This is a genomic window from Pseudomonas sp. OA65 (genome assembly GCF_017498305.1).
GTDB lineage: Bacteria > Pseudomonadota > Gammaproteobacteria > Pseudomonadales > Pseudomonadaceae > Aquipseudomonas > Aquipseudomonas zanjanensis.
Window position 1 is genome coordinate 146687 of the sequence record NZ_JAGDEZ010000005.1, and the last position, 57223, is coordinate 203909.

Here is a 57223-nt window from a genome sequence, read left to right on the forward strand (position 1 = left end):
CAGCAAAACGCCCCGAACCAGTCGGGGCGTTTGCTTGTTCAGCGGCTAGACAACGGGGTGATTAAACGCCCGATGCCTTGGCTGCTGCGACGTCCTTGATGGACAGCTTGATACGGCCGCGGTTGTCCACGTCCAGTACCAGCACTTCCACTTCCTGGCCTTCCTTCAGGATGTCGGTCACTTTCTCGACGCGAGCATCGCTCAGCATGGAGATGTGAACCAGACCGTCCTTGCCCGGCAGGATGTTGACGAACGCGCCGAAGTCGACGATGCGTTCAACCTTGCCGACGTAGATCTTGCCGATCTCGGCTTCTGCGGTAATACCCAGGACGCGCTGGCGTGCTGCTTCTGCCGCTTCCTTGGTTTCGCCGAAGATCTTGATCGAACCGTCGTCTTCGATGTCGATCGAAGCCTTGGTTTCTTCGCAGATCGCACGGATGGTCGCGCCGCCTTTACCGATGACATCACGGATCTTGTCGGTGTCGATTTTCATCGCGATCATGGTCGGAGCATTTTCCGACAGCTCGGTACGGGACTGACCGATGATCTGGTTCATCTGGCCGAGGATGTTCAGGCGCGCTTCCAGGGCTTGGCCCAGGGCGATTTCCATGATCTCTTCGGTGATGCCCTTGATCTTGATGTCCATCTGCAGTGCGGTGACGCCTTTGGCGGTACCGGCCACTTTGAAGTCCATGTCGCCCAGGTGGTCTTCGTCACCCAGGATGTCGGTCAGGACGGCGAACTTCTCGCCTTCTTTGACCAGACCCATCGCGATACCGGCAACCGGTGCCTTCATCGGCACACCAGCGTCCATCAGCGCCAGGGAAGCGCCGCAGACCGAAGCCATGGAGCTCGAACCGTTGGACTCGGTGATTTCCGATACCACGCGAATGGTATACGGGAACACGTCAGCGGCTGGCAGCATGGCCTGGACCGAACGACGGGCCAGACGGCCGTGACCGATTTCGCGACGACCGGCGCCACCCATGCGACCGCACTCACCCACCGAGAACGGAGGGAAGTTGTAGTGCAGCATGAACGGGTCTTTCTTCTCGCCTTCCAGGGTGTCCAGCAGTTGTGCGTCACGGGCGGTGCCCAGTGTTGCAACGACCAGCGCCTGGGTTTCGCCACGGGTGAACAGTGCCGAACCGTGGGTCTTCGGCAGAACGCCGACTTCGATGTTCAACGGACGTACGGTGCGGGTGTCGCGACCGTCGATACGCGGCTTGCCGTTGACGATGTTTTCGCGAACGGTGCGGTATTCGATTTCACCGAAAGCAGCCTTGACGTCGCTGGACGATGGCTGGCCTTCTTCGCCGGAGAACTTGGCAACGACCTGGTCCTTCAGCTCGCCCAGGCGCGCATAACGGTCGGCCTTGATGGTGATGGTGTAGGCCTGGGAGATCGCGTCGCCGAACTCGGCACGGATCGCGCCCAGCAGCTCGGTGGCTTCTGGCTGTGGCGCCCAGGTCCAGGTTGGCTTGGCAGCTTCTGCGGCCAGTTCCTTGACGGCGTTGATCACCACCTGGAACTCATCGTGGGCGAACAGCACGGCGCCCAGCATCTGGTCTTCGGTCAGCTCTTTAGCTTCGGATTCAACCATCAACACGGCTTCGGAAGTGCCGGCCACGACCATGTCCAGGCTCGAAGCCTTCAACTGCTCGTAAGTCGGGTTCAGCAGGTAGCCGGTGCTTTCGTGGAACGCAACGCGGGCAGCGCCGATCGGGCCATCGAAAGGAATGCCGGAGATGGCCAGGGCCGCCGAGGTACCGATCATCGCAGCGATGTCCGGATCGGTTTTCTTGCTGGTGGACACGACGGTGCAGACAACCTGCACTTCGTTCATGAAACCTTCTGGAAACAGCGGACGGATCGGACGGTCGATCAGTCGGGAAGTCAGGGTTTCTTTCTCGGAAGGACGGCCTTCGCGCTTGAAGAAACCGCCAGGGATCTTACCGGCAGCGTAAGTCTTTTCCTGGTAGTGGACAGACAGAGGGAAGAAGCCCTTGCCTGGATCGGCTTGCTTGGCACCGACAACGGTCACCAATACGCTGACGTCGTCGTCAACGGTGACCAGCACTGCGCCGGAGGCCTGACGGGCGATTCGGCCAGTCTCGAGGGTAACGGTCGACTGACCGAACTGGAATTTTTTGATTACCGGGTTCACGGTGTCCTACCTTCTTTGTGGCTCTTGGGGAACTTGTCTTCTTGCGAAATTCTTGGGCAATGACGGGAATCGGCCCGACGCCTGTCCAGGGTAAAACGTGTATCCAGATAAAACTTGAGGCTGGGAGCCTGCCATGCGCCAGCGGGAAACCCACTGACACACGACAGACCACCAACCTCTAGCGCAATCGCTGATTAGCGACGCAGACCCAGGCGAGCGATCAGAGCGCTGTAACGGCTCACGTCCTTGCCTTTCAGGTAGTCCAGCAGCTTACGACGCTGGTTTACCATGCGGATCAGACCACGACGGGAGTGGTGATCTTTACCGTTGGCCTTGAAGTGACCTTGCAGTTTGTTGATGTTGGCGGTCAGCAGTGCAACTTGCACTTCTGGCGAACCAGTGTCACCAACAGCTTGCTGGTAGTCAGCTACGATTTGAGCTTTTTCTTGAACGTCGAGAGCCATGAGGCAATCCTTTTAGTCAGGAAACTGTTCCGAGGAACAGCTTCAACAGGCCAGGGACAAATCCCTGTATCTATAAATGAGTAGTGACCGTGCCTGTTAACAGCCACACTCGCCAACCCGCTGTTACGCAGGCTGGTTCCGGTCATTCCGACCGAATCAGTCGACGCGGCGCAATGCGCCCGTCTTCGCTCACTTCACCGATACCGATGAAGCGACCGTTGTGATCCTGTACCCGGACCATGCCGAACTTCGGCGCATCCGGGGCACGTACCGGCTGGCCGTTGAGCCAGTAGAACGCGCTGTGTTCCGAGAACTGCAAGAGCGGCCAATCCAGCAGGCCGCTGTCCGATGGCATCAGGAAACGGTCAACCGCTTCGTTACCGCCTTCGGCATGTACCGCTTCAAGCTCCTCCAGCGTGACCGTCTGGGCCAACGTGAAAGGCCCGGCCTGGGTCCGTCGCAATTCTGCCACGTATGCGCCACAGCCGAGCTGCTCGCCGATATCCTCCACCAGGGTCCGGATATAGGTGCCCTTGCTGCAATCCACGGCCAGCCGCGCAGTATTACCGTCAAAGGCCAGCAATTCCAAGCGCGCAATAGTAACAGAACGCGGTTCGCGCTCCACTACTTCGCCTGCACGGGCCAGTTTATACAACGGCTGTCCATCGCGCTTCAAAGCGGAGTACATCGGCGGTATCTGACTGATTTGCCCGCGAAATTTCGGCAACACCGCTTCGACATCCGCCTGACCAACGGTCACCGGGCGCTCCAGCAAAACGTCACCTTCGGCGTCCGCCGTGGTAGTCGTCTTGCCCAGTTGCGCCAGGGTTTCGTAACCCTTGTCGGAATCGAGCAGGTACTGGGAGAACTTGGTCGCCTCGCCAAAGCACAGTGGCAGCACGCCAGTGGCCAGCGGATCGAGGCTACCGGTGTGCCCGGCCTTTTCGGCATTGAGCAGCCAGCGGACCTTTTGCAAGGCCGCGTTGGAGGTGAACCCCAGCGGCTTGTCGAGCAGGATGATACCGCTGACGTTACGACGGATACGTTTGACCTGAGCCACCGATTACTCCTTGGTGTCTTCAGGTTCAGCCGCAGCCGGATGCTGGCTGTCTTCCGCCACGGCGCGCTCGATCAGTGCCGACAGATGCGCACCCCGGACGACGCTTTCGTCGTAATGGAAGTGCAACTGCGGGACGCTGCGCAGCTTCATCTCCCGGGCCAACTGCATACGCAGGAAGCCGGCGGCCGAGTTGAGCACCTTGATGCTCTGGGCGATTTCCTCAGCGCTGTCCTGGCCCATCACGGTGATGAAAATCTTGGCGTGACCGACGTCACGGCTGACTTCCACTGCGGTGATGGTGACCAGGCCGACGCGCGGGTCTTTGACTTCGCGACGGATCAGTTGGGCCAGCTCGCGCTGCATCTGATCGCCGATTCGTTGGGTACGGCTGTATTCTTTTGCCATGTCTTGTTACCTGTTACTGCCCCACGGTGAAACCCGTGAGGTCTGAAAGCGGCAAACGCCCGGCCTGGCGAAAAGCCAGACCGGGCGTTGCGTTTAGAGTCCGCCAGCCGGGCAGCGCATGTTCATGCGGCTGCCCGGTGCGGCTCTTGAAGTGCGCGAGTTAGAGGCTGCGAGCAACCTGGACCTTCTCGAAGACTTCGATCTTGTCGCCGACCTTGACGTCGTTGTAGCTCTTGACGCCAATACCGCATTCCATGCCGGCACGCACTTCGGAAGCGTCATCCTTGAAGCGACGCAGGGATTCCAGCTCGCCTTCGAAGATCACGATGTCTTCACGCAGTACACGGATCGGACGGTTACGGTGAACGACACCTTCGATCACCATGCAACCGGCGATGGCACCGAACTTCGGCGAACGGAACACGTCGCGAACTTCGGCCACGCCCAGGATGTTCTCCCGGACGTCGCTGCCCAGCATACCGGTCAACGCTTTCTTGACGTCTTCGATGATGTCGTAGATCACGTTGTAGTAACGCATATCCAGGCCTTCCTGCTCGACGATCTTGCGAGCGCCGGCATCGGCACGCACGTTGAAGCCGAACAGTACAGCGTTGGAAGCCAGTGCCAGGTTGGCATCGGACTCGGTGATACCACCGACACCGCCACCGACCACGCGCACTTGCACTTCGTCGTTACCCAGGCCATTCAAGGCGCCGTTCAACGCTTCCAGGGAACCACGGACGTCGGATTTGAGGACGATGTTGAGCGTCTTCTTCTCTTCCTGGCCCATGTTCTCGAAGATGTTTTCCAGCTTGCCAGCGTGAGCACGAGCCAGTTTGACTTCGCGGAACTTGCCTTGACGGAACAGAGCCACTTCACGGGCTTTCTTCTCGTCAGCCACAACGCTCATCTCGTCGCCAGCGTCCGGGGTGCCGTCCAGGCCGAGGATCTCGACCGGGATAGCCGGACCGGCTTCCTTGATAGGCTTGCCATTCTCGTCGAGCATGGCGCGCACGCGGCCATAGTTCGAGCCGACCAGCACCATGTCGCCTTGACGCAGCGTACCGTCCTGGACCAGGACCGTTGCAACCGGGCCACGGCCCTTGTCGAGGCGCGATTCAACCACAACGCCACGGCCAGGCGCCGAAGGCGTAGCGGTCAGTTCGAGAACCTCGGCCTGCAACAGAACGGCTTCGAGCAGTTCGTCAACGCCGGTACCCATCTTCGCCGAGACCGGAACGAATGGAGTGTCGCCACCCCACTCTTCGGAGGTCACGCCGTGGACCGACAGTTCGCTGCGGATGCGATCGAGATCGGCGCCCGGCTTGTCGATCTTGTTCACCGCAACCACCAGCGGCACGCCAGCAGCCTTGGCATGCTGAACGGCTTCGATGGTTTGTGGCATCACGCCGTCGTCCGCTGCAACCACCAGGATCACGATGTCGGTCGCCTTGGCACCACGGGCACGCATCGCGGTAAACGCGGCGTGACCCGGGGTGTCGAGGAACGTCACCATGCCGCGGTCGGTTTCAACGTGGTAAGCACCGATGTGCTGGGTAATACCACCCGCTTCACCGGCCGCCACCTTGGCACGACGAATGTAGTCGAGCAGGGACGTTTTACCGTGGTCGACGTGGCCCATGACGGTCACGACCGGAGCACGGGAAACCGCCTCACCTTCGAACTTCAGGGACTCGGCCAGGGAATCTTCCAGGGCGGTGTCGCTGACCAGGGTCACTTTGTGGCCCAGTTCTTCAGCAACCAGTTGGGCAGTTTCCTGGTCCAGTACCTGGTTGATGGTGGCTGGCGTACCCAGCTTGAACATGAACTTGATGATTTCAGCAGCCTTGACCGACATCTGCTGGGCCAGATCGCCCACAGTGATGGTCTCGCCGATCTTCACTTCACGCACGACAGGGCCGGTAGGGCTCTGGAAACCGTGGGCGTTGCGTTTCTTCAGCTTGGCCTTGCCGCGACCGCCACGACGGAAGCCGTCGCTTTCTTCGTCGGTGGTACGTGGCGCAACACGAGGTGCTGGCGCCTTTTCCTTGACCGAAGCACGATGAGGCGCGTTCTTGCGTTCACCATCGCCGCTGCCACGACGGTTGTCGTCGGCACGTGGCTTGTCCGGACGACGCTGTTCGTCGCGCTTGCGAGTGTCGGCTGGAGCCGGAGCAGCAGCCACGACTGGCGCCGCTTCGCGCACAGGTTCGGCGGCCGGGGCAACAGCCTCGACGGCTTCTACCGGAGCGGTTTGCGCAGCAGCAGGCTGGCGGCGCGCTTCTTCTTCGGCGCGACGCTTGGCTTCTTCTTCAGCCTTCTGACGAGCAGCATTTTCTACTGCGCGACGTTCTTCCTGTTCGCGTTTGCGCTCGGCTTCGATTTCTTCCGGGCTGCGCTGTACGAAGACTTTCTTCTTGCGTACTTCAACGCTGATGCTTTTGCTACCGGCAACACGCAGGGTGCTGGTGGTTTTACGCTGCAGAGTGATCTTGCGCGGTTCTTCCACTTTTGCCTTGTGACTGCTCTTCAAGTGAGTCAGCAGGGATTGCTTCTCACTGTCGGTCACATGTTCCTCGGCGGCGGTGTGCGGCAGACCTGCCTCACGCATCTGCTGCAACAGGCGCTCTACCGGTGTTTTGACCTCATCGGCCAGTTGTTTCACCGTGACTTGCGTCATGCACTTCTCTCCTCAGGCCGCGCCTAATTACTCGAACCAGTGGGCTCGGGCGGCCATGATCAACTTGCCGGCACGATCATCGTCAATGCCGTCGATGTCGAGCAGATCGTCAATAGACTGCTCGGCCAGGTCTTCGCGGGTAATTACGCCGCGCACCGCCAGTTCCATCGCCAAATCCTTGTCCATGCCCTCAAGCGAGAGCAGGTCTTCGGCCGGATGGGCGTCTGCCAGCTTTTCCTCAGTAGCGATGGCTTTGGTCAACAAACGATCCTTGGCCCGAGCGCGAAGCTCGTTGACGATTTCCTCGTCAAAGCCGTCGATGTTGAGCATTTCCTCCACCGGTACGTAGGCAATCTCTTCCAGGCTGGTAAAGCCTTCATCCACCAGCACCTGCGCCAGCTCTTCATCGACTTCAAGCTCTTCGATGAAGTTGCGCAGGATGTCGCCGGTTTCAGCTTGCTGCTTAGCCTGGATGTCCGATTCGGTCATCACGTTCAGGGTCCAGCCAGTCAATTGGCTGGCCAGACGCACGTTCTGACCTCCGCGACCGATGGCCTGAGCCAGATTGTCTGCGCCAACGGCGATGTCCATGGCGTGGGCATCTTCGTCGACGATAATTGCCGCCACTTCAGCAGGCGACATGGCATTGATCACGAACTGAGCCGGGTTGTCGTCCCACAGGACGATGTCCACGCGCTCGCCGCCCAACTCGCCGGATACGGCCTGGACACGCGAACCACGCATGCCGATGCAGGCACCTTGTGGGTCGATACGCTTGTCCTTGGAGCGGACCGCGATCTTGGCGCGCGAACCCGGATCACGGGAAGCGGCCATGACTTCGATCAGGCCTTCAGCAATTTCCGGCACTTCGATGCGGAACAACTCGATCAGCATTTCCGGCGCTGTACGCGACAGGATCAACTGCGGGCCCCGGTTCTCGGTGCGGATTTCCTTGAGCAGCGCACGCAAACGCACGCCAACCCGGAAAGTTTCGCGAGAAATGATGTCTTCGCGAGCCAGCAACGCTTCGGCGTTGTTGCCCAGGTCGACGATCACGTTGTCGCGGGTGACTTTTTTCACGGTGCCGGAGATGATTTCCCCCAGGCGCTCGCGATAAGCGTCGACGACTTGCGCGCGCTCGGCTTCGCGAACCTTCTGCACAATGACCTGCTTGGCAGTCTGTGCAGCGATGCGACCGAATTCAATGGACTCGATTTTTTCTTCGACGACATCACCGACCTTGGCGCCCGGGTGCGTTTCTGCAACCTTGCTCGGCCAGGTTTCGATAGCAGGATCGTCCAGGTCGGCTTCCTCGACGACCGTCCAGCGACGGAAAGTCTCGTAGGCACCCGTGTGGCGATTGATCTCCACACGCAAATCAACTTCGTCTTCGAACCGCTTCTTGGTAGCAGTGGCCAGAGCCAGCTCCAGCGCTTCAAAAATAACGTTAGCCGGTACGCCCTTTTCATTGGATACCGACTCAACAACCAGCAGTACTTCTTTGCTCATCGTACGCCTCGCCTTTCGCAAGCCATTGGATCCGCGGGATCCGCAGTATCTGGCACGTATCAGTCAAAACTGGGAATAATGTTGGCCTTGTCGATCATATCGATCGGCAACAGGAACTCATGGTCATCTACCTGCACCACGACGTCCTGCTCTTCTACACCGCGCAGAAGGCCTTGAAAGTTGCGTCGACCTTCGAAAGGCGAGCGCAGCTTGATCTTCACTTGTTCACCGGCAAACAAAGCGAACTGTTCAAGTGTGAACAGGGGGCGCTCCATGCCAGGCGAGGAAACTTCAAGGGTGTATTCGGAGGTGATTGGATCTTCAACATCCAGTACACCGCTGATCTGGCGGCTGACGATGGCGCAATCGTCCACCAACACGCCGCCTTCCTTATCGATATAAACGCGCAACAGTGAGTGGCGACCTTGAGCCGAAAACTCAATACCCCAGCATTCATAGCCAAGGGCCACGACCACCGGGGCCAACAAGGCCTGCAACTGTTCTAGCTTGCTCGACACCTGAACCCCCTCGTGCATGTTTGTGCATGCTGTGCAAATAAAAAAAAATGGGCGAATCGCCCATCCCTGAAACGCCGTCGAACAGCGGCGTTATAAAGTGTCCAGCTAACAAAAAGCCCCTTGGAAGGGGCCCCTGAAACTGGTTGCGGGAGCCGGATTTGAACCGACGACCTTCGGGTTATGAGCCCGACGAGCTACCAGACTGCTCCATCCCGCGACAAAGCTGGGGCGGAAGTATACGACCGATCCCTTACAGGGTCAATGTAACGCTTCCACCTACAAGAAAGCCCGCATTCGCGGGCTCTCCTGATAATTGGTACCGAGAAGGGGACTCGAACCCCTACACCCTATGGGCACAACCACCTCAAGGTTGCGTGTCTACCAATTCCACCACCTCGGCAATACAGCGTTGAAACCTTCTTACTTCTGCTCTTGAGCTGGAGGCACGTCAGTCGCCGGATTGGCCGACTTTTGCTCTTGAAGCACCGGGACATCATCAGAAGCCGGTTGTTGCTTTGGCGCTTCCAATACCGCTGGGTTTGGCAAACCTACTTGAGTCAGCTCGTGAGCTTTCTCTTTAGCAAAGTAACCTAACCCTAAGCTGGTTATGAAGAAACCGGCGGCAAGTATAGCAGTAAACTTACTAAGAAAGGTAGAGGAACCTTGGCTTCCGAACACAGTATTTGAAGCACCTGCACCGAAAGACGCACCAGCATCCGCACCTTTACCCTGCTGCAGCAATACGAGAGCAACTACGCCCAGTGCACCCAACAGATGAAAAACGACTACGACTGTTTCCAGCATTTTTTCAGTTTCCCGCGGCGCGACAAATCGCACCGAACTCATCTGCATTCAGGGAGGCTCCACCAATGAGCCCCCCATCGATATCCGGCATGCCGAACAGTTCGACCGCATTGGCCGCCTTCACGCTGCCGCCGTATAGAAGCCGCACACCTCGTGCCACTTCAGAATTCTCTGCCGCCAACTGCACACGGATGGCTGCGTGCACATCCTGCGCCTGTTGCGGCGAAGCAGTCAGCCCAGTGCCAATGGCCCAGACCGGCTCGTATGCAATGATTGCCTTTGCAAAAGCACCGACACCCAGCTCCTCGATGATGCTGCCCAGCTGACGCTCGACAACCTCAAGGGTCTTGCCTGCCTCACGCTGCTCACGGGTTTCCCCTATGCACAACACCGGAGTCAGACCACAGGCCTGGGCCGCAGCAAATTTGCGGATCAAGGTCTTGTCCTGCTCGCCCATGATCTGGCGACGCTCGGAGTGCCCGACCAGGACCAGGGAACAACCTGCATCCACCAATTGACTCGGTGCAATCTCCCCGGTCAACGCACCTTGCATGGCTTCCATCGCAGAGTTCTGCGCGCCGACCGAAATCGACTTACCCTTCAAGCCATCAATCACTTGATTGATATACAAGCAAGGCGGGAATACCGCGACATCAACACCGCTTGGCAAGGCCAGATGACGAAGGCCATTGATCAGCTCAGCGACGCTGGCGCGGGTACCGTGCATCTTCCAGTTACCAGCTACCATAGGGCGACGCATGCTGTACCTCGTCGGTCAAAGTGGGCGCAGATGTTACCCAACGGATTCATGACTGGCAAGCCGAATTCAGGCAGAAACTTCAGTAACCAGCTTTGCCAGCTCTTCGGCATAACCGCGAACTTGCGCTTCATCCTCGCCTTCGACCATGACACGCACCAACGGCTCTGTGCCGGACTTGCGCAACAATACGCGTCCACGCCCCGCCATCGCTTGTGTTACACGCTCACTGGCCTGCTTGACCTTCGCATGTTCGAGGGGGTTTACACCGCCACCAAAACGCACGTTGATCAACACTTGCGGGCATTTGCGCAATGCCTGGCGAGATTGCGCAAGCCCTTCGTTGCGCGCCTTGAGCGCCATCAATACCTGCAAGGCGGCAATGATCGCATCGCCAGTGGTGGTGTGGTCGAAGCAAACGATGTGGCCGGAGTTCTCGCCCCCGATCACCCAATTGCGCTCCAGCAACTCCGAGATCACGTAGCGGTCGCCCACGTTGGCGCGCACGAACGGGATATCCAGGTCCGCCAGGGCCAACTCAAGCCCGAGGTTGCTCATCAATGTGCCAACCACGCCGCCCTGCAGCTTGCCACGCCCATGCAGGTCGCGAGCAATGATGAACAGCAGTTCGTCACCATCGACAACCGTGCCGGTGTGATCAACCATCAGGACCCGATCACCGTCGCCATCGAAAGCGATCCCGAGATCAGCCTGCTCGGCCAGCACCGCAGCCTGCAACGCCTCGGTATGGGTGGAGCCGCAGTTGTGGTTGATGTTCAGGCCATTGGGCTGGGCGGACAGCACCACCACTTCGGCACCCAGCTCGCGAAAGACGCTCGGCGCGACCTTATAGGTTGCCCCGTGGGCGCAATCGACGACGATTTTCAGGCCAGAAAAACTGGTGCCGGTCGGCACACTGCCTTTACAGAACTCGATGTAGCGACCCGATGCATCGTTGATCCGCGACACCTTGCCGATCTTGCTCGACTCGACCACTGTCATCGGAGTGTCCAGCAGCTCTTCGATCATCAGCTCAATATCATCTGGCAGCTTGGTACCCTGACCGGAGAAGAACTTGATGCCGTTGTCGTCATGGGGATTGTGCGAGGCACTGATCACGATGCCGGCCTGGGCCTGGAACGTACGCGTCAGGTAGGCAATGGCTGGCGTCGGCATCGGGCCGAGCAGCATCACATCGGCGCCCGCCGACGTCAGGCCGGCCTCCAGGGCCGATTCGAACATGTAGCCGGAAATACGCGTGTCCTTACCGACCAGCACCTTGCAGGCGCCCATCTTGCGGAACGCCATGCCGGCCGCCCAGCCGAGCTTGAGCATGAAATCAGGGGTAATAGGGTATTCGCCGACCCGACCACGAATACCGTCGGTGCCAAAATATTTCTTGCTCATAAGTGCTCCGTCATTCTTATTCGGCTGAATCCACAGCTGCGATCATCCGCACGACATCCATCGTTTCGGCGACATCGTGCACGCGCAATATGCGTGCACCTTTACCCAGGGCCAAGGCCGCAAGGGCGAGACCACCATACAGGCGCTCGCCCACCGGGCGACCCAGGGCATTGCCTATCATGCTCTTTCGCGAAACCCCGACCAACAGGGGCCGCCCCAGAGCATGCAAGGCTTCCATATGTTTGAACAGACTCAGGTTGTGCGCCAGGGTCTTGGCAAAGCCGAACCCGGGATCAAGAATGATCCGTTCGGCGGGAATGCCCACGGCAGCACACTGGTCCAGACGCGCCACCAGGAACTCACTGACTTCCCTGGTGACATCTTCATAGTGCGGGTCGTTCTGCATGGTCCCCGGCTCGCCGAGCATATGCATCAGGCACACCGGCAACCCAGTGGCCGCCGCGGCATCCAGGGCACCATCGCGCCGCAAGGATCGAACATCATTGATCAAGCCCGCCCCCAGCCGTGCAGTTTCGCGCATGACCGCAGGCGTGGACGTATCGACCGAGATAATCACATCCAGTTCGCGATGGATGCGCTCGACAATCGGCGCCACCCGCTCCAGCTCCTCGGTGGGCGAGACCGCCCGCGCGCCCGGACGGGTCGATTCGCCCCCCACATCGATCAGCGTCGCACCGGCGGCCACCATGGCCTCGGCATGCCGCAGTGCAGCATCGAGCTGACTGAATCGACCGCCATCGGAAAAGGAGTCAGGGGTGACATTGAGGATGCCCATGACATGCGCATGGGTTAAATCAAGAACCCGGTTGCCGCAAGGCAACCGGGTCGAGGACTGAACAGAAGTCATTTCAAGCCTTAGACATCAGCGGCCGGGCCGCCAATCGGTGTTTCCGGACGTTCACCCTGCACCGCCGGTGGCGTGCCGGAAGTACCGGTACCGCCGCCCGACCAGTCACGCGGCTCACGAGGTTCGCGGCCCGCCATGATGTCGTCGATCTGCTCGGCATCGATGGTTTCATACTTCATCAGGGCATCGGCCATGGCATCGAGCTTGTCACGGTTGTCCGTGAGAATCTGCCGAGCAGTGCCATAGCACTGGTCGATGATACTGCGCACTTCGGAATCGATCAGCTTGGCCGTCTCGCCGGAGAAGCTTGCATGCTGGCCACCGCCACCACGACCGAGGAATACCTCGCCCTCTTCTTCGGCGTACATCAGCGGCCCCAACTTCTCGGACAGGCCCCATTTGGTGACCATGTTCCGGGCGATCTGGCTGGCGCGCATGATGTCGTTGGACGCCCCCGTGGTCACACCGTCGAAGCCCAGGGTCATTTCTTCAGCGATACGACCGCCGTACAACGAACAGATCTGGCTGATCAATGCGCGCTTGGACAGGCTGTAGCGATCTTCTTCCGGCAGGAACATGGTCACGCCCAAGGCACGACCGCGCGGGATGATCGAGACTTTGTAGACCGGATCATGTTCGGGCACGACACGACCGACGATGGCGTGACCCGCCTCGTGATACGCAGTGTTCTGCTTCTCTTTCTCCGACATGACCATGGATTTGCGCTCGGCGCCCATCATGATCTTGTCCTTCGCCAGCTCGAATTCCTTCATTTCCACGACGCGCTTGCCAGTGCGAGCAGCAAAGAGCGACGCTTCGTTGACCAGGTTCGCCAGGTCAGCACCGGAAAAGCCCGGCGTACCACGCGCGATGACGGCCGGAGCGACATCGTCACCCATTGGCACCTTGCGCATATGGACCTTGAGGATCTGCTCGCGGCCGCGAATATCCGGCAGCCCCACTACGACCTGACGGTCGAAACGACCTGGACGCAGCAGCGCAGGGTCAAGCACATCAGGACGGTTGGTGGCGGCAATCACGATGATGCCGTCGTTCATTTCGAAACCGTCCATCTCCACCAGCAACTGGTTGAGAGTCTGCTCGCGCTCGTCGTGACCGCCACCCATGCCGGCGCCACGATGGCGACCGACGGCGTCGATTTCGTCGATGAAGATGATGCAAGGCGCGTGCTTCTTGGCCTGCTCGAACATATCGCGGACACGACTGGCGCCCACACCAACGAACATTTCGACGAAGTCGGAACCGGAAATCGTAAAGAACGGCACCTTGGCTTCACCGGCAATCGCCTTGGCCAGCAAGGTTTTACCGGTACCTGGCGGACCGACCATCAGCACGCCGCGCGGAATACGACCGCCCAGACGCTGGAACTTGCCCGGATCGCGCAGGAACTCGACCAGCTCGCCGACTTCTTCCTTGGCTTCGTCGCAACCTGCGACGTCAGCCAGGGTGGTTTTCACCTGGTCTTCGGACAGCAACCGAGCCTTGCTCTTGCCAAAGCTCATCGGCCCGCCCTTGCCTCCACCGCCGCCCTGCATCTGGCGCATGAAGAACATGAACACGGCGATGATCACCAGGATCGGGAAGCTGGCGACCAGGAGCTGGGTCCAGATGCTTTGCTGCTCAGGCTGCTTGCCTTCGACCACGACATGGTTGTCCACCAGGTCGCCGATCAGGCCATTGTCCTGAATTGCCGGACGAATGGTCTTGAAGCTATCGCCATCGGTGCGCTTGCCGGTAATCACATAGCCATCAACGGCTACACGCTCGACCTTGCCATCCTTGACCTGCTGGATGAAGTCGGAATAGTTGAGGGTCTGCGGCTCGTTAGGACTGGAGAAGTTGTTCATCACGGTCACCAGGACAGCGGCGATGATCAACCACAGGATCAGATTCTTTGCCATATCGTTCAATTAACTACCCTCTGAAGCAAGCTCCGCTACTGGCGCGCGCTTCGCATGATATTCACCGGCCTAACTTACTACATTACCTACGACTCTGGCAGGCGCCGTCTGTAACCCTTTGTGAAACACTTTCTACACATTATTCGCTAATGCTCACGGGACGAAATACGAAAAACCTATCGCCCCGGTCGAAAAACCTCTTATTCCTCACTGCGACCACGGAAACCACGGCCCAGCAGGTACTGCTCACGGGAGCGATCACGCGATGATTTCGGCTTGCGCGTCGTGACCTTCTCGAACTGCTTGCGCACGCTCTTGTGATATTCGTCGAAGCCTTCACCCTGGAAGACCTTGATCAAAAAATCACCACCTGGCTTCAACACCCGAGTCGCAAGATCCAGTGCCAACTCGCACAGGAACATCGATCGCGGCATATCAACAGATGCCAATCCACTCATATTGGGGGCCATATCGGAAATCACAAGGTCCACCTCGTTTTTTCCAACCGCTTCAAGGATCTGCGCCAGCACGGCGTCCTCGGTAAAGTCGCCCTGAATGAAGGTCACATCCGGGATGCTGTCCATTTCCAGGATATCGGAAGCGATCAGTGTGCCTTGCCCACCAATCAGACGACTGGTCACTTGGGACCAGCCACCCGGGGCGGCGCCCAAGTCGATCACGCTCATGCCTGGACGGATCAAACGGTCTCTTTCCTGAATCTCCAGCAGCTTGTAGCTGGCGCGGGACCGATACCCATCTTTTTGCGCCATTTTCACGAATGGGTCGTTGAAATGCTCTTGCAGCCATTTAAGACTTGTCTTGGAACGGGCCACGGGCCACCTCAAAAATAAAACGGGTCGTGATTAAGTGGGCGGTCCCGGACTTGCTCGGGTAAACTGGCCGCCGCTTTTTACAAGATCAGACGCAGGGGTCAGATTATGCCGCTCACTCAAGAGCAGAAGAAACAATACAAATCCATTGGCCACCATCTGAAACCGGTTTTGACTGTGGCTGACAACGGTTTGACTGAAGGTGTACTCGCCGAACTGGAACGCGCCTTGGGCGATCACGAGCTGATCAAGATCAAGCTCAACATCCTCGATCGCGAAGCCCGCCTGGCTGCCGTTGCCGAACTGTGCAAGACCGGCAAGGCAGACTTGGTGCAGGTCATCGGCAAGATGGCGCTGATTTATCGCAAGAATTTCAGCGTCAACAAGCAACTGTCGAACGTTCACCGCTTCAAGTGATGTCAAAGGGTCAAGGGTGTGCCTCGCACACCCTGCCACTCCATCCAGGAACCGGCTGCAACACCAGCACCAAACCGGAAAACCCCAGCACCAGGTAACTGAATACCTGCCACTGACTCGCATCCGGCCAGCCGAGATGCACCGCAAAGAACATCCCGCACGCGTACAACGACATGAGCAACAATTGCCCACGAATGTCGCGCCATAGACTGGCAAGGCCCTCGGCCTGAACCAGCACCAAAGCCTGAAACATCACGCACGCCGCGGAAAACGCCACCAGCAGCGCCGTCAGCATGCCTGCGATTTCATCGATGAGCAGCGGTGCCAGGCCGACTCGGCCCAGCACCGGCAGCAAACCGATGTGCAACAACCAGATGCCGCCCACCCATAACATCTGGGTGAGCTGCCAGATCATGGCGCCGGCTCGCAGCGGGCGCCTTCGTTCAGATGTGACGGACTTCGACAATCTCATACTCGATGACACCACCCGGTGTCTTCACCGCCACCACATCGCCCTCTTCCTTGGCAATCAAGGCGCGAGCAATAGGTGAACCGACGGAAATCTTGCCGAGCTTGATGTCTGCCTCGTCCTCGCCAACGATCTGGTAGGTCACGCTTTCATCGGTCTCGACGTTGGCGATTTCCACCGTGGTGCCGAAAATGACCTTGCCGGTGTGCGGAATCGTCGTGACATCGATGATCACCGCATTCTGCATGCGGCCTTCGATGTCACGGACACGCGCCTCGACCATCCCCTGCTCCTCTCGGGCAGCGTGGTATTCGGCGTTTTCCTTCAGGTCGCCCAGCTCACGCGCTTCACCGATAGCCTGGCTCAAGCGCGGGCGCTCGACCTTGGTCAGGAAAGCGTGTTCTTCTTCCAGGGCCTTCGCGCCCTGAACAGTCATCGGGTACTTGGTTATGCTCATGCCTTCAATCCTGCATGTAGATCCTGCAAGCGACGTACGGTCTTCTCGGGACCGAACTTGAGCGCTTCGCAGATCGCTTCGCCCGCAGCAATGGTCGTGGTGCAGTAGATCTTGTGCTGCAGCGCATTGCGACGAATGGAATAGGAATCGGCGATCGACTGACGACCTTCGGTGGTGTTGATGATCAGCGTGACTTCGTCATTCTTGATCATATCGACCACGTGCGGACGGCCCTCGGTCACCTTGTTCACGCGACGCACTTTCAGGCCTGCCGCTTCGATCAGCTTGGCAGTACCGGCAGTGGCGACCACTTCGAAGCCCAAGTTGATCAGATCACGGGCTACACCTGCAACCAGTGGCTTGTCGTCATCACGCACACTGATGAACGCGGTGCCGCCAGTCGGCAACACTTCGCTGGCGCCCATCTGGGCCTTGGCGAAGGCTTCACCGAAGGTATCGCCCACGCCCATCACTTCACCGGTGGACTTCATCTCAGGGCCGAGGATCGGGTCCACGCCAGGAAACTTGGCGAACGGGAACACCGCCTCTTTCACACTGTAGAAGTTCGGGATGATTTCCTTGGTGAAGTTCAGCTCTTTCAGGGTTTTGCCAGCCATGACCCGTGCCGCGATCATCGCCAGGGAAACACCGATGCACTTGGAAACGAACGGCACGGTACGGGAAGCGCGTGGGTTGACTTCGATGACGTAGATATCTTCGCCTTGCAAGGCCAGTTGCACGTTCATCAGGCCGATGACACCCAGTTCCAGAGCCATTTTCTTGACCTGTTCGCGCATCTCGTCCTGGATGTGCGCCGGCAGCGAGTAAGGCGGCAACGAGCAAGCGGAGTCACCGGAGTGAACACCGGCCTGCTCGATATGCTGCATGATCGCGCCAATCACCACATCCTTGCCGTCGCTGACCGCATCCACGTCCATTTCGATGGCGCAGTTGAGGAAGTGATCCAGCAGCACCGGGCTGTCATTGGACACCTGGACCGCTTCGCGCAGGTAACGCTTGAGTTCATCTTCCTGATAAACAATTTCCATCGCGCGGCCGCCCAACACATAGGACGGACGCACCACCAGCGGGTAACCGATCTTGGCGGCGGCACGAATCGCTTCGTCTTCGCTGCGCACGGTGGCGTTTGGCGGCTGGCGCAGGTTCAGGCGCTCGACCATCTGCTGGAAGCGCTCACGGTCTTCGGCGCGGTCGATGGCATCCGGGCTGGTACCGATGATCGGCACGCCGGCGGCTTCAAGGGCGCGAGCCAGTTTCAAAGGAGTCTGGCCGCCGTACTGGACGATCACGCCTTTTGGCTTCTCGACGCGGACGATTTCCAGCACGTCTTCCAGGGTCACTGGCTCGAAGTACAGGCGATCGGAGGTGTCGTAGTCGGTGGACACGGTTTCCGGGTTGCAGTTGACCATGATGGTCTCGTAACCGTCGTCGCGCAGGGCCAGTGCCGCGTGTACGCAGCAGTAGTCGAACTCGATGCCCTGGCCGATCCGGTTAGGACCGCCACCCAGGATCATGATCTTGTCCCGGGTCGATGGCGCGGCTTCGCACTCTTCTTCGTACGTGGAGTACAGGTAGGCGGTGTCGGTGGCGAACTCGGCCGCGCAGGTGTCGACGCGCTTGTAGACCGGGAACACTTCCAGCTTGTGGCGATGAGCGCGCAGGCTCTTCTCGGTCACACCCAGCAGCTTGGCCAGGCGCATGTCGGAGAAGCCCTTGCGCTTGAGGCGGAACATCGTGTCGCGGTTGATGCTGGACATGCCCAGGGTCTTGACCTTCTCTTCTTCCTTGATCAGATCTTCGATCTGTACCAGGAACCAAGGGTCGATCATGTTCATGCCGAAGATCTGCTCGACGGTCATACCGGCGCGGAAGGCATCGGCCACGTACCAGATACGCTCGGCACCCGGCACGGTCAGCTCACGCTTGAGCACGCTCATGCTTTCCGGGTCAGCCAGGTCCAGTTTCGGATCGAGACCGCAGACACCCACTTCCAGGCCGCGCAGGGCTTTCTGCAGGGATTCCTGGAAGGTCCGGCCGATGGCCATGACTTCACCGACCGACTTCATCTGGGTGGTCAGGCGGGCATCGGCCTTGGCGAACTTCTCGAAGGCGAAGCGTGGCAGCTTGGTGACGACGTAGTCGATGGACGGTTCGAAGGACGCCGGGGTCTTGCCGCCGGTGATGTCGTTCGACAGCTCGTCCAGGGTGTAACCCACGGCCAGCTTGGCGGCGACCTTGGCAATCGGGAAACCGGTGGCCTTCGACGCCAGGGCCGACGAACGGGATACCCGCGGGTTCATCTCGATGACCACCATACGACCGGTGTTCGGGCAGATGCCGAACTGGACGTTGGAGCCACCGGTTTCCACGCCGATCTCACGCAGTACCGCCAGGGAGGCGTTACGCAGGATCTGGTATTCCTTGTCGGTCAGGGTCTGGGCCGGCGCAACGGTGATCGAGTCGCCGGTGTGCACGCCCATCGGGTCGAAGTTCTCGATGGAGCAGACGATGATGCAGTTGTCCTTTTTGTCGCGGACAACTTCCATTTCGTATTCTTTCCAGCCGATCAGCGATTCGTCGATCAACAGTTCCTTGGTCGGCGACAAGTCGAGACCACGGGCGCAGATTTCTTCGAATTCTTCACGGTTGTAGGCGATGCCACCACCGGTGCCGCCCATGGTGAAGGACGGACGGATGATGCACGGGAAGCCGAGGCGTTCCAGGACGGCGTTGGCCTCTTCCATGCTGTGGGCGATGCCCGAGCGTGGGCAGTCCAGGCCGATGGACTTCATCGCCTTGTCGAAGCGCGAACGGTCTTCGGCCTTGTCGATGGTGTCGGCATTGGCGCCGATCATTTCCACACCGAATTTTTCCAGGACGCCTTCGCGCTCCAGGTCCAGTGCGCAGTTCAACGCGGTCTGGCCACCCATGGTCGGCAGCAGCGCATCCGGGCGCTCCTTCTCGATGATCTTGGCAACGGTTTGCCACTTGATCGGCTCGATGTAGGTGGCATCGGCCATGGCCGGGTCGGTCATGATGGTGGCCGGGTTGGAGTTCACCAGGATGACGCGGTAGCCCTCTTCGCGCAGGGCTTTACAGGCCTGGGCGCCGGAGTAGTCGAATTCGCAGGCCTGGCCGATCACGATCGGGCCAGCGCCGAGAATCAGGATGCTTTTTATGTCTGTACGTTTTGGCATGGGTTTGTCACTCAAATCCGCAGGTCAGTCGGCTAGGCCGTCGAACAATCTTTGAAGCGCCCGAGGGGGCCACCGCGCTCGGGGCCGCCCTCGGGCTTCGCGCGGTCAGCGTCGCTTGGCCATCTCATTGATGAAGCGATCGAACAGCGGCGCCACATCGTTCGGGCCTGGGCTCGCTTCAGGGTGGCCCTGGAAGCTGAACGCGCTCTTGTCGGTACGCTCGATACCTTGCAGCGTGCCGTCGAACAGCGATTTGTGGATCGCGCGAACGTTGGCCGGCAGGGTCGCTTCATCCACCGCGAAACCGTGGTTCTGGCTGGTGATCATCACCACGCCGGTGTCCAGGTCCTGGACTGGGTGGTTGGCACCGTGGTGGCCGTGGCCCATTTTCAGGGTCTTGGCGCCCGAAGCGAGGGCCAGCAACTGGTGACCGAGGCAGATACCGAATACCGGGGTCTCGGTTTCCAGCACGTCCTTGATCGCCTGGATCGCGTAGTCGCAAGGCTCCGGGTCACCCGGGCCGTTGGACAGGAACACGCCGTCGGGCTTGAGGGCCAGGACGTCGGCGGCCGGGGTTTGCGCCGGTACCACGGTGACGCGGCAGCCACGCTCGACCAGCATGCGCAGGATATTCAGCTTGACGCCGTAGTCGTACGCCACCACGTGGTACGGCAGTTCGGAAGCCTCGATCGTCGCGTGACTGTCGGTCTTCAGGTCCCAGACCGTGGAGCGCCATTCGTACTGCTTCTGGGTGCTGACGACTTTCGCCAGGTCCATGCCCTTGAGGCCAGGAAAGCCCTGGGCAGCGGCAATGGCAGCTTCTTCGGAAATGTTGTCGCCGGCCATGATGCAGCCGTTCTGCGCGCCCTTTTCCCGAAGGATGCGGGTCAGGCGACGGGTGTCGATACCGGCGATCGCCACGACATTGTTGGCTTTCAGGTAATCGGACAGGGACATCGTGTTACGCCAGTTGCTCGCTACCAGCGGCAAGTCACGGATGACCAGGCCGGCGGACCAGACACGATCGGACTCGGCATCTTCCGGCGTGGTACCGGTGTTGCCGATGTGCGGGTAAGTCAGGGTAACGATTTGTTGGGCGTAGGAAGGATCGGTAAGAATTTCCTGATAGCCGGTCATTGCGGTGTTAAACACCACCTCACCAACGGTCTGACCGTCGGCTCCAATGGCTTCGCCGCGAAAAATGCTGCCATCAGCAAGGGCGAGTATGGCTGGCTTAGTCAAGAAGACCTCCCGTAAATAAAGCCTGAAAGGGCGATCGCAGGTTGTAAAAAAGCGGAGTGACGTATGGACACGTCACCCCGCTTGTTCACTGAATTATTCTGCGCGCTTTTAGTGGACACACTAAAGCTGTAGCTTACAGAAAAAGGGTTTTTTGGTCCACCGCTAATGAGCCTTAAAGGCAGGGGAATGCGACAGGCCGTCGCGAAGCGGTGTAAAACGGGGCGCAGTATAACCTGAACCCCGCTCTTAATGGCATCAACGCAGGTCGAGAACGTCCTGCATGTCGTACAAACCCGGCTCGCGACCATCCAGCCACAGCGCGGCACGTACAGCGCCCTTGGCGAAGGTCATCCGGCTCGACGCCTTGTGGGTGATCTCCAGGCGCTCGCCTTCAGTGGCGAACAGCACGGTGTGATCGCCCACCACATCGCCACCGCGCACCGTGGCGAAACCGATGGTGTCGCGCTCACGGGCACCGGTGTGCCCTTCACGCCCATACACGGCGACTTTCTGCAGGTCTCGCCCCAGCGCATCGGCAATCACTTCACCCATGCGCAAGGCCGTTCCCGAAGGCGCATCGATCTTGTGCCGGTGATGAGCCTCGATGATTTCGATATCGGCATCGTCGCCCAAGACGCGGGCCGTCAGATCCAGCAGTTTGAGCGACAGGTTCACGCCCACGCTGAAGTTCGCCGCGAATACGATCGGAATGTCCTTGCCGGCATCGGCCAACAATTGCTTCTGCGTCGCATCCAGCCCGGTCGTGCCGATCACCATGGCCTTGCCATGCTTGCGGCAGATCGCCAGGTTTTTCAGCATCACCTCCGGCAGGGTGAAGTCGATCAGCACATCGAACTCGTCGAGCACCTTCTCCAGGCCACCGGACATCGGCACGCCGATACGCCCCAGCGAGGCCAGCTCACCCGCATCGGCGCCCACCAACGTACTGTCGGGCCGCACGATGGCAGCCGTCAGGCCCGAAAGCGGCGAGCGCTGCTGCACCGCCTCGACCAGCGCCTTGCCCATGCGCCCCGCAGCGCCCATCACAGCTATACGTCGCATGCGAACTCCTTACAGATCGCCGAAGAAGCGCTTCACGCCTTCGAACCAACCGGTGGTTTTCGGAGAGTGACTATTGTCATCCGCCAACGAGTTGCGGAACTCTTCCAACAGCTCACGCTGACGACGCCCCAGGTTGACCGGTGTTTCCACCGCCACGCGACACATCAGGTCGCCGGCACCACCGCCACGTACTGGCGCAACGCCTTTGCCACGAATCCGGAACTGCTTGCCGGTCTGCGTGCCCTCGGGGATTTTCAGCTTGACGCGACCGTCGAGGGTCGGGATTTCAAGCTCGCCACCCAAGGCCGCATCGACGAAGCTGATCGGCACTTCGCAGAACAGGTGCTTGCCGTCGCGCTGGAAAATCGCGTGTTCGCGCACATTGATGACCACGTACAGGTCGCCAGTCGGGCCACCCTGGGCACCCGCCTCGCCTTCGCCGGACAGGCGAATACGGTCACCGGTGTCGACACCGGCCGGCACTTTCACCGACAGCGTCTTGTACTCTTCGACACGCCCTTCGCCGTGGCAGGAGTCGCACGGATCGGAAATGATCTTGCCTTGGCCATGACAACGCGGGCAGGTCTGCTGAACCGAGAAAAAGCCCTGCTGCATGCGAACCTGGCCGATGCCGCCGCAGGTTGGGCAGGTCACGGGCGAGGAGCCCTTCTTGGCACCCGAGCCATCACACGGCTTGCAGTTAACCAGAGTCGGCACACGGATATTGACGGTGGTACCGCGCACCGCTTCTTCCAGGTTCAACTCCAGCGTATAGCGCAGGTCACTGCCACGCTGGGCGCCACCACGGGCACCGCCACGACCGCCGCCGAAGAAATCGCTGAACACATCACCGAAAATATCGGAGAAGTTCTGGCCACCGAAACCGGCACCGCCGCCGCCCATGCTCGGGTCGACACCGGCGTGGCCGTACTGGTCGTACGCTGCGCGCTTACTGGAATCGGACAGAACTTCGTAAGCCTCGTTGGCTTCCTTGAACATCTCTTCCGACGCTTTGTCGCCGGGATTACGGTCCGGGTGGTGCTTCATCGCCAGACGACGATAAGCCTTCTTCAGCTCCGCCTCGCTGGCCCCCCGCTCGACACCCAATACTTCGTAAAAATCACGCTTCGCCATTAGTCTTTGCACTCTTATAGGACGTCCGGCAAACCTCTCCTGAACCTTGCCAAACTCGTTGAGCCCCAATGCAGGCCCGGACCCAACTCACGTCAATTCAACGATCCTGGTCGTAAATTTTCAGCCAGGTACCCGGCCAAAACACAGCGTCCATCGCCGGAAAGCAGGAGCATTCCCGAACACGCCGTCAGCACCCGAGCCTTGTCGCATGCTGTAAAAATTCGTTACCTCCAGACACGCCAACGCGGGAGCAAGCTCCCGCGCGGCGACATCCTACCAGCCACCGCACAAACGCAGTCAACCGGCCGACCAACAAGCGATTACTTGTGGTCTTTCACTTCTTCGAACTCGGCGTCAACAACGTCGTCGGCTTTCTCGGCCGACTCGCCCTGAGCAGCCGCGCCTTCGGCAGGCTGAGCCTGTTCGGCGTACATCTTCTGAGCCACTGGCGCAGAGACCTTGGACAGCTCTTCGATCTTCGCCTCGATAGCCGCCTTGTCGTCGCCTTTCACAGCGGCTTCCAGGGCAACCACGGCCGCTTCGATGGCGGTTTTCTCTTCCGCGGTCACTTTCTCGCCAGCATCGGCGATCATCTTGCGAGTCGAATGCACCAGGGCATCGCCTTGGTTGCGGGCGCTGGCCAGCTCTTCGAACTTGCGGTCTTCCTCGGCGTTGACTTCAGCGTCACGCACCATCTGCTGAATTTCTTCCTCGGACAGACCGGAGTTGGCCTTGATCACGATCGACTGGGTCTTGCCAGTGGCCTTGTCTTTCGCACCAACGTGCAGGATGCCGTTGGCGTCGATGTCGAAGGTCACTTCGATTTGCGGCACGCCACGTGGTGCTGGTGGAATCTCGGCCAGGTCGAACTTGCCCAGGGACTTGTTCTGTGCGGCCTGCTTACGCTCACCTTGCAGCACGTGGATGGTCACGGCGCCCTGGTTGTCGTCAGCCGTCGAGAACACCTGGGATTTCTTGGTAGGAATCGTGGTGTTTTTCTCGATCAGCGCGGTCATCACGCCACCCATGGTTTCGATACCCAGGGTCAGCGGGCTGACGTCGAGCAGCAGAACGTCCTTCACGTCACCGGCCAGAACGGCGCCCTGGATGGCAGCACCCATGGCAACAGCTTCGTCAGGGTTGACGTCTTTACGTGCTTCTTTACCGAAGAAGTCGGTGACCAGCTTCTGAACCAGCGGCATACGGGTCTGACCGCCCACCAGAATCACGTCGTTGATCGAGCCAACGTCGATACCGGCGTCTTTCATGGCAATGCGGCAAGGTTCGATGGTGCGCTGAACCAGGTCTTCCACCAGTGCTTCAAGCTTGGCGCGGGAAATTTTGACGTTCAGGTGCTTAGGACCGGTGGCGTCTGCAGTGATGTACGGCAGGTTCACGTCGGTCGACTGGCTCGAGGACAGTTCGATCTTGGCTTTTTCAGCGGCTTCTTTCAGGCGCTGCATCGCCAGCGGGTCACCCTTGAGGTTCATGCCGCTTTCTTTCTTGAACTCGTCGACAAGGTAGTCGATCAGGCGGATGTCGAAGTCTTCACCACCGAGGAAGGTGTCACCGTTGGTTGCCAGTACTTCGAACTGGTGCTCGCCATCGACTTCAGCGATTTCAATCACGGAAACGTCGAAGGTACCGCCACCCAGGTCGTAAACGATCACGGTGTGATCGCCCTTGGCCTTGTCCATACCGTAGGCCAGAGCGGCCGCGGTCGGTTCGTTGATGATACGTTTAACGTCCAGGCCCGCGATGCGGCCGGCGTCTTTGGTCGCCTGGCGCTGGCTGTCGTTGAAGTATGCAGGAACAGTGATGACCGCTTCGGTCACCGCTTCGCCGAGGTAGTCTTCGGCGGTTTTCTTCATTTTCTTGAGGATCTCGGCCGAGATCTGTGGCGGCGCCATTTTCTGGCCGTTCACTTCAACCCAAGCGTCGCCGTTGTCAGCCTTGGCGATTTTGTAAGGCACCATCTTGATGTCTTTCTGAACGACTTCTTCGTCGAACTTACGACCGATCAGACGCTTCACCGCGTACAGGGTGTTATGCGGATTGGTCACTGCCTGACGCTTGGCCGACTGGCCAACCAGAATTTCGCCATCATTGGCGTACGCAATGATCGACGGCGTGGTACGCGCACCTTCAGCGTTTTCAATAACTTTGGCCTTGCCGTTTTCCAGCACGGAGACGCACGAGTTGGTGGTCCCCAGGTCGATGCCGATAATCTTGCCCATGTTAACTCTCCCGGAACTTGGATTTTGTTGCCGCAGCAGTGGTGGCTAACTGCGGTAGCACTTAAACGCTTGACTTATAGATGGGGCCGTTGCGCCCGATTTCAAGCCTGCTCATCGATAGAAGGCGAAACCGGTGCCGGCGCCTTGCTGACCACGACCATGGCGGGACGCAGCAGGCGGCCGTTGAGCAGGTAGCCTTTCTGGAAAACCTTCAAAACACTGTTTGGCTCGACGTCAGCACTTTCCTGCATCGCCATGGCCTGGTGATGCTCGGCGTTGAAGGGTTCGCCATGGGGATCAAGGGCTTCGAGCTGATAACGCTTGAGGGTGTCCTGGAACATCTTCAGGGTCAGCTCGATGCCTTCGCGCATCGGACGGATGTTTTCGTCGTCCGGATTGGACAGCTCCAGGCCGCGTTCCAGGCTGTCGATGATCGGCAGCAGGTCACCGGCGAAACGCTCCAGGGCGAATTTATGAGCCTTTTCTACATCTTGCTCGGCGCGACGGCGGACATTCTGCAGGTCGGCGGCTACACGCAACGCCTGATCCTGCGCACCGGCCAGTTGCTCTTCGAGCACTTGTACACGTGCCGCCAGGTCTTCACCGGAATCCTGGGAAGCCTGATTGGCGTCTAGATTTTGCGTGTCCTGCGTCTGTTCGTCAGCCATAGAGATTTCTCCTTTCAACTTCGTCCGCGAGCTCGACTCGCGCTTCTGCCCGGTATATGGGGCCGGGTTTTCCAGCTTCAAGGGCCATCTGACGAATTAACCTTACAAAAAACAGCTGCATAATCATTCCGCACCGCGCTAAGAAAAACATTTTCCCAAGCAAATCGAGCTAAGCACAGGCATTGTCAGGCCGAAACAAAACACTGTATAAATAACCAGACCTAAAGCCTGGGAGCGGCCTTATGCTGGTGCACCTGTCCGTACACAACTACGCCATCGTCGAACACCTCGACCTCGAACTCGATCGAGGCATGAGCGTGATCACCGGTGAAACCGGCGCGGGCAAGTCGATCATGCTCGACGCCTTGGGCCTGACCCTGGGCGACCGCGCCGACAGCGGCGTGGTGCGCCCCGGAGCGGACAAGGCCGACATCCTGGCGACCTTCGACCTGGTCGATATACCCGAGGCCAGCGCCTGGCTGGCCGAACGTGACCTGGACACCGACGGCCTGTGCATCCTGCGCCGGGTCATCACCGCCGAAGGCCGCTCCCGAGGCTACATCAACGGCACGCCCTGCCCTCTGGGCGACCTCAAGGCACTCGGCGAACTGTTGATCGACATTCACAGCCAGCATGAGCACCAATCCCTGCTCAAGACCGATACCCATCGTCGCCTGCTGGATGAATACGCCGGTGCCACCGACCTGGCCCGGCAGGTCCAACTGGCCGCCCAGCGTTGGCGCCAGACCCGGCAGGAACTGGATCGCCTCTCCAACTCCGGCGACGAGCAGCGGGCCCGTCACCAGCTATTGAGCTACCAGCTCGAAGAGTTGGAGAACCTGGCCCTGGGTGAAAACGAACTGGAAGAGCTGGAGCAGGAACACAAGAACCTGACCAACGCCGAAACCCTGCTGGGCATCTGTCGCCAAGTGGTCGAGCAATGCAGCGAGAGCGATTCGGGCAACGTGCTCAATGCGCTGACAGCGAGCCTGAACCGGCTGTCCAGCGTGAACAATTCGGTGGGCGCCCTGAACGAAGCGACCAACCTGCTGACGAGCGCGCAGATCCAGGTCGAGGAAGCCGTTGGGGAATTGAATCGCTTCCTCGATCATTTCGATGCCGACCCGGCACGCCTGCAGTACCTGGAAGAGCGCCTGGACACTATCTATACACTGGCGCGCAAACACCGCATCCAGCCAACCGAGGTTGCCGAACTCCAACAGCGACTGCTGGAAGAACTCGAGACTCTGAACGCCAACGATGAGTCCATCGAGCGCCTCGGGGACGAATTGGCTTCTTATGCCCGTCATTATCAGGAAAAGGCCAAAGAGCTCAGCGAGCTGCGACGCCAAGCCGCGACAGGGTTGGCCAGCGCCGTGGAACAGGAAATCCAGCGCCTGGGCATGCCGGGGGGACGTTTCACCATCGAATTGCGCCGTAACGCCGGCGACGAACTCCAACCCAATGGGCTGGAGCAGGTGGAATTGCTGGTCAGCGCCAACCCCGGACAACCGCTCAAGGGCTTGGCCAAAGTCGCCTCCGGCGGTGAGTTGTCGCGAATCAGCCTGGCGATCCAGGTCATCACCGCGCAGACCTCTCGCGTACCGACGCTGGTATTCGACGAAGTGGACGTGGGCATCGGTGGCCCAACCGCGGAAATTGTCGGCCAATTGCTCCGCCGACTAGGCGAGCGCGGCCAAGTGTTGACCGTCACTCACCTGCCCCAGGTCGCCGCCCAAGGGCACCAGCATTTATTTGTACACAAGGTGCGTGGCGAGGACGCCACGTGCACCGCCGTATCGAAGCTCAACAAAAACGAGCGCGTGGAAGAAGTGGCACGAATGCTTGGGGGCATCGACCTCACCAAGGAATCCCTGGCCCACGCGAAAAAAATGGTCGTTACCGCGAAAAACTGAGAACGGCAGAAAGCACGAAGGCGACCCTGGGGTCGCCTTCGTTCGTTTCGCGAACCTTGAGTCCGCGCGACATGCTTACTTTTTCTTGCGTACGTACAGCACAAGATTGTGATCAACCATCTCGAAGCCATACTTGTCGACGATTGCTTTCTGCAGCCGCTCGATTTCTTCGTCGAAGAACTCGATGACTTCGCTGGTCTCGACGTTGACCATATGGTCGTGATGCTTGCCGTCGTCCAGCTCGAAGACCGCATGGCCTCCGTCGAAGTTGTGTCGCACCACAAGGCCAGCTGCCTCGAACTGGGTCAGAACACGGTAAACCGTGGCCAGACCGACGTCCTCGCCAGCCTCCATAAGCGCCTTGTAGACATCTTCAGCACTCATGTGGCGCTGCTCGGCGGAATCGAGCATTTGTAGAATCTTGACCCGTGGCAGGGTCACTTTGAGGCCGGCTTTGCGTAGTTCGCTATTTTCAACCATGGTCAGCTTTCTCGCGATGCTGCTTCGCAGCTTCTCTTAATGCGGGTATGATCGGCGTTTACGTTGTCCCAGCCAAGATAGTGGAAGTCGCCCACCGATGCAAAACACCAAGCTCTTGCTAACCAGTTTCACCTTTGTGGGACTGCTCGCACTCGCCGGTTGTTCATTCCCCGGGGTTTACAAAATCGACATCCAGCAGGGCAATGTCGTCACGCAGGACATGATAGACCAGTTACGCCCGGGAATGACCCGCCGGCAAGTACGGTTTATCATGGGTAACCCTCTGCTGACCGACACGTTCCATGCCGATCGCTGGGATTATCTGTACAGCTTGCAGCCAGGCGGCGGTGAGCGCCAGCAGGAACGCATCAGCGTTATCTTCAGCCCTGACGACCAACTTGTCAGCCTGTCGGGCGATTTCATGCCTGGCGTGAGCCGCGACGAGGCCATCATGGGCAAGGACAGCGGGACTACCGTGACCGACCCGGCCCAGAATGCCGAACAGCCGAAACCGGAAAAACCGGTCAAGCCAGGTTCGTTGCTGGACCAGATCCAGAAGGACGTGGACAACGTCGAGACCGTACCGGTCCCGACTCCGGAGCCTCTGGATACGTCGCCGCAATAAATCGCGACAAGAAAAAAACCCGGCATGCCGGGTTTTTTCTTGCCTGCGACTCCGACCAGGTTATTGCTCCGATTGTCGCGCCCGGGCAGCCTTGGCCGCGCGCAGGCGGCGAATTTCCTTCGGATCAGCCAATAAAGGTCGATAAATTTCCAATCGATCGGCCGCTTGCACCACTTGGTTATCCGGATCGGCAACCATCCTGCCAAAAATCCCCACCGGGCAAGTGGTCAGGTCCAGCTCCGGGAATACATCGGCAATCCCCGACGCTACCAGCGCTGCGCGGACACGGGTGCCTTCCTGCACCCTGCATGTGCGCAAGACCTGGCGATCCACCGAGGCATACACCACTTCTATCTCGATCAACGCTTGAGCTCTGCGTGCTGCTTGGCGCGCTGGCAGAACGCGTCGACCAGGGTATTGGCTGCCTGGTTGAACAGCGGCCCCAAGGTCGCTCGCACCAACGGCCCGGCGTAGTCGAATGAAAGGTCCAGGCTGATTTTGCAGGCTTTCTCGCCAAGCGGCTTGAACACCCACACACCATGGAGCTGGTTGAATGGCCCTTCTTCAAGGTTCATTTCGATGGACTGGCCAGGCACCAAGGTATTTCGAGTAACAAAATGCTGACTCAGGCCGCCCTTGGCGACGTTTAGGCTGGCGCGCATATGGGTTTCCGAGCTTTCCAGCACCTCGGCAGACGAACACCAAGGCAGGAATTCCGGATAACTCGCCACATCATTAACCAAGTCGTAAAGCGCTTGCGCCGGGTAGGGCAGCAAGGCCGAGCGTTGAATATGTGTCGTCATGTAAGCGTCACTTCCACAGCTGGGCGGCAAACACTACGAGAATGCCAATGGGCGCCACATAGCGCATCAAGAACAGGCTCAAGGCGAACAATACAGGACTGCGCAGCGACAACTCATCACGCACAGCTTCACGCCCCATGATCCACCCTGCAAACACCACGAAACACAGACCTCCCAGTGGAAGCATGATCCGAGATGTGAAGAAATCAATCACGCCAAAGAAATCCAGCCCTCCGGTTGCTCCCCACTGGTAGAGACGGAACAGACCGTCATCGTTCACGAAAAACTTCGCCTGCTTCCATATATTGAAGGAAAACACCGTGCCCAAGCCCACGAACCAGCAAGTGAAAGCCAGCCAGAACGTGACCCAGGCGCGACTCAAGCGGGTGCGCTCAACCAGATAGGCCACCATGGGCTCAAGCAGAGATATCGCCGAACTCCAGGCGGCAATCGCCACCAGGACAAAAAACACCACGCCCATGACTTGGCCGAACGCCATGCTACCGAAAGCAAACGGCAGGCTAACGAACATCAGCCCCGGCCCTTCGCTGGGGTTCAGGCCGGCGGCAAACACAATCGGAAACAATGCCACGCCCGCCAGCAGCGACACGAAGGTATCCAGCAGCGCAACACCGACAACAGTTCTGGTCAGCGACGCATTTTTCGGCATGTAGGCGCCGTAGATCATGATCGAACCGACCCCGACACTGAGGGAAAAGAACGCGTGCCCCATGGCTGGCAACAGGCCGTCCATGACTTTTTCCGGCTTGAAGTCGAACATGAAATGCACGCCTTCCATGAAGTGCCCAGTCGTCATGCTGTAGCCCAGCAGGACCAGGATCATCACGAAAAGCAAAGGCATCATGATCCGCAGGCTGCGCTCAAGCCCTGCCACCACGCCTCGGGCAATCACCACGGCGGAAAGCACCATGAAAAGCGTGTGCCAAAGCGTGAGCCTCCAAGGGTCGGCGATCACGTTGCCGAAGTAAGCGCCGACCTGATCAGGCGTCGCGCCTTGGAAATCGCCTCGCCCCATGTCGATGATGTAGTCCAGCGACCAGCCACCGACCACGCTATAGAAGGACAAGATCAACAGTGCCGTGATCATCCCGGCGAACGCACCCCAGGACCATTTCGGCGAATGTCCGGCCTCCACAGCCAATACCTTCAGGGCGTTGGCCGGGCTTTGTCGGGCGCGACGGCCAATCAGTGTCTCCGCCAGCATGACCGGCGCGCCGATAAGGGCGATGCACGCCAGGAACATCAATACGAAGGCACCGCCACCGTAGACGCCGACCATGTACGGAAACTTCCAGATACTACCCAGCCCCACGGCAGAACCGGTCGCCGCGAATATGAAGACCCAGCGGCTAGCCCAACTGCCGTGGACAGAAACCTTGTCTGTCGACATCGTGATCACGCCCAAGCGTTCAAAAAAGAGGCCGCATTGTCCGGGATTCACTCAACGTGCTCAAGCACGCAGCTTCACCGTAGCCGACACGCACGCAACTGCCTATAATGCCGCCCCTATGGCTAAACAGAAGAAACACCCCACAGGGACCATCGCGCAAAACAAAAAGGCGCGACACGATTACTTCATCGAACAACGTTTCGAGGCTGGCATGGTCCTGGCCGGCTGGGAAGTAAAGAGCTTGCGTGCCGGCAAGGCGCAACTGGTCGACAGTTATGTCTTGCTCAAGGACGGCGAAGCGTGGCTGCTGGGCAGTCATATCACGCCGCTGACCACCGCCAGCACCCATGTCATCGCCGATCCAGTGCGCTCGCGCAAGCTGCTGCTCAACAAGCGCGAGCTGGAAAAGCTCTTCGCCTCCGTGCAACAGAAGGGCTACACCTGCGTCTGCACGTCGTTGTACTGGAGCAAGCACTTGATCAAGTGCGAAATTGCCCTGGGCAAGGGCAAGAAGGAATACGACAAGCGCGATACCGAGCGCGAACGCGATGCCGGCCGCGAGCTGCAGCGCGCGGTACGCAACAAGGGCAAGGAAGACTAGCCCGGAATCAACTGTGGGAGCGAGCCTGCTCGCGAAGACGTAGGCACATCCTGCATGGATGTGTCTGACAGACCGCCTTCGCGAGCAGGCTCGCTCCCACAGACTCCACAGCCACGATCAGATTCCCTTGCGCCGCTCCGCCCGCGCCACGCGCTGTACTTCCTGACGCACCTCTTCCAAGACTTCCTGCACATACAAGATATGTCGGCTGGAGACTTCCCGCGCCTGTTCGGCATGCCCATCCATGATGGCCTGGTACAACTCCCGATGCTGGCTGATCAGCATGTCGCGGGTCTCGCTGCGCTGCTTGTACATGCCGCCGATATTGGTGACGACGTTGCGCTTGAGCAGGTCGAACAAGCCGCGAATGGTGTGCAGCAGTACCGCATTATGACTGGCCTCGGCGATCGCCAGATGAAACCGGGCATCCGCCGCGCCCTCCTCCGCCCGACTGACCTCGTCGTGGCGCGCGTAACAATCCTGCAACTCGTCGAAGGCTGCCGTCAGCCGCTCGCGATCCACCTCCGTGGCCCGTTGCGCCGCGTAATAAGCGCAGGACGCTTCCAGGGTGTGACGGAACTCCAACAAATCGCGTTGTGCTTCGGGATTGCTTTCCAAGAGTTGCAGCAGCGGATCACTGAACGTCGAGCCTAGCGACTCCACCACATAGTTGCCGCCGCCCTGGCGACTGATCAACAAGCCTTTGGCCGTCAGCTTCTGGATCGCTTCACGCAACGAAGGGCGTGACACACCGAACTGCTCGGCCAGGGTCCGCTCGGCGGGCAGCCGCTCACCCGACTTCAGCGTGCCCTCAAGGATCATGCCTTCAAGCCGCTCGACAATATCGTCAGACAAACGGCGCTGACGAATCTGATCAAACCCCATAACTCAATTCTCCACGATCCCGACGGCTCGCCGGGCTCTCTATTCTGGCCCATCCGGGCCGTGCTCACACCCACCAAAAGCCATTTGTTCGAACGGATCAGATGCCTTCTGCACCGCTTATTCGACGAAAGTTTCAGGGCGGCAAATTGACACACGACAACCAAGGCTTTTACCCTAGCCGACAGCGCTTGTAAATTGGTATTACCAATTATCCAAATCGCTGATCAGTGCCTGACCAACAACAATTAGGGGCCCACCCATTATGCAAACCTGGCAACAGCTCTACAGCCCGCTCGGCAGCCTCGGCTTGTCCGCACTCGCGGCCGTTATTCCCATCGTATTTTTCTTCCTGGCCCTGGCGGTGTTTCGCCTCAAGGGGCATGTAGCCGGCAGCATCACCTTGGCCTTGGCGATTGCCGTGGCGATCTTCGCGTTCAACATGCCCGCCGACATGGCGTTTGCCGCCGCCGGTTATGGGTTTGCCTATGGCCTGTGGCCCATCGCCTGGATCATCGTTGCCGCGGTGTTTCTCTACAAACTGACCGTCAAGAGCGGCCAGTTCGAGGTGATTCGCAGCTCGGTGCTTTCGATTACCGATGACCAACGCCTGCAAGTGCTGTTGATCGGTTTCTGCTTCGGCGCATTCCTGGAAGGTGCCGCGGGCTTCGGTGCTCCGGTGGCGATCACTGCCGCCCTGCTGGTCGGCCTGGGCTTCAACCCCCTGTACGCCGCCGGCCTGTGCCTGATCGCCAACACCGCCCCCGTGGCATTCGGCGCGCTGGGCATTCCGATCATCGTCGCCGGCCAGGTCACCGGGATCGACGCGTTCAAGATCGGCGCCATGACCGGTCGCCAATTGCCCTTGCTGTCGCTGTTCGTGCCGTTCTGGTTGGTGTTCATGATGGACGGCCTGCGCGGCGTGCGGGAAACCTGGCCGGCAGCGCTGGTAGCTGGCTTGAGCTTCGCCATCACCCAATACTTCACCTCCAACTTCATCGGCCCGGAACTCCCGGACATCACCTCCGCCCTGGCGAGCCTGATTTCCCTGACGCTGTTCCTGAAGGTCTGGCAGCCCAAGCGCACCGCTGGCGCCCAGATTGCCGGTACCACCGCCAGCGCAACCGTCACCGCCAGCGTCGGCGGTTTCGGCCAGCCGCGCAGTACCGTGGCTTCGCCTTACAGCCTGGGGGAAATTATCAAGGCGTGGTCGCCGTTCCTGATCCTGACCGTATTGGTGACGATCTGGACCCTCAAGCCGTTCAAGGCCATGTTCGCCGCTGGCGGTTCGATGTACGGCTGGGTGTTCAACTTCGCCATACCGCACCTGGACCAGATGGTAATCAAGGTCGCGCCCATCGTGGTCAACCCCACCGCCATCCCGGCGGTGTTCAAGCTGGACCCGATTTCTGCCACCGGCACGGCGATTTTCTTCTCCGCACTGATCTCGATGCTGGTGCTGAAGATCAACCTGAAAACTGGTCTTACCACTTTTAAAGAGACGCTTTTCGAGCTGCGCTGGCCGATCCTGTCCATTGGCATGGTGCTGGCGTTCGCCTTCGTCACCAACTATTCGGGCATGTCCTCGACCATGGCCCTGGTGCTGGCCGGCACGGGCGCGGCGTTCCCGTTCTTCTCGCCGTTCCTGGGTTGGTTGGGCGTGTTCCTGACCGGTTCCGATACGTCGTCCAACGCACTGTTCAGCTCGCTGCAAGCCACCACCGCGCACCAGATCGGTGTCAACGACACCTTGCTCGTCGCGGCCAACACCAGCGGTGGCGTGACCGGCAAGATGATTTCGCCACAATCGATCGCGGTGGCCTGCGCAGCGACCGGGCTGGTGGGCAAGGAATCGGATCTGTTCCGTTTCACCCTCAAACACAGCCTATTCTTTGCAACGATTGTCGGCTTGATCACGTTGGCCCAGGCCTACTGGTTTACCGGCATGCTGGTTCATTAGTCCTACACGTAATACTGGAAAAACCGACGCCGAACCGTGATTCGGCGTCTGCTATTCACAACCGGGTCTGCAAGGCTGCTGAAAGATTTCCTGGCTATATTCAGCAGCCTCAGCGGACGGATAACCGGGACCACCCGGAGACACGCCTGATGAGCGAGCTTTTTTACAACGCCGTACCGAACGCGACCCGTGTCGCCCCGCCCTTGCCTGAGCCTCGGCAGTACCCCAGCGAGAAACCGCATCGGGTCTATCTGTTCGGCACATGCGTGGTGGACCTGTTCTATCCCGAAGCCGGGATGGACGCGATTCATCTGCTGGAGCGCGAAGGGATCCGGGTGGACTACCCGCAGGGGCAAAGTTGCTGTGGCCAACCGGCCTACACCTCGGGCTACACCGAGCAGGCGCGGACGGTGGCCCGGGCGCAACTGGCCTTGTTTGCGGAAAATTATCCGGTGGTGGTGCCCTCAGGGTCCTGCGCCGGCATGTTGCGCGAGCATTACGCCGACCTGTTCAAGGACGAGCCGGAAACGCTCAAGCAGGTCCAGGCCCTGGCGGCACGGACCTATGAACTGGCCGAGTTCCTGCTGTTTGTCTGCAAGGTGCAGCTGAACGACCACGGCGAACCGGTGAAGGTCGCGCTGCATACGTCCTGCTCGGCACGGCGTGAAATGAATACCCACCTGCACGGCCGCGCGTTGTTGGCGCAGCTGCGCAATGTGGAGCGAGTCGAACACAGCCACGAAAGCGAGTGCTGTGGCTTTGGTGGGACGTTCAGCGTGCGCATGCCGGACATTTCCGGCGCGATGGTGGCCGACAAGACCCGAGCGCTGAAGGAATCCGGCGCGCATCAGGTCGTCAGCGCTGACTGTGGCTGCTTGATGAACATCAACGGCGCGCTGGAAAAGCAGCAGGAGGCGTTACGCGGCCAGCACCTGGCGAGTTTCCTCCGCCAGCGCATCGGAGGTGTCGCATGAGCACGCCGACGCTGATCCCGACCGTTGAGGTGCAGGAAGATTTTCGTGCCCGAGCCCATAAGGCCCTGGACGACACGCAACTGCGAAACAACTTTCGCAGTGCGATGGATTCACTGATGACCAAGCGGGCAACGTCCTTCAGCGATGCCCACGAAAGAGAACACCTGCGAGTGCTGGGCAATGCCGTCCGCGCCCGCGCGTTATCCAAGCTGCCCGACCTGCTCGAGCAACTTGAAACCAACCTGACCCGCAACGGTGTGAACGTGCACTGGGCGGAAACGGTGGACGAAGCCAACGGCATCGTCCTTTCGATCATCCGCGCTCACGAGGCGCGGCAAGTGATCAAGGGCAAATCGATGGTCAGCGAAGAGATGGAGATGAACCATTTCCTCGAGGCTCGGGACATTGAATGTCTTGAGTCCGACATGGGGGAATACATCGTCCAGCTCGACCACGAGAAGCCTTCACACATCATTATGCCGGCGATCCACAAGAATGCCGGTCAGGTCGCGTCCTTGTTCCACGACAAACTCGGCGTGGAGTACACCAAGGACGTTGACCAACTCATTCAGATCGGCCGCAAGGTATTGCGGCAGAAGTTCTTCGAGGCCGATGTCGGCGTCTCCGGCGTCAACTTCGCCGTCGCCGAAACCGGCACGCTGCTGCTGGTGGAAAACGAAGGCAACGGGCGGATGTCCACCACCGTACCACCGGTGCACATTGCCGTGACCGGCATCGAAAAAGTCGTCGAGAACCTGCGCGACGTGGTGCCGCTGCTCTCGCTGCTGACCCGTTCGGCCCTCGGCCAGCCGATCACCACCTACGTCAACATGATCTCCGGGCCACGCAAGGCCGATGAACTGGACGGTCCCCAGGAAGTCCACCTGGTCCTGCTCGACAACGGTCGCAGCCAGGCGTTTGCCGACAGTGAATTGCGCCAAACCCTTAACTGCATTCGCTGCGGCGCTTGTATGAATCATTGCCCGGTCTATACCCGAATCGGCGGCCATGCCTACGGCGAGGTTTACCCGGGGCCCATCGGAAAAATCATCACGCCGCACATGGTCGGCCTGGCCAAGGTGCCCGACCATCCGAGCGCCTCCTCGCTGTGCGGTGCCTGCGGTGAAGTATGTCCGGTGAAGATTCCGATCCCGGCCTTGCTGCGGCGGCTGCGGGAAGAAAACGTCAAGGCGCCGGACAGCCCTAACCAAGTGATGCGCGGCCAGGGCAGCAAATACTCGCCCAAGGAACGGTTCATCTGGAATGCCTGGGCCTGGCTCAACAGCTCGCCGCGGCTCTATAGGCTGTTTGGCTTCCTCGCCACGCGCCTGCGCGGCCTGACGCCGCGAAACGTCGGCCCGTGGACCCAGAACCACAGCGCCCCCAAACCCGCCGCCCGCTCATTGCATGACCTGGCCCGCGAACACCTGAACCAGCAGGGAGACCGCCGATGAGCGCCAAGGACAATATCCTCGCCAAGCTGCGCAAAAGCCTGACCGGCGCCACGCCGGTTGCCGACAACTTCGACGTCGAGCTGGTGACGCAAACCTATCGCTACGCGCCCGAGGAGCGCATCCCACAACTGCGCAAATTGATGGAGGCGGTGCACACCGAAATCCACCTGACCTCCGAGGAAGGCTGGCCGGCCCTGCTCGCGCAACTGCTGCGCGACCGTCAATTGCCGAGCCTGCTCATCGCTCCGACGACCGCGCACGGGAAAAAAATCACACAGTTCTGGGCGAACAATCCGGACCTGCCCGCCCTCAAGGCCTACGACAGACCGGTAGAGGAATGGAAAGCCGAACTGTTTAACGACACACCGGCCAGCCTCACAGGGACCCTCGGCGCCATTGCCGCCACCGGCAGTCTGATTCTCTGGCCGACGCGGGAAGAGCCGCGACTGATGAGCCTGGTGCCACCGGTGCATTTCGCCCTGCTCAAGGCCAGCGAGATCCGCGACAACTTCTACGAAGTGCAACAGGAATTCGAATGGGCCCAAGGCATGCCCACCAACGCCCTGCTGGTATCGGGCCCGTCGAAAACCGCCGACATCGAACAAGTCCTGGCCTACGGCGCCCATGGTCCGAAGGATCTGGTGGTTTTGATTCTGGAGGACCAATGACCCTTCCGACCTCTTTCCTACACGACGTTGAACGACTGATTCCGCAGAAACGCCGTTTCGACGACCCGCTGTCGACCTTGGCCTTCGGCACCGACGCCAGTTTCTATCGGCTGATTCCGAAACTGGTGGTACGCGTCGAATCCGAAGATGAAGTGATTGCCCTGCTGAAACTGGCCCAGCGGGACCAGGTCCCGGTCACGTTCCGCGCCGCCGGCACCAGCCTGTCCGGTCAGGCCATCAGCGACTCGGTGCTGATTGTGCTGGGGGATAACTGGAACGGGCGCGAGGTTCGCGAGCAAGGCATGCAGATTCGTTTGCAGCCTGGCGTGATCGGCGCCCAGGCCAACGCCTGGCTGGCTCCGTTCGGGCGCAAGATCGGTCCGGATCCGGCGTCGATCAACGCCTGCAAAATCGGCGGCATCGTCGCCAACAACGCCAGCGGCATGTGCTGCGGCACGGCGCAGAACACCTATCACACCCTCGCCGGCATCCGCTTGGTCCTGGCCGATGGCACGCGCCTCGACACCGAAGACGACAGCAGCGTGGCGGCTTTTCGTACCAGCCATGGCGAACTGTTGGAGCGCCTGGCCACCCTCGGCCGCGAGACTCGCGCCAATACCGAGCTGGCAGCGCGAATCCGGCATAAATACCGTCTGAAAAATACCACCGGCCTGTCACTCAATGCCCTGGTGGATTTCGACGAGCCTGTGGATATCTTGAGCCACCTGCTGGTGGGCTCCGAAGGCACCCTCGGCTTCATCAGTGCAGTGACCTACAACACGGTCATCGACCATCCGAACAAGGCTTCGGCCCTGATCGTATTCCCGGATGTGGAAACCTGCTGCAACGCCGTCACCGTGCTGAAAAGCCAGCCGGTATCGGCCGTAGAACTGCTGGATCGCCGCAGCCTGCGCTCGGTGCAGGACAAACCGGGCATGCCGGATTTCGTACAGCATCTGTCGATCAATGCCTGCGCCTTGCTGATCGAATCCCGTGCGGCTTCTTCGTCATTACTACAAGAGCAACTGACGCGGATCATGGCCTCCCTGGCCGGTTTCCCTGTGGAAAAACAAGTCGACTTTACCGAAGACCCACGGGAAAACGCCCGCCTCTGGGCGATCCGCAAAGACACCTTCCCCGCCGTGGGCGCCGTACGCAAAACCGGGACCACGGTCATCATCGAAGACGTGACCTTTCCGGTGGAGCAACTGGCCATCGGCGTCAACCGTCTGATCGAGCTGTTCGACAAACATCACTACGACGAAGCGATCCTTTTCGGACATGCACTGGAAGGCAATCTGCATTTCGTCTTCACCCAAGGCTTCAACAGCGCCGAAGAAGTCGCACGCTACCAGGCGTTCATGGATGACGTGGCGCAATTGGTGGCAGTGGAATTCGGCGGCTCGCTGAAAGCCGAACACGGCACCGGGCGCAACATGGCGCCGTTCGTCGAGCTGGAATGGGGCAGCGATGCCTACCAATTGATGTGGCAGCTCAAACGCCTGCTCGACCCCAACGGCATCCTCAACCCGGACGTGGTGCTCAGCGAAGATTCGCAGATCCACCTCAAACACCTCAAACCGCTGCCGGCCGCCGATGAAATCGTCGACAAGTGCATCGAGTGCGGTTTTTGCGAACCGGTCTGTCCCTCCAAGGACCTTACCTTGAGCCCACGCCAGCGCATCGTGATCTGGCGGGACATTCAAGCGAAAAAGCGCGCCGGCACCGACACCACCGAGCTGGAACGTGCCTACCAATACCAGGGCATCGACACCTGCGCCGCCACAGGCCTGTGTGCACAACGGTGCCCGGTAGGCATCAATACCGGCGAGCTGGTGAAGAAGCTGCGCAGCCGTGACGCGACGCAGACGAAAACTGCCAACTGGATTGAAGGAAATTTCGCTACCACACTGCAAGGCGCGCGCTTCGCCCTGCACGTCGCCAACGGCGCACGCATGCTGCTGGGCGCGCCCCGACTGGCGAAACTGTCGGCCTCGTTGACACGCCTGTCCAAGGGCCAGGTGCCACAGTGGACCCACGCCATGCCCCAGCCGGAAAAGGCCATTCGTTTCAGCCCCGCCGTCTCGGACGAACGTCCGAGAGTCGTTTACCTGGCGGCGTGCGTGTCGCGAGTCATGGGCCCGGCGGCGGGAGACAACGAGCAAATGTCGCTGTACGACAAGACCCGCGGCCTACTGGAAAAGGCCGGTTATCAGGTAGTCTTTCCCGACAATGTAAACAGTCTTTGCTGCGGCCAACCCTTTGCTTCGAAAGGCTACATCGAGCAGGCCGAACACAAGCGCCAAGAACTGATCGGCGCCTTGCTGCACGCCAGTCGCGGCGGGCTCGACCCGATCTACTGTGACACCAGTCCTTGCACGCTACGGCTGGTTCAGGACCTGGGTGACGTGCGCCTGGACCTGTATGACCCGGTGCGTTTCATCCGTACTCACTTGATGGACCGTCTCGATTTCATCCCCCAGGACGCGCCCATCGCGGTGCACATCACGTGCAGTACCCAGCACCTCGGCGAAAGCCAGGCGCTGATCGATCTGGCGCGCCAGTGCAGCAAACAAGTGGTGATTCCGGAAGGTATCCATTGCTGTGGTTTTGCCGGCGACAAGGGCTTTACCACCCCCGAACTCAACGCCCACTCGCTGCGAAGCCTCAAGGACGCGGTTCAATATTGCACCGAGGGCATTTCCACCAGCCGCACGTGTGAGATTGGTCTGACGCATCATGGGGAAATCGACTACCACGGCTTGGTCTATCTGGTTGACCGTGTCACCCGCCCCAAGCCCGCCAACGGTGAAGGCCTTGCGATTGGGCTCGAAGAAAAATCGAATTCCTGCGCTTCGCTGTAGTCACTTGAATAGGCCCGGCTCCGCTGGGCCACCTACTGACTCGGCCCGGCCGCGCATGTCCAGCGGCACCGAGACCCTACGTTCAAGGAGATACACATGAAGCGCACCGCACTTGCTGGCTTGTTCATTTCCGCTGCGATGTTGGCCTCTCCGGTGTTTGCAGGAAGCCAGGAGGACCTTTGCAAAATCAACCTGCAAAAGATCAACGACGCCAAAGCCAGCACCGAGCAAATGAGCGAAGGACTAAAGACCGACATCGACGCCACCGTCGGGCAAGCCAAGGCTGAGCACGCCAAAGGCACCAAAGAAGGCACCGAAAATTGCATCTCGTTGACCAATCAGGCCATCCAGAAGCTGCAGAACAACGCCAAAGGCGACCAGTAGCATCGCCGCAGGCCAACCTTCGGGTTGGCCTCGGACATGGATTGGCGTACACTGCACATGCCTGCCGCTCCAACAGACTCACGGAGCGACAGGTTCGGGGCCGTTTAGGATTCGACGCCGGTTGCGAAACTCTAGGTGCATGCCGAGTTGGTAACAGAACTCGTAAATCCACTGTTGCAACTTCTATAGTTGCCAATGACGAAAACTACGGCCAGGAATTCGCTATCGCTGCGTAAGCAGCCTTAGATCCTGAGCTTCTGGTACCTTCGGGTCCAGCAATCACGAGGGGATGTCCGTAAACCCAAAGTGATTGTCATATAGAACGGAATCGCCGTGCAGTACGTTGTGGACGAATCGGCTAAAACTTACACAACTCGCCCAAAGCACCCTGCCCGTCGGGTCGCTGAGGGTTAACTTAATAGACACGGCTACGCATGTAGTACCGACAGCGGAGTACTGGCGGACGGGGGTTCAAATCCCCCCGGCTCCACCAAATCAACAAAAAAGACGTCCACGGACGTCTTTTTTTATGCCTGGAATTCACGGCTCGACGTAATTAAACGTCAGACGGCTTGAAGGTCCCGCAACGCCTCAGGGTGCTGGCTCGCGACCCGCAGAAGGGTCTGTGCCGCACCGGCAGGTCGCCGACGACCCTGCTCCCAATCCTGCAACGTACGCAGGCTGACTCCCAGCAGCTCTGCAAATGCACTTTGAGATACACCGACTTTAGCCCTGGCCTCAGCCGCAGCCGAAAGCGTCACCTCGGTTTTGCGTGCCGCCTTGCCAGCTTTCATTTGGCGTACCGAAGCCAACAAATCTTTCTGAAAGTTCTCCATTTCATGATCCATTACTGATCTCCTCTTTCAATTGATTCAGGAAGGCGGTCGGCAGGTTGTCGAACTTCGCCTTGGCGTAGGCAATCAGCAACCAGATGTGGCCTTCAGAAAGCGCGTTGTAGTAGATAACCCGCGTACCACCACGCTTACCCATCCCACCGCGAGACCAGCGCACCTTACGCAACCCACCGCAACCCAAAAAAGCGTCGCCCCAACCTTCTCAAACACCAGAATCAGGTTTCACCGCTATAACCATAATCTCCACCAGCACCTCAGGCCGCGCCAGGCGCGCCTGAACAGTGGCCCGTGCCGGAGCGCTATCCGCTGGCAGCCAGGCGTCCCACACCGCATTCATCGGCGCGAAATCACGATCAATGTCCTTGAGCCAGATCTGTGCGCTCAAAAGCTGGCCCTTGTCGCTGCCCGCCAACGCCAACAAGGCTTCTATCTTGGCCAGCACCTGCCGCGTCTGCTCTTCGATGCCAACGTGTAGATCCGTGGGCACCTGGCCGGAGAGGTAAAGCAGATCGCCGTGACCGACCACACCGGACATCCGCGCGTTGCTCTGAAAACGTTGAATCGTTGCCATCGGGTTTACTCCGTGAATTGAGAAAGTTAAGGCGCTGCGCTGTCGGTTTCGCAATGTCCGGCAGCAGAGCGGGATCGGCCAGCGCTTGCAACGGTGACGTTATGACCGGCCTTGTGTAGAAACCAGGCACTGCCCAAGCCCACGATACCAGCTCCGACGACACAGATTTCCATCACGCCACCACCCTGTCCGACAGGTCCCAACCCACAGGCCGCCGCTGGTGCCAATCACTGACTTGTTGGTAGGCATGGGCGATCCGCAGGACCAAGGGTTCGGCGAAAGCACGCCCGACGATCTGCATCGAGACCGGCATACGTTGCTCGTCAAAGCCCACCGGCAGCGCCACTGAACAGAGATTGAGCAGGTTGGCGAAACGGCCGAGCAAGGCCAGCGGCGTGCCGTACTCATCGACCTGATTCAGCGGCACGCTGCCAATGGCGTTGGTCGGAAACGCACAGGCATCGACGTTGGACATGGCTTCGTCCATGGCTTGGCGGGCAACACGTCGCTGGTTGTGCAAATCGATATAAGCCGTCGCGTCGATGGCGCGCCCGCTCAGCACTCGACGCTGCACATGAGGATCGAAGCGCAGATCATCGCGTTCGAACAGGCTACCAAGGCTGGCGTAGCCTTCGGCACTCATGAGGCCACCGGCAACGCGCATGCACTGCTCCAGCGAAGTCGGTAGCGGCTGTTCGACCAAATGCATGCCCAGTGCGGCCAATTGCTCAAGCCCCTGGTCATAGGCTGCCAATACGCCAGGCGCGATGTGTACGCGTTCGGCCTGTGGCAGTACCCAGATGCGCAGACCGGCCACCGGAAGATTCAAGCCTGCTGCGGCACTGAAGACTGGCGACTTGGCCGAGACCGGATCCAGCGGGTCCGGCCCCAGCAGCGCGTCAAGCATCCACGCGGCGTCTTCGACGGTGTGCGTAATCGGCCCCACCGAATCCAGCGATGGACACAACTCAATCAAACCGTGACGGCTCACCAACCCACGCGTGGTTTTCAACCCCACCAGACCACACATACCCGCCGGAATCCGCACCGAGCCGCCGGTGTCGGTGCCCAACGCCGCGCTTGCCAACCCGCCGGCCACAGCCACCGCTGAACCACTGCTGGACCCCCCAGGAGCACGATGCACGTCGGCGTCCCACGGGTTCCACGGCGTGCCCATCACGGCATTGGTGCCCCATCCCCCGAAAGCAAATTCAACGGTGTGGGTCTTGCCCATGATGATCGCCCCGGCGCGCTCCAGTCGCTGGACTGCCGTGGCGGTGAGCCGCGAGATACGCGGCTCCTGCGCCAGCGAACCACCGGTGATGGCCTTGCCGTCGATTTCGAACAAATCCTTGATCGCAACTGGAATGCCATGCAATGGCCCCAGGTTGAAACCGGCAGCCCGCTGCCGATCGGCCGCGATGGCGGCACCGAGCGCGCGCTGGGGATAGGCCTCGACATAAGCATTGAGTTGACTGTTGAAACGCTCGATCCGCTCCAGTTGCGCGCCAACCAGGGACTCGCTCGTGAGCGCTCCGGAGGCCAGCGCTTGCTGCAACTGGCCGATGCTGTGGGAAGCGGTTCGATCCTTGATGTTCATGTGTTCAGCCTCGAATGGTTTTGCGTCCGCGAGAAAATCGTACTTCCAGTACTCGCGATAACAGAGAAAGAGGGAAAGCGATGACGAAATAGAACAACCCCACCAGCAGGAAAATATGCATCGGCAAAAAGGATTCGGACGCGATGGCCCGGGCCGCCAGCATCAACTCATCGGTGGCGATCAGGGCGCACAGGGAGCTGTCCTTCAGAATCGACACATAGGCATTGAGCAATGGCGGCAACATGCCGCGAATGGCTTGCGGAAAGATCACCGAGGTGAAGGCTTGCAATGGCGTCAGGCCGGTGGCAATGGCCGCCTCACGCTGGCCGCGATGCAAGGAGTCCAGTCCACCGCGCAGGATTTCCGCGACGTAGGCCGAGCCCTGCAAGCCCAAACCGATGGCTCCGGCCCAGTAGCCCGATAGCGTCAGCCCGAGGCTGGGCAAGGTGAAATACAGCGCCAGCAGCAACGCCAGGAGCGGCACCGCACGCATCCCCTGGGTGAAGAACACCGCCAGACGCTTGAGCAATACGCTGGGGCTCTTCATCGCCCAGGCCAGTAACGCGCCCAACAGCGCCGCCAGGGCGAAGCCTGTCAGGGACAGCTCGGCGCTGACCCGTGCGCCGAGTAGCAGGCGCGCGATCCAGTCGCTCCAGTATTCCGGGTATTGCTGGAAAAAACTGATCATCGCGCCGCCCCCAGATGACGTTCAAGCCGGATGAAGCCCACGCCAATGGGCAGGATCATCGCCGCATAGATGCACAGCACCGCCAGATAAATCAGCGAGGTCTGGAACGTGGATGTCACAAGATTGCGTGCCAGGAACATGATTTCCGGCACGGCAATGGCCGAGGCGATGGACGTGTCCTTGATCAGTTGCGTGACATAGTTGGCATAAGCCGGCAACGCAACGCGCAGGGCCTGGGGCAAGAGGATGTAGCGCAGAATTTGCATACGGTGCAGGCCGATGGCCTGCCCGGCTTCATGCTGGCCGACGTGCAGCGATTGCAAGCCGACTCGGAACGTATCGGCCAGCACTGCGCTGCCTACCAGGCTCAAACCGACGATGGCCGCCAGCCACGCGGGCAGATTGATTCCCAGATAGGACAGCCCAAAGTAGATCAGAAACAGATGCGCCAGCGCCGGCACGTTGCGCATCCATTCGATGAAACAGGCGATGGCGCCGTGTACCAGTCGCGATCGGCTGAACGTCAGTAAAACCGCCAGCACCAGACCGCCCGCGCTGGCCAGCACCAAGGTGCAGAGGGCGATTTCCAGTGCGTTCATTGCGCCTTTCAACAGCAAGGGCAACAGCCCGAGGAAAGCTTCCAGATTCGCCATCAAGCGCTCTCCACAGCCATGCGCCCAAGAAAACTTCGGGTGCGTTCGTGACGAGGGTTGTCGATGACTTGCGCCGACGGCCCCTGTTCGACAATGCGCCCGCCGTCCATGAAGATCACCCGATCCGCCACATCGCGAGCAAACCTCACTTCGTGGGTGACCATGATCATGCTGCGGCCCTCTTCCGCCAGCTCGCGAATCACGGCCAACACTTCGCCGACCAACTCGGGATCCAACGCCGAGGTCGGTTCGTCGAACAGGATCACTTTCGGTTGCTGGGCCAAAGCCCGGGCGATGGCGACCCGCTGTTGCTGACCACCCGACAACTGCTCGGGATAAGCCTCGGCCTTGTGCCGCAGATGGACTTTTTCCAACATCGCGTCGGCCAATTCGTACGCCTGCTTGCGCGGCATGCCTTGGGCCTTGATGGGACCGAGCGCGACGTTATCGCGCACGTTCAAGTGCGGCCAGAGATAGAACAACTGGAACACCATGGCGATCTCGCGGCGCTGCGGCGCCATCTCCCGATCACTCATCAGGCGCAAACGCTTACCGTCCTTGACCTGCCCGATCAGCTCATCCCCCAGCCAGATCTCGCCGCTGGTGGGTTTTTCCAGGTAATTGATGCAACGCAGGCAGGTGGACTTTCCAGAACCGCTTGGGCCAATCAACGACAGGGTCTCACCGGGCTTCAACTCCAGGCTGATGCCCTTGAGCACTTCCAGATCGCCATAGTTCTTGTGTAATTCATGCACGCGCAGCAACGCGGTGTCAGATGGGCTCGACATCTTGGCTAACCTCTTATTGTTATAGGCATGGCGATGAGTCCGGCGCATCGCCTCACACACTTATTTGCAGCCAGGTAGCGTCCAGTCCGCTGGGCGATCGACGCCCAGGCGCAGGTCCTTGCCTTCGGGCATGAACCAGACATCCTGGGTCAGGCCGTAGCGAGCGCCGACCTTGCGCATCTCACAGTTTTTCCAGAGCGTCTGAATCTGCGCGTTGACCGCCGTCACCAGCTCCGGACTGGCCTTGTTGAAGCCGAACACCACCTGGCCCAAGCCAGTCAGCAGTGGGAAATTCGGATCGTTGTCGACGAAGGCGTTGAAACGCAGGTGCCATTGCTCATTGCGGGAAATGGCGTATTGCATGACCGGTGGATCGCCGATCACCGCATCGATGCGCCCGGCGAGCAGATCGCGAACGGCCGCATCGGAGGTGTCGTACAGGGCGACTTGCAGGCCATCGATCTTGCGCATTTCAGGGATGAACGAAAAGCCGGTGATGGTGCCGACTTTCTTGCCTTGCAAATCCTTGAGGCTGTTCCAGTTGGTCTTGTCTGTCTGGGTAATACCGTTCTTGAAGTAGTGAATAGGATCACTCAAAGCCATGATTTTCGAGCGCTGCTCGGTCCAGCCCATGGTGCCCGCCATGACATCCACTCGCTTGGACTGCACCGAGGCGATCGTCCCTGACCACTCCATTAATGCCGGTTTGACCTTAAGGCCCAGCTTTTCAGAAATTTGTTGAAGAATTTCACCGTCATATCCGACCATCCGACTATCTTGATACCCTGTTCCTGGCATATCACCACTGAAGGCGATGGTCAGGCTTCCCGGCTCTACTGTCTCCAATGCGAACACCGGTGTCGCAGCCAGCACGGACACCAGAAAACCGGCACAAATAGCGGAAAAACGCTGGACGTTGGACGTCTTCATCGGATGCTCCTCGATAGTTTTTAGGGTGGCAGCAGAACGTTTCGCATAGGCCCATCGTAGTGGGAGCGGCGGTATAACTTGTTGGATGCTTTGCACGAATGATTGAACATTTGCGACATTCTGGCGGCACAGAGCCCACGGCATCCCAGGAAAGCCTCGTGGACGGACTCGATCATGGGCAGGCGCGTCATCCACCCATGCGCCGCGGCACCGCCGAGTTGTCTATTGGCATCATGTTGTGGCCACGCTTCCCCTTGCTGTCGCTGTCAGGGCTGACCGATGCGTTGCGGCATGCCGCCGATACGGGTGATCAAAGCCGCCCCATCCGCTGCCAATGGAAAGTACTCGGCACGCCCGGGCAAAGAGTCATTTCCAGTAGCGGACTGGACGTACCGATCGACAGTGAACTCGCTGACCCGGAGCGTTTCGACTACATCGTGGTGATTGGTGGATTGCTCGACTCCATCGAGGCGGTGCCGAAAACCTATCCCGCGTTCCTCCACCAGGCCGCGGCCGCACAGGTGCCGTTGATCGGCCTGTGCACCGGCAGCTTCGTGCTCGCGCGACATGGCCTGATGGAGGGGCGAACGGCGTGTGTCCACGCCTATCATGGCGATGACTGGAAGCAGCGGTTTCCCACGTTGCGCTTTGTCATCAACAGAGACTTTCTGATCGACCGGGACCGGATTACCTGCGCGGGCGGTGTTTCAGTTATCGAATTGGCGCTTCATCTGATTGGCCTGCATTGCGGGCCGGATCGTGCGGGCAAGGTTGTGCATCAGATGACGGTGGCAAAGAACACATCCAGCAGTTTCGTCGACCGACGCAAGGCCCTCGGGTACGCCAGTTCATCCAATCGCCGGCTGCACGAAGCCGTGATGTTGATGGAGAAACACATGGCCCAACCCCTGGATATCGAGGCCATTGCGCAGCTGGTCGGCACCAGTAAACGGCAATTGGAACGCCTGTTTGTCGCTGAAACCAACAACAGCCCGGCCCAGTTCTACCGACAGGTCCGACTCAGGTTCGGCAGATGGTTGCTGGTGAGTTCCGACCGCCAGATTAGCGAGATCGCGTTTGAATGTGGCTTCGCGGATGCACCGCATTTTATTCGGCACTTTCAGAGCATGTTTGGCATGTCGCCAGGGAAGTTACGCAAGGCCCTGATGCAGCAAGATGGGAAATGACGCGTCCTGGGACGTAATGCCAGTCAGCTAAGCAGCAAACCTGTGGGAGCAAAGCTTGCTCGCGATTGCGGTAAGCGAGCCGACTACGATATTGGCGACTCTGCCGCTTTCGCGAGCAAGCTTTGCTCCCACAGGATTTATGCCGCTTGTTCCTAATTGACAGGCATTGGTCCTGGGACGTCTTTTTTGTGCCTGGCATTCAGTGAAATCAAACGCCCAGCATGCCCCAGGCAAGCGATGCCAATCATTTCTGCGCGGCCAACGCCCTACGCGCCGCCTTTTCATTTTTCATGGCCGCGATTTCCCGCTCACAAGCATCCACATCGAAAGAATTGTCCCACTTGGCAATGGCGAGGGTGCCGATGCCATTGCCGATCAGGTTGGTCACCGCCCGGGCTTCGTTCAGGAACCGGTCAATACCCAGGAGCAGGACCAGGCCGACCAGCGGAATGGAGTGGATGGTAGTCAGCGTTGCCGCAAGGGTGACGAACCCGGCCCCCGCCACACCCGCCGAACCTTTCGAAGTCAGCAGGAAGACGCCCAACAGAATCATCTGATCCATAAACGTCAGCGGTGTGTTGGTGGCCTGGGCGATGAAGATCGCAGCCATGGTCAGATAGATGCAGGTGCCATCGGCATTGAAGGTGTAGCCCGTCGGCAGCACCATTCCCACCACCGATTTCTTGCAGCCCAGCTTTTCCAGCTTGACCATCATCCGCGGCAGCACAGCCTCGGTCGAGCAAGTCCCGAGGGTAATCAGAATTTCGTCCTTGAAGTAACGGAGGAACTGCAGCAGCGGCATGCCTGACCATCGAGCAACGGTGCCCAGCACGACCACAATGAACACCAGGGTGGTGACGTAGAGCGCTACCAGCAGTTGGCCGAGGGACAGTAGCGTACCGATGCCATACTTGCCGATCGTGAACGCCATGCCCGCGCCAGCGCCAATCGGAGCCAGCCGCATGACCATGGCGACAATCTTGAACAGCCCTTGCAGAAACAGATCGATGGTATTGATCAGCGGTTTGCTGGTCTCACCCATTTGCACCAGGGCCACCCCCATCAAGACAGAAAGCAGAATGACTTGCAGCATGACGCCGTTTGAAAACGCACCGACAAAGGTTGGCGGGATGATGTTCATGAAGAAATCAACGGTGCCGCCCTGGGCAGAGGCGGCCTGGCTGTACTTGGCGATAGCACTGCCATCGAGTGTCTCGACATGGATGTTCATCCCCACGCCGGGCTTGGCGATGTTGACCACGACAAGGCCGATCACCAGCGCGATGGTTGAAAGAATCTCGAAATAGATCAGCGATTTTACGCCGATTCTTCCAACCTCTTTGATGTTGCCCATCTTGGCAATACCGACCACCACGGTGCCAAAAATAATCGGGGCCAACAGCATTTTGATCAGCCTGATAAAACCATCGGCAAAGGGTTGAAGCTTGGCGCCGAACTGCGGTTCGAAGTGACCAATTGCGGCGCCGACCACGATGCCGATCAGCACCTGCACATACAGCTGGCTATACCAGCGGGACTTGGAGATTTCCACGGGAGCACCTCATTTTATTGTTGTGATGGGCGTGTGGTGTGGCGTCAGTGGGTGACGCCTGATAACGGCGGCCTCGGGCGAAGAGGCCGCCGTTCGGGCTATCAGCCCTCGCCTAGTTCGCGCATGACGGCGTACAAGGCGGACTTGGCTTCGAAGCCGACGCCAGGAATATCCGGTAGCGCCACATAGCTGTTTTCGACGCGAATCCCGTCAGCAAAACCGCCAAACGGCTGGAACACATCCGGGTAGGATTCGTTACCACCCAGGTGCAGGCCCGCGGCGATATTCAGGGACATCTGATGGCCCCCGTGGGGAACGACACGACGCGAAGACCAGCCCATATCTTCCATCACTTCCAGGGTGCGCATGTACTCGACCAGACCGTAGGACAGCGCGCAGTCGAACTGGACGTAGTCACGATCGGAACGCATGCCGCCATGGCGCAGCAGGTTGCGGGCGTCTTGATGGGAAAACAGGTTTTCGCCGGTAGCCATCGGCAGGTCGTAGTGCTTGGCCAACTCAGCCTGCAAGGCGTAGTCGAGAGGGTCGCCGGCTTCTTCGTACCAGAACAGGTTGTAGGGCTTCAAAGCCTCTGCATAAGCAATGGCCGTGTCTTGGTCAAAGCGACCGTTGGCATCCACTGCCAGGCGACGCCCGTCACCGACCACCTTGAGTACCGATTCGATGCGACGAATATCGTCAGCCAGAGGCGCCGCGCCGATCTTCATCTTGACCACGTCGTAGCCACGATCCAGATAGCTGCGCATTTCGTCCTGAAGCTTGGCGTCGTCCTTGCCTGGGTAGTAATAACCACCAGCGGCGTAGACCCAGACCTTGTCGTCAGCCACGCCGCTGCGGTAACGGTCAGCCAGGAGGCGATACAACGGCTTGCCTTCGATCTTGGCGACGGCGTCCCAGACAGCCATGTCGATGGTGCCCACGGCCACCGAACGTTCGCCATGGCCACCGGGTTTTTCGTTGGTCATCAAGGCTTTCCAGATGGCGAACGGATCGAGGTTATTGTGCTCTTTATCGATCAGCGACTCAGGGTCGGCTTCGGTGATGCGCGCCAGGAAGCGGTCACGCATCAAAGCGCCTTGGCCATAACGACCGTTGGAGTTGAAACCGTAGCCGATGACCGGTTTACCCTCGCGAATCACATCCGTGACGACAGCGACGACCGAGCAGGTCATTTTGGAAAAATCGATGTAGGCGTTGGCAATTGGCGAGGCAATGGAAACGGTTTTTTCACGGATGTCGACGATACGCATGACGGGGTCCTCTTGTTGTAGGTGACCCCACGTTATGCTTTGCGATGACACCCGCCCAATGCTAATAATGCCGCGCCCCATGCACAGGAGGCATTGCCCTTGGAACTCGTTTGGCTAGAAGATTTTTCGGCGTTGGCTGAGTACGGCAGCTTTGTACGTGCCGCTGAAGCACGCCACGTGACCCAACCGGCCTTCAGTCGCAGAGTCCGCGCATTGGAAAATTGGATGGGTGTCGAACTGTTCGTTCGCACGCCACAAGGCGCCACGCTGACCGAGGCGGGGAAGCAGATTTTGCCAAGTGCCCAAGAGACGGCCAGGCGCTTGTACCGAATGCGCAGCGAAGCCCAGGAAGTGGCGGGCATGGCGATCAAGACGCTGCAATTCGCGGCCACCCATTCGCTGTCGTTCACGTTTTTCCCAAGATGGCTGCGAAGCACGGAAAACGGTGCCCCCATCGAGGCGGTACGACTGCATTCCGATAGCATGGCGGCCTGTGAGCAAATGCTGATTCAAGGCCACGTGCAGTTCCTGCTTTGCCATCGTCATCCGGATGTTCCACCGCTGTTGGCCCCTGATCAGTTCATCGGCAAAAAAGTGGGCGAGGATGTGCTCGTTCCGCTGGCGAGCGCTTCTGCCAACTTCGCAAATGCGCCCGCATCGCTGCCCTATTTGGCGTACACCCAGGAGTCCGGTCTGGGTCGCATCGTCGCTCATCGACTTCAGGGCAAGGAAGAGTTCCTGCACCTCAAGCCGCTGTTCAGCAGCCACCTCGCAGCGGTGCTCATGTCCATGGCGCTGGAAAACAAAGGGGTGGCCTGGCTGCCAAGAAGCCTGACCGAACAGGAAGTCGCCGACGGACGTCTTGTGCGGGCGCTCGATGAAAGCTGGGATATTCCGTTGGACATTCACCTCACTCGCCCAACGGGTGCCATTAGCCAATCGGCGGAGGAGTTTTGGGCGAAGTTGAGGTAGTGCTGAAAACGTCTCTGCGACATAAGGCTCCAGCAAGCGGTTGAGTATCTCAGCAAACGATGTAGACTCGCCTTAACGAATAACGTTAAGCATTAAGCATTAAGCGATGATCAGAAGCTTCAGATGCGCCGATACCCAAACCCTTTTTGAAACAGGCAGAACCCGACACTGGTCAGCCATCCTTTCAGTGGTGGAGCGTAAGCTCGGCATGCTCGATGCGGCAGTCGATCTCAACGATCTGCGCTCACCGCCTGGAAACAGGCTGGAGCAGTTGTACGGCGACAGGGAAGGCCAACACAGTATCCGGATCAACGGTCAGTACCGCATCTGTTTTGTCTGGGGCGCCAACGGCCCCGAAAACGTAGAAATCGTAGATTATCACTGAGGTGAGTCATGTTTAAGAATGGCATGAGGCCCGTACACCCTGGAGAAATTCTCAAGGAAGAGTACCTGGAACCGCTTGGCCTGACGGCTGCTGCGCTTGCAAGGGCTTTGCACGTGTCTGCCCCCACCGTAAATGACATCGTATTGATGCGCCGTAGCGTCAGTGCGGATGTGGCTTTGCGCCTGGCAGCTGCATTGGACACGTCGGCGCAGTTTTGGCTGAGTTTGCAGACTGCGTATGATTTACGTACAGCCGAAATTGCAAAAGGGGAGCAAATTTATAAAGAAGTAGAGAGAATTCCTCACTGCGCATAGCGTTTACAAAAAGGCATTTAGTGATTATCGCAAGTGCCTTTTTTTGTGCTTGGAGAATTGGGTTCCCCCTAATGCGACGAAACATAAACAGACGGCTCAGCAGGCGTCGGGCCATTGCGCCTCGACGGTCATGTCAGGTGTGATCGCGCCTCATCTCTGCCCATTCGATCAACGCCTGGATCGACGGCCCCAGTGCATGCCCCATGGGCGTGAGCTTGTACTCCACTTTAGGTGGCACTTGTGGGTACACGGTCCGCTGCACAATGCCGTCCTTTTCCAACTGTTTTAGCTGTTGGATCAGCATCTTCTGGTTGATCCCTTCTATCAACTTCTCCAGATCCGAGAAACGCAGCGCGCCCTTCGCCGCGAAAAGCTGGCACAAGATAATGATCTTCCACTTCCCTTCCAGTACGCGAAGCGTTTCGGTGGTTGCCTCGGCCCATTTCCGACGATTTTGCGGATCGCCGCAATCCCATTCCCGTTCCATTTCTTCCTCGATGGTGAGTTACACACCTTTTGGTAGGTACTTACCATTATCACACCAGCCTCCTAGAATCGGTGCAAGACAAATGACTCAGGAGGCTTAGCCATGAAAATCGGCATCATCGGAACCGGTAACATCGGAGGCACCCTCGCTCGCAAATTCAAGGCAGCCGGTCACGACATACGTGTTGCGAACTCTCGAGGCATCAACGGCGTTCGCGCATTCGCCGAAGAGATTGGAGCCAAACCGGTGGACATTCGCGGCGCAGTCGATGGCGCGGATGTGATCGTGCTATCCATACCGCTACCGGCGTTGAGCGCGCTGCCCGCTGATCTGTTTGCCGCTGTACCAGACAGCGTCCCGGTGGTGGACACGAGTAATTACTACCCTGGTTTACGTGACCCCAACATTTCTGAAATTGATCAAGGGATGACGGAAAGCGTTTGGGTTTCGAAGCAGATTGGGCGACCTGTCATCAAGGCCTTTAACAATATTCTGGCCTATACCTTGGCGGAGTTGGGCAGTGCCCAAGGCACTCCAGGTCGCTTGGCAGCAGCAGTGGCCGGCGACGATCCCGAGGCGAAGGAAACGGTGATGTCCCTGGTCAACCAAGCGGGCTTTGATCCGGTCGACGGAGGTTCCCTGGAAGAGTCCTGGAGACAACAACCTTGTACGCCAGGCTATTGCTGTGACTACGACGCCGAGACTCTGCGCGACGCACTATTGGCCGCGTCCAAAGGGCAAGCCGCTGCGAAGCGAGAGGAGTTTCCTAAACACTTTGAGCGGCTCGGGCCCAACCCTAGCCATGCCGATATTGTCGCCATGAACCGCTCCTTCAACGCACTGGATTGACGCAGCCCTAGGCTAATGCCTGTCAGTTAAGTGGATACGCGGGCAAACACACAAACCGTGGCGAGGGAGCTTGCTCCCGCTGGGCCGGTCCGACGCTTCGGGCGAAGCGGCTCCAAGATTTTGCGGTCGCTGCGCAACCGAGCGGGAGCAAGCTCTCATGGAACAAATTACAACTCCATGTTTTTAAAATACTTTCAACAAGCTGCTATGTGACTCAGGTGGACCGGTACTCCCGTGTGGCGAGGGGATTTATCCCCGCTGGGCTGCGCAGCAGCCCCAAGAGCAACGACCTTGATCTTACTGGCACACCGAGTTGCCTGGGTTGGGGCCGCTTCGCGCCCCAGCGGGGATAAATCCCCTCGCCACAGAGCCTTGTTCCCTGCGCGACAGCGCAGCGTCGGCGACGCGGCGGGGACTCCCTCGCCACAGTTCTCTCTCTAGCCGTGACGATGCGTCGAATGGACGGCTGGCTCAAACTCGTTGATATCTGTAAACCAAATGTAGGGAAATGCAGTCGCTATAAGGCCAAAGCTCCTACATCAAGCTCGGAAAGCGGCGTCTTGTGGTGCTTGAGCGGAGCGGCCTATAGTTCCTCGTCGCCTCAATGGCGACTCGGGTTTGGCGACCCGACAACGAGGTAGCTCCTTTCAACTGAATGAGGTCCTACCAATGAATCGATACATGCCCATCACCGGCATCGACTGCACCCCCGCCACCCTGCTGATCGACACCGAAGCCCCGCTTGATGTCCTCTTCGAAACCGCTGACTACCGCATCCGCACCGTGACCCAACTGCTGGAAAACATCGCGTTCCGTTCGGAGGTCAGTTCCGACACGCTGGTGCTTTCCGATTTTTGCAAAATGCTGACGATCGCGTTGCGCGACGGGTGTGATGTGATGGATGTGATTGGCAGACGATTGCGGGCGCAGGCGGCGGAGTAAGTGATGACGGGCGCCTATGGCCATAACGTAGCCCCCACCGTCGGGAGCGACTACATCTATCTACTCCGATGAGCTGTGGCGCAGTTCGTCAAGAACTGCGCCACAATCGCGCCAAAATCTTCTCAAACAGCGCCAACACACTCATGCCTTCGACCACCGACATATAACAGTATCCTGGCATCCAGGAGTGGGCGAGCCTCTCAGAGCTCTTGGCCTGGCACCTTGAAATTTCCCGGCGAACGGCGCAGCGCATCCTTGCAAACCTGGCCGAAAGCAGCCAAATCACTGCACAGGGAAAAGGCAGGGCACGGCGTTATTTCGCAATAGGACACCCGGCTGAGACCCACACCTGCCCTATTTTCAGCCTTTTGCCGACATCAATAAACGCACCTCCCGACTGGCAGCGAATCTCCCCTTGTTCCGTGCCAACTTTTGTCCGCTGACCTTTCTGGATGTACCGGAGCAGGCCTACAGCCGAGCCACATTGGGTGTGTACGAAATGACCCGGGTAGAGCTGCTTCGCGACCTGTACATCTGGGCCTACGAACGCTCAACACGGGAATATCTGGCAATCAAGCAAGACCTTGCGGAACCGGACCCTTTACGCCTGGCATGGCGAGACCTCATCAAGAAGACCATTCGGGAAATCGTCACTCACCCAGAGCTTGACCCGTTGCTCTGTATTCAACGCTCGGTAGCGGAATATGTTTCAGAAAGAGAACAGCCGGAGGTGCAAGCACTGATCGTCGAAGAACTCCGTCGACTGCACGAAGGGGTGCTCGCACGCTACGGGTTACGACCATCGGAGTTCATGTCCTGGAAGTCGCGCCATGGCCACTGATGGATGTTCACTGACGACTGCGGGCTCAGGCGGCCGAAAATTGGAAACGGGCAACGACAAGGTCGCCCGTGTCACGCTCCGTGAGAGTCACCAGCGCTAGTGTCCTGTTTTGCAAATACGTTTCTTTTTTGGCGAATGGCTGTTGTCGTCAGGCAAGGCGCCGCGACGAGTCATAGCCCGCTATGGCGAGGAGCGGCAACGCAGCATGACGACAACAGACGCCGTCAAAAAGGAACAGTATTTGCGCCTACAAACACTCATCCAGGAAACTCACCACAGTCCCCATGCAAGCCATCCGCTCCTCGATATGGGGCATATGGCTGGAGTGTTCGAACAACGCCCAGCGAATGTCGGGAACATGATCCACATAGGGTTTGACCACCAATGGCGTCGCTTCATCGTATCGGCCTGAAATCAGCAGGGTCAGCACCTTGATCCGAGACAAGCGATCGGTGATGGACCAGTCCTTCATGCTGCCGATCACATGGAATTCGGTGGGGCCATTCATGGCGTGATAAACAGTAGGATCGGCATCGATCTGGGCAAAGGTACGGGCGACGTCATCGGGCCAGGGCGTGACACGGCAGACATGGCGGTCGTAGAAAACCCGAGCGGCCTCAAAATACTCGGCAGAGGTCAAGGTTCCAGCTCGCTCGTGCTTGAGCAGTGTTTGCTGCACCTCAATGGGTAGAAGCTGGCGCAAGCGATTGACTTCAAGGAGCCAGGTGGACATGTCCGCCGGGGAGTTGGCGATGATCAACCCGCGCAAGCCCGCCGGCTGGAGCACCGCATGTTCGCTGGCCAACATGCCGCCCCAGGATTGCCCCAACAGTGCGTAATTGTCGCGAATGCCCAGATGATCCAACAGGCTCTCCAACTCATCAAGAAAGAGCGCCACGTTCCAGAACGAGGGGTCTTTTTCCGGAAGATGGGTGGAACGCCCATTGCCCAGTTGGTCGTAATGAATCACCGGATAGCCACTGTTGGCAATATCCTTGAAGGCATCGACATAATCGTGTGTA

At 59.1% G+C, this 57223-nt stretch carries 55 protein-coding genes, 2 tRNA genes, 1 other RNA gene and 1 pseudogene (1 of these 59 only partly in view); 18 read left to right on the forward strand and 41 right to left on the reverse strand.

Going from position 1 to position 57223, the window contains the following annotated elements; all coding sequences use genetic code 11:
• Positions 1-61 precede the first annotated feature (61 nt).
• From pnp to rlmE, 15 genes are all read right to left on the reverse strand, one after another.
• Complete coding sequence (pnp, locus tag J3361_RS06235; RefSeq protein ID WP_207963326.1) at positions 62-2167, reverse strand: polyribonucleotide nucleotidyltransferase; 2106 nt, start codon at positions 2165-2167, stop codon at positions 62-64.
• 194 nt (positions 2168-2361) lie between these two features.
• Complete coding sequence (gene rpsO, locus J3361_RS06240; RefSeq protein ID WP_011332409.1) at positions 2362-2631, reverse strand: 30S ribosomal protein S15; 270 nt, start codon at positions 2629-2631, stop codon at positions 2362-2364.
• A 142-nt stretch (positions 2632-2773) separates the two neighbouring features.
• Complete coding sequence (gene truB / locus J3361_RS06245; protein WP_207963328.1) at positions 2774-3691, reverse strand: tRNA pseudouridine(55) synthase TruB; 918 nt, start codon at positions 3689-3691, stop codon at positions 2774-2776.
• A 3-nt stretch (positions 3692-3694) separates the two neighbouring features.
• The gene (rbfA, locus tag J3361_RS06250) at positions 3695-4096 is read right to left on the reverse strand and encodes a 30S ribosome-binding factor RbfA (RefSeq protein WP_181287552.1); all 402 of its coding nucleotides are present in this window, start codon (positions 4094-4096) and stop codon (positions 3695-3697) included.
• A gap of 160 nt (positions 4097-4256) precedes the next feature.
• Positions 4257-6776 carry a translation initiation factor IF-2 gene (gene infB, locus J3361_RS06255; protein WP_186705986.1) on the reverse strand — a complete coding sequence of 840 codons (2520 nt, stop codon included), beginning with the start codon at positions 6774-6776 and terminating at the stop codon, positions 4257-4259.
• Positions 6777-6803: 27 nt separating this feature from the next.
• Entirely contained in the window at positions 6804-8285 is a 1482-nt protein-coding gene (gene nusA, locus J3361_RS06260; protein WP_003177868.1) for a transcription termination factor NusA, read from the reverse strand.
• 59 nt (positions 8286-8344) lie between these two features.
• Positions 8345-8803, reverse strand: a complete 459-nt coding sequence (gene rimP, locus J3361_RS06265; protein ID WP_053118762.1) for a ribosome maturation factor RimP — start codon at positions 8801-8803, stop codon at positions 8345-8347.
• Positions 8804-8943: 140 nt separating this feature from the next.
• Positions 8944-9020 (reverse strand) — tRNA-Met (locus J3361_RS06270).
• A 97-nt stretch (positions 9021-9117) separates the two neighbouring features.
• Positions 9118-9203, reverse strand: a tRNA-Leu gene (locus J3361_RS06275).
• A 20-nt stretch (positions 9204-9223) separates the two neighbouring features.
• Entirely contained in the window at positions 9224-9607 is a 384-nt protein-coding gene (gene secG, locus J3361_RS06280) for a preprotein translocase subunit SecG (protein WP_025211789.1), read from the reverse strand.
• A 4-nt stretch (positions 9608-9611) separates the two neighbouring features.
• Positions 9612-10367 carry a triose-phosphate isomerase gene (tpiA, locus tag J3361_RS06285; protein ID WP_207963330.1) on the reverse strand — a complete coding sequence of 252 codons (756 nt, stop codon included), beginning with the start codon at positions 10365-10367 and terminating at the stop codon, positions 9612-9614.
• 66 nt (positions 10368-10433) lie between these two features.
• A complete protein-coding gene (glmM, locus tag J3361_RS06290) occupies positions 10434-11771 on the reverse strand; it encodes a phosphoglucosamine mutase (RefSeq protein WP_207963331.1) in 1338 nt (445 codons plus the stop codon).
• Positions 11772-11787: 16 nt separating this feature from the next.
• Positions 11788-12639 (reverse strand): dihydropteroate synthase, encoded by an 852-nt coding sequence (folP, locus tag J3361_RS06295; RefSeq protein WP_207963333.1) that lies wholly within the window; start codon positions 12637-12639, stop codon positions 11788-11790.
• 8 nt (positions 12640-12647) lie between these two features.
• On the reverse strand, positions 12648-14561 hold the full coding sequence (ftsH, locus tag J3361_RS06300) for an ATP-dependent zinc metalloprotease FtsH (protein ID WP_053118351.1): 1914 nt from the start codon (positions 14559-14561) through the stop codon (positions 12648-12650).
• Between the two features lie 200 nt (positions 14562-14761).
• Positions 14762-15394 carry a 23S rRNA (uridine(2552)-2'-O)-methyltransferase RlmE gene (gene rlmE, locus J3361_RS06305; protein ID WP_003177853.1) on the reverse strand — a complete coding sequence of 211 codons (633 nt, stop codon included), beginning with the start codon at positions 15392-15394 and terminating at the stop codon, positions 14762-14764.
• Positions 15395-15499: 105 nt separating this feature from the next.
• Here rlmE and J3361_RS06310 point away from each other — a divergent pair, with 105 nt between their 5' ends.
• Positions 15500-15808 carry a YhbY family RNA-binding protein gene (locus tag J3361_RS06310; RefSeq protein ID WP_003177852.1) on the forward strand — a complete coding sequence of 103 codons (309 nt, stop codon included), beginning with the start codon at positions 15500-15502 and terminating at the stop codon, positions 15806-15808.
• A 10-nt stretch (positions 15809-15818) separates the two neighbouring features.
• Here the strand turns inward: J3361_RS06310 and J3361_RS06315 are convergent, their stop codons facing one another.
• The 8 genes from J3361_RS06315 to grpE form a co-directional block, all read right to left on the reverse strand.
• Complete coding sequence (locus J3361_RS06315; RefSeq protein WP_207963335.1) at positions 15819-16223, reverse strand: MFS transporter; 405 nt, start codon at positions 16221-16223, stop codon at positions 15819-15821.
• A 28-nt stretch (positions 16224-16251) separates the two neighbouring features.
• Positions 16252-16728 (reverse strand): transcription elongation factor GreA, encoded by a 477-nt coding sequence (gene greA / locus J3361_RS06320; RefSeq protein WP_030139783.1) that lies wholly within the window; start codon positions 16726-16728, stop codon positions 16252-16254.
• A gap of 2 nt (positions 16729-16730) precedes the next feature.
• The gene (carB, locus tag J3361_RS06325) at positions 16731-19952 is read right to left on the reverse strand and encodes a carbamoyl-phosphate synthase large subunit (protein WP_207963343.1); all 3222 of its coding nucleotides are present in this window, start codon (positions 19950-19952) and stop codon (positions 16731-16733) included.
• 105 nt (positions 19953-20057) lie between these two features.
• Complete coding sequence (carA, locus tag J3361_RS06330) at positions 20058-21194, reverse strand: glutamine-hydrolyzing carbamoyl-phosphate synthase small subunit (protein ID WP_207963344.1); 1137 nt, start codon at positions 21192-21194, stop codon at positions 20058-20060.
• A gap of 255 nt (positions 21195-21449) precedes the next feature.
• The gene (gene dapB, locus J3361_RS06335; RefSeq protein WP_186705981.1) at positions 21450-22256 is read right to left on the reverse strand and encodes a 4-hydroxy-tetrahydrodipicolinate reductase; all 807 of its coding nucleotides are present in this window, start codon (positions 22254-22256) and stop codon (positions 21450-21452) included.
• 9 nt (positions 22257-22265) lie between these two features.
• Positions 22266-23390: a molecular chaperone DnaJ gene (dnaJ, locus tag J3361_RS06340; protein ID WP_039592325.1), complete on the reverse strand. Its 1125-nt coding sequence runs from the start codon at positions 23388-23390 to the stop codon at positions 22266-22268.
• 320 nt (positions 23391-23710) lie between these two features.
• Positions 23711-25627 carry a molecular chaperone DnaK gene (gene dnaK, locus J3361_RS06345; RefSeq protein WP_014336568.1) on the reverse strand — a complete coding sequence of 639 codons (1917 nt, stop codon included), beginning with the start codon at positions 25625-25627 and terminating at the stop codon, positions 23711-23713.
• A 101-nt stretch (positions 25628-25728) separates the two neighbouring features.
• Positions 25729-26295, reverse strand: coding sequence for a nucleotide exchange factor GrpE (grpE, locus tag J3361_RS06350; protein ID WP_060739227.1), 567 nt, complete (start codon positions 26293-26295; stop codon positions 25729-25731).
• A gap of 242 nt (positions 26296-26537) precedes the next feature.
• Here grpE and recN point away from each other — a divergent pair, with 242 nt between their 5' ends.
• Positions 26538-28211: a DNA repair protein RecN gene (gene recN, locus J3361_RS06355; protein ID WP_207963345.1), complete on the forward strand. Its 1674-nt coding sequence runs from the start codon at positions 26538-26540 to the stop codon at positions 28209-28211.
• 75 nt (positions 28212-28286) lie between these two features.
• Here recN and fur read toward each other — a convergent pair whose 3' ends face one another.
• The gene (gene fur, locus J3361_RS06360) at positions 28287-28691 is read right to left on the reverse strand and encodes a ferric iron uptake transcriptional regulator (protein WP_003197684.1); all 405 of its coding nucleotides are present in this window, start codon (positions 28689-28691) and stop codon (positions 28287-28289) included.
• A 97-nt stretch (positions 28692-28788) separates the two neighbouring features.
• Between fur and J3361_RS06365 the strand changes: the two genes are divergently transcribed.
• A complete protein-coding gene (locus J3361_RS06365) occupies positions 28789-29316 on the forward strand; it encodes an outer membrane protein assembly factor BamE (RefSeq protein ID WP_014336565.1) in 528 nt (175 codons plus the stop codon).
• A gap of 60 nt (positions 29317-29376) precedes the next feature.
• On the opposite strand, the gene J3361_RS06370 is transcribed toward J3361_RS06365, so the two are convergent.
• Genes J3361_RS06370 through J3361_RS06380 form a run of 3 tightly spaced genes read right to left on the reverse strand, consistent with a single transcriptional unit; the run spans position 29377 to position 31530 of the window.
• Positions 29377-29679 carry an RnfH family protein gene (locus J3361_RS06370; RefSeq protein WP_207963346.1) on the reverse strand — a complete coding sequence of 101 codons (303 nt, stop codon included), beginning with the start codon at positions 29677-29679 and terminating at the stop codon, positions 29377-29379.
• Entirely contained in the window at positions 29676-30119 is a 444-nt protein-coding gene (locus J3361_RS06375; RefSeq protein WP_207963347.1) for a type II toxin-antitoxin system RatA family toxin, read from the reverse strand. The genes J3361_RS06370 and J3361_RS06375 overlap by 4 nt, the downstream gene beginning before the upstream one ends.
• A 7-nt stretch (positions 30120-30126) precedes the next feature.
• Complete coding sequence (locus tag J3361_RS06380; RefSeq protein ID WP_207963348.1) at positions 30127-31530, reverse strand: sodium-dependent transporter; 1404 nt, start codon at positions 31528-31530, stop codon at positions 30127-30129.
• Between the two features lie 118 nt (positions 31531-31648).
• Here J3361_RS06380 and smpB point away from each other — a divergent pair, with 118 nt between their 5' ends.
• On the forward strand, positions 31649-32131 hold the full coding sequence (gene smpB, locus J3361_RS06385; protein WP_042730880.1) for an SsrA-binding protein SmpB: 483 nt from the start codon (positions 31649-31651) through the stop codon (positions 32129-32131).
• A gap of 117 nt (positions 32132-32248) precedes the next feature.
• On the opposite strand, the gene J3361_RS06390 is transcribed toward smpB, so the two are convergent.
• On the reverse strand, positions 32249-33016 hold the full coding sequence (locus J3361_RS06390) for an FCD domain-containing protein (RefSeq protein WP_207963349.1): 768 nt from the start codon (positions 33014-33016) through the stop codon (positions 32249-32251).
• 262 nt (positions 33017-33278) lie between these two features.
• Between J3361_RS06390 and J3361_RS06395 the strand changes: the two genes are divergently transcribed.
• The 7 genes from J3361_RS06395 (at position 33279) to ssrA (ending at position 41810) form a co-directional block, all read left to right on the forward strand.
• Positions 33279-34973 carry a lactate permease LctP family transporter gene (locus tag J3361_RS06395; protein ID WP_207963350.1) on the forward strand — a complete coding sequence of 565 codons (1695 nt, stop codon included), beginning with the start codon at positions 33279-33281 and terminating at the stop codon, positions 34971-34973.
• 149 nt (positions 34974-35122) lie between these two features.
• Positions 35123-35947, forward strand: coding sequence for a (Fe-S)-binding protein (locus tag J3361_RS06400; protein ID WP_207963352.1), 825 nt, complete (start codon positions 35123-35125; stop codon positions 35945-35947).
• Positions 35944-37401 (forward strand): LutB/LldF family L-lactate oxidation iron-sulfur protein, encoded by a 1458-nt coding sequence (locus J3361_RS06405; protein ID WP_207963353.1) that lies wholly within the window; start codon positions 35944-35946, stop codon positions 37399-37401. The genes J3361_RS06400 and J3361_RS06405 overlap by 4 nt, the downstream gene beginning before the upstream one ends.
• Positions 37398-38069: a lactate utilization protein gene (locus J3361_RS06410; RefSeq protein WP_207963354.1), complete on the forward strand. Its 672-nt coding sequence runs from the start codon at positions 37398-37400 to the stop codon at positions 38067-38069. Before J3361_RS06405 ends, J3361_RS06410 begins: the two co-directional genes overlap by 4 nt.
• Positions 38066-40933 (forward strand): FAD-binding and (Fe-S)-binding domain-containing protein, encoded by a 2868-nt coding sequence (locus tag J3361_RS06415; protein WP_207963355.1) that lies wholly within the window; start codon positions 38066-38068, stop codon positions 40931-40933. The genes J3361_RS06410 and J3361_RS06415 overlap by 4 nt, the downstream gene beginning before the upstream one ends.
• Positions 40934-41029: 96 nt before the next feature.
• Positions 41030-41317: a hypothetical protein gene (locus J3361_RS06420; protein WP_207963356.1), complete on the forward strand. Its 288-nt coding sequence runs from the start codon at positions 41030-41032 to the stop codon at positions 41315-41317.
• 96 nt (positions 41318-41413) lie between these two features.
• Positions 41414-41810, forward strand: a transfer-messenger RNA (tmRNA) gene (gene ssrA, locus J3361_RS06425).
• 70 nt (positions 41811-41880) lie between these two features.
• Here ssrA and J3361_RS06430 read toward each other — a convergent pair.
• From J3361_RS06430 to J3361_RS06470, 9 genes and pseudogenes are all read right to left on the reverse strand, one after another.
• On the reverse strand, positions 41881-42165 hold the full coding sequence (locus J3361_RS06430; protein WP_207963357.1) for a helix-turn-helix domain-containing protein: 285 nt from the start codon (positions 42163-42165) through the stop codon (positions 41881-41883).
• A pseudogene (locus J3361_RS06435) lies at positions 42155-42343 on the reverse strand (transcriptional regulator); the annotation flags it as partial. The pseudogene J3361_RS06435 and the gene J3361_RS06430, both read right to left, overlap by 11 nt.
• A gap of 30 nt (positions 42344-42373) precedes the next feature.
• Positions 42374-42742, reverse strand: coding sequence for a RidA family protein (locus J3361_RS06440; RefSeq protein ID WP_207963358.1), 369 nt, complete (start codon positions 42740-42742; stop codon positions 42374-42376).
• A gap of 26 nt (positions 42743-42768) precedes the next feature.
• A complete protein-coding gene (locus tag J3361_RS29440) occupies positions 42769-42915 on the reverse strand; it encodes an FAD-dependent oxidoreductase (RefSeq protein ID WP_243458765.1) in 147 nt (48 codons plus the stop codon).
• On the reverse strand, positions 42915-44342 hold the full coding sequence (locus J3361_RS06450; RefSeq protein WP_207963359.1) for an amidase: 1428 nt from the start codon (positions 44340-44342) through the stop codon (positions 42915-42917). Before J3361_RS06450 ends, J3361_RS29440 begins: the two co-directional genes overlap by 1 nt.
• A 4-nt stretch (positions 44343-44346) precedes the next feature.
• Entirely contained in the window at positions 44347-45030 is a 684-nt protein-coding gene (locus J3361_RS06455) for an amino acid ABC transporter permease (RefSeq protein ID WP_207963361.1), read from the reverse strand.
• Positions 45027-45683 carry an amino acid ABC transporter permease gene (locus J3361_RS06460; RefSeq protein WP_207963363.1) on the reverse strand — a complete coding sequence of 219 codons (657 nt, stop codon included), beginning with the start codon at positions 45681-45683 and terminating at the stop codon, positions 45027-45029. The genes J3361_RS06455 and J3361_RS06460 overlap by 4 nt, the downstream gene beginning before the upstream one ends.
• Positions 45683-46471 (reverse strand): amino acid ABC transporter ATP-binding protein, encoded by a 789-nt coding sequence (locus J3361_RS06465; RefSeq protein WP_225917693.1) that lies wholly within the window; start codon positions 46469-46471, stop codon positions 45683-45685. Before J3361_RS06465 ends, J3361_RS06460 begins: the two co-directional genes overlap by 1 nt.
• A gap of 60 nt (positions 46472-46531) precedes the next feature.
• Positions 46532-47401 carry an ABC transporter substrate-binding protein gene (locus J3361_RS06470; protein ID WP_207963365.1) on the reverse strand — a complete coding sequence of 290 codons (870 nt, stop codon included), beginning with the start codon at positions 47399-47401 and terminating at the stop codon, positions 46532-46534.
• A 158-nt stretch (positions 47402-47559) separates the two neighbouring features.
• Here J3361_RS06470 and J3361_RS06475 point away from each other — a divergent pair, with 158 nt between their 5' ends.
• Positions 47560-48588 (forward strand): GlxA family transcriptional regulator, encoded by a 1029-nt coding sequence (locus tag J3361_RS06475; RefSeq protein ID WP_347709622.1) that lies wholly within the window; start codon positions 47560-47562, stop codon positions 48586-48588.
• Between the two features lie 244 nt (positions 48589-48832).
• On the opposite strand, the gene dctA is transcribed toward J3361_RS06475, so the two are convergent.
• Both dctA and J3361_RS06485 read right to left on the reverse strand, forming a co-directional pair.
• Positions 48833-50140: a C4-dicarboxylate transporter DctA gene (gene dctA, locus J3361_RS06480; protein ID WP_207963369.1), complete on the reverse strand. Its 1308-nt coding sequence runs from the start codon at positions 50138-50140 to the stop codon at positions 48833-48835.
• 101 nt (positions 50141-50241) lie between these two features.
• Complete coding sequence (locus J3361_RS06485) at positions 50242-51411, reverse strand: mandelate racemase/muconate lactonizing enzyme family protein (RefSeq protein ID WP_207963371.1); 1170 nt, start codon at positions 51409-51411, stop codon at positions 50242-50244.
• A 99-nt stretch (positions 51412-51510) separates the two neighbouring features.
• Between J3361_RS06485 and J3361_RS06490 the strand changes: the two genes are divergently transcribed.
• From J3361_RS06490 to J3361_RS06500, 3 genes are all read left to right on the forward strand, one after another.
• A complete protein-coding gene (locus tag J3361_RS06490) occupies positions 51511-52383 on the forward strand; it encodes a LysR family transcriptional regulator (protein WP_207963372.1) in 873 nt (290 codons plus the stop codon).
• A 106-nt stretch (positions 52384-52489) separates the two neighbouring features.
• Positions 52490-52768 carry a type II toxin-antitoxin system RelE/ParE family toxin gene (locus J3361_RS06495; RefSeq protein ID WP_207963374.1) on the forward strand — a complete coding sequence of 93 codons (279 nt, stop codon included), beginning with the start codon at positions 52490-52492 and terminating at the stop codon, positions 52766-52768.
• Positions 52769-52776: 8 nt separating this feature from the next.
• Positions 52777-53082 carry a HigA family addiction module antitoxin gene (locus J3361_RS06500; RefSeq protein WP_207963376.1) on the forward strand — a complete coding sequence of 102 codons (306 nt, stop codon included), beginning with the start codon at positions 52777-52779 and terminating at the stop codon, positions 53080-53082.
• A 133-nt stretch (positions 53083-53215) separates the two neighbouring features.
• On the opposite strand, the gene J3361_RS06505 is transcribed toward J3361_RS06500, so the two are convergent.
• Entirely contained in the window at positions 53216-53569 is a 354-nt protein-coding gene (locus J3361_RS06505; RefSeq protein ID WP_202894655.1) for a helix-turn-helix domain-containing protein, read from the reverse strand.
• A gap of 102 nt (positions 53570-53671) precedes the next feature.
• On the opposite strand from J3361_RS06505, the gene J3361_RS06510 reads away from it, so the two are divergent.
• The 3 genes from J3361_RS06510 (at position 53672) to J3361_RS29445 (ending at position 56201) form a co-directional block, all read left to right on the forward strand.
• Positions 53672-54418, forward strand: coding sequence for an NAD(P)-binding domain-containing protein (locus J3361_RS06510; RefSeq protein ID WP_207963378.1), 747 nt, complete (start codon positions 53672-53674; stop codon positions 54416-54418).
• A gap of 669 nt (positions 54419-55087) precedes the next feature.
• Positions 55088-55360 carry a hypothetical protein gene (locus J3361_RS06515; RefSeq protein ID WP_207963380.1) on the forward strand — a complete coding sequence of 91 codons (273 nt, stop codon included), beginning with the start codon at positions 55088-55090 and terminating at the stop codon, positions 55358-55360.
• 415 nt (positions 55361-55775) lie between these two features.
• On the forward strand, positions 55776-56201 hold the full coding sequence (locus tag J3361_RS29445; protein WP_243458766.1) for a hypothetical protein: 426 nt from the start codon (positions 55776-55778) through the stop codon (positions 56199-56201).
• Between the two features lie 247 nt (positions 56202-56448).
• Here J3361_RS29445 and J3361_RS06525 read toward each other — a convergent pair whose 3' ends face one another.
• On the reverse strand, positions 56449-57223 hold the 3' portion of the coding sequence (locus tag J3361_RS06525; RefSeq protein ID WP_207963381.1) for a proline iminopeptidase-family hydrolase. It continues 125 nt past the right edge of the window; the window shows 775 of its 900 coding nt (coding positions 126-900); its start codon lies off the right edge, out of view; its stop codon occupies positions 56449-56451.

Excerpts from the sequence above, each read along its gene's own strand:
- rbfA (WP_181287552.1), bottom strand. The coding sequence starts at position 4,096 with ATGGCAAAAGAATACAGCCGTACCCAACGAATCGGCGATCAGATGCAG.
- J3361_RS06315 (WP_207963335.1), bottom strand. The coding sequence starts at position 16,223 with ATGATCTGGCAGCTCACCCAGATGTTATGGGTGGGCGGCATCTGGTTG.
- J3361_RS06365 (WP_014336565.1), top strand. The coding sequence starts at position 28,789 with ATGCAAAACACCAAGCTCTTGCTAACCAGTTTCACCTTTGTGGGACTG.
- J3361_RS06500 (WP_207963376.1), top strand. The coding sequence starts at position 52,777 with ATGTTTAAGAATGGCATGAGGCCCGTACACCCTGGAGAAATTCTCAAG.
- ftsH (WP_053118351.1), bottom strand. The coding sequence starts at position 14,561 with ATGGCAAAGAATCTGATCCTGTGGTTGATCATCGCCGCTGTCCTGGTG.
- recN (WP_207963345.1), top strand. The coding sequence starts at position 26,538 with ATGCTGGTGCACCTGTCCGTACACAACTACGCCATCGTCGAACACCTC.
- infB (WP_186705986.1), bottom strand. The coding sequence starts at position 6,776 with ATGACGCAAGTCACGGTGAAACAACTGGCCGATGAGGTCAAAACACCG.
- smpB (WP_042730880.1), top strand. The coding sequence starts at position 31,649 with ATGGCTAAACAGAAGAAACACCCCACAGGGACCATCGCGCAAAACAAA.
- J3361_RS06310 (WP_003177852.1), top strand. The coding sequence starts at position 15,500 with ATGCCGCTCACTCAAGAGCAGAAGAAACAATACAAATCCATTGGCCAC.
- J3361_RS06420 (WP_207963356.1), top strand. The coding sequence starts at position 41,030 with ATGAAGCGCACCGCACTTGCTGGCTTGTTCATTTCCGCTGCGATGTTG.
- fur (WP_003197684.1), bottom strand. The coding sequence starts at position 28,691 with ATGGTTGAAAATAGCGAACTACGCAAAGCCGGCCTCAAAGTGACCCTG.
- glmM (WP_207963331.1), bottom strand. The coding sequence starts at position 11,771 with ATGAGCAAGAAATATTTTGGCACCGACGGTATTCGTGGTCGGGTCGGC.
- nusA (WP_003177868.1), bottom strand. The coding sequence starts at position 8,285 with ATGAGCAAAGAAGTACTGCTGGTTGTTGAGTCGGTATCCAATGAAAAG.
- J3361_RS29440 (WP_243458765.1), bottom strand. The coding sequence starts at position 42,915 with ATGGAAATCTGTGTCGTCGGAGCTGGTATCGTGGGCTTGGGCAGTGCC.
- J3361_RS06515 (WP_207963380.1), top strand. The coding sequence starts at position 55,088 with ATGAATCGATACATGCCCATCACCGGCATCGACTGCACCCCCGCCACC.
- dnaK (WP_014336568.1), bottom strand. The coding sequence starts at position 25,627 with ATGGGCAAGATTATCGGCATCGACCTGGGGACCACCAACTCGTGCGTC.
- J3361_RS06465 (WP_225917693.1), bottom strand. The coding sequence starts at position 46,471 with ATGTCGAGCCCATCTGACACCGCGTTGCTGCGCGTGCATGAATTACAC.
- dapB (WP_186705981.1), bottom strand. The coding sequence starts at position 22,256 with ATGCGACGTATAGCTGTGATGGGCGCTGCGGGGCGCATGGGCAAGGCG.
- J3361_RS06395 (WP_207963350.1), top strand. The coding sequence starts at position 33,279 with ATGCAAACCTGGCAACAGCTCTACAGCCCGCTCGGCAGCCTCGGCTTG.
- folP (WP_207963333.1), bottom strand. The coding sequence starts at position 12,639 with ATGACTTCTGTTCAGTCCTCGACCCGGTTGCCTTGCGGCAACCGGGTT.
- carB (WP_207963343.1), bottom strand. The coding sequence starts at position 19,952 with ATGCCAAAACGTACAGACATAAAAAGCATCCTGATTCTCGGCGCTGGC.
- J3361_RS06440 (WP_207963358.1), bottom strand. The coding sequence starts at position 42,742 with ATGGCAACGATTCAACGTTTTCAGAGCAACGCGCGGATGTCCGGTGTG.
- J3361_RS06405 (WP_207963353.1), top strand. The coding sequence starts at position 35,944 with ATGAGCACGCCGACGCTGATCCCGACCGTTGAGGTGCAGGAAGATTTT.
- J3361_RS06505 (WP_202894655.1), bottom strand. The coding sequence starts at position 53,569 with ATGGAACGGGAATGGGATTGCGGCGATCCGCAAAATCGTCGGAAATGG.
- tpiA (WP_207963330.1), bottom strand. The coding sequence starts at position 10,367 with ATGCGTCGCCCTATGGTAGCTGGTAACTGGAAGATGCACGGTACCCGC.
- J3361_RS06400 (WP_207963352.1), top strand. The coding sequence starts at position 35,123 with ATGAGCGAGCTTTTTTACAACGCCGTACCGAACGCGACCCGTGTCGCC.
- J3361_RS06495 (WP_207963374.1), top strand. The coding sequence starts at position 52,490 with ATGATCAGAAGCTTCAGATGCGCCGATACCCAAACCCTTTTTGAAACA.
- J3361_RS06380 (WP_207963348.1), bottom strand. The coding sequence starts at position 31,530 with ATGTCGACAGACAAGGTTTCTGTCCACGGCAGTTGGGCTAGCCGCTGG.
- secG (WP_025211789.1), bottom strand. The coding sequence starts at position 9,607 with ATGCTGGAAACAGTCGTAGTCGTTTTTCATCTGTTGGGTGCACTGGGC.
- dnaJ (WP_039592325.1), bottom strand. The coding sequence starts at position 23,390 with ATGGCGAAGCGTGATTTTTACGAAGTATTGGGTGTCGAGCGGGGGGCC.
- J3361_RS06450 (WP_207963359.1), bottom strand. The coding sequence starts at position 44,342 with ATGAACATCAAGGATCGAACCGCTTCCCACAGCATCGGCCAGTTGCAG.
- J3361_RS06410 (WP_207963354.1), top strand. The coding sequence starts at position 37,398 with ATGAGCGCCAAGGACAATATCCTCGCCAAGCTGCGCAAAAGCCTGACC.
- J3361_RS06390 (WP_207963349.1), bottom strand. The coding sequence starts at position 33,016 with ATGGGGTTTGATCAGATTCGTCAGCGCCGTTTGTCTGACGATATTGTC.
- J3361_RS06415 (WP_207963355.1), top strand. The coding sequence starts at position 38,066 with ATGACCCTTCCGACCTCTTTCCTACACGACGTTGAACGACTGATTCCG.
- J3361_RS06430 (WP_207963357.1), bottom strand. The coding sequence starts at position 42,165 with ATGGATCATGAAATGGAGAACTTTCAGAAAGATTTGTTGGCTTCGGTA.
- J3361_RS06460 (WP_207963363.1), bottom strand. The coding sequence starts at position 45,683 with ATGGCGAATCTGGAAGCTTTCCTCGGGCTGTTGCCCTTGCTGTTGAAA.
- J3361_RS06485 (WP_207963371.1), bottom strand. The coding sequence starts at position 51,411 with ATGCGTATCGTCGACATCCGTGAAAAAACCGTTTCCATTGCCTCGCCA.
- J3361_RS06375 (WP_207963347.1), bottom strand. The coding sequence starts at position 30,119 with ATGACGACACATATTCAACGCTCGGCCTTGCTGCCCTACCCGGCGCAA.
- J3361_RS06510 (WP_207963378.1), top strand. The coding sequence starts at position 53,672 with ATGAAAATCGGCATCATCGGAACCGGTAACATCGGAGGCACCCTCGCT.
- J3361_RS06455 (WP_207963361.1), bottom strand. The coding sequence starts at position 45,030 with ATGATCAGTTTTTTCCAGCAATACCCGGAATACTGGAGCGACTGGATC.
- J3361_RS06470 (WP_207963365.1), bottom strand. The coding sequence starts at position 47,401 with ATGAAGACGTCCAACGTCCAGCGTTTTTCCGCTATTTGTGCCGGTTTT.
- grpE (WP_060739227.1), bottom strand. The coding sequence starts at position 26,295 with ATGGCTGACGAACAGACGCAGGACACGCAAAATCTAGACGCCAATCAG.
- rpsO (WP_011332409.1), bottom strand. The coding sequence starts at position 2,631 with ATGGCTCTCGACGTTCAAGAAAAAGCTCAAATCGTAGCTGACTACCAG.